The 57,671-nt window shown below is 73.5% G+C and carries 44 protein-coding genes and 1 pseudogene (1 of these 45 running past the window's edge); 22 read left to right on the top strand and 23 right to left on the bottom strand.

Features of this window, described 5'->3' with window-relative positions; translation table 11 throughout:
- Nucleotides 1-3,163: the 5' portion of a pyruvate carboxylase gene (locus ACZ4YY_RS20230; protein ID WP_468291706.1), read on the bottom strand. The gene continues 212 nt to the left of window position 1, outside the view; 3,163 of the gene's 3,375 nt are visible here — the first part of the coding sequence; the start codon lies at nt 3,161-3,163; its stop codon lies off the left edge, out of view.
- A gap of 195 nt (nt 3,164-3,358) precedes the next feature.
- Between ACZ4YY_RS20230 and ACZ4YY_RS20225 the strand changes: the two genes are divergently transcribed.
- Nucleotides 3,359-5,128 (top strand): serine/threonine-protein kinase, encoded by a 1,770-nt coding sequence (locus tag ACZ4YY_RS20225; protein WP_468291703.1) that lies wholly within the window; start codon nt 3,359-3,361, stop codon nt 5,126-5,128.
- Between the two features lie 58 nt (nt 5,129-5,186).
- Here ACZ4YY_RS20225 and ACZ4YY_RS20220 read toward each other — a convergent pair whose 3' ends face one another.
- The 3 genes from ACZ4YY_RS20220 to ACZ4YY_RS20210 form a co-directional block, all read right to left on the bottom strand.
- Nucleotides 5,187-6,017, bottom strand: coding sequence for a lysozyme (locus ACZ4YY_RS20220; RefSeq protein ID WP_468291700.1), 831 nt, complete (start codon nt 6,015-6,017; stop codon nt 5,187-5,189).
- A 120-nt stretch (nt 6,018-6,137) separates the two neighbouring features.
- Nucleotides 6,138-6,329 carry a hypothetical protein gene (locus ACZ4YY_RS20215; RefSeq protein WP_468291697.1) on the bottom strand — a complete coding sequence of 64 codons (192 nt, stop codon included), beginning with the start codon at nt 6,327-6,329 and terminating at the stop codon, nt 6,138-6,140.
- A 141-nt stretch (nt 6,330-6,470) separates the two neighbouring features.
- Nucleotides 6,471-7,130: a LamG domain-containing protein gene (locus tag ACZ4YY_RS20210; RefSeq protein ID WP_468291694.1), complete on the bottom strand. Its 660-nt coding sequence runs from the start codon at nt 7,128-7,130 to the stop codon at nt 6,471-6,473.
- Between the two features lie 257 nt (nt 7,131-7,387).
- Here ACZ4YY_RS20210 and ACZ4YY_RS20205 point away from each other — a divergent pair, with 257 nt between their 5' ends.
- From ACZ4YY_RS20205 to ACZ4YY_RS20190, 4 genes are all read left to right on the top strand, one after another.
- A complete protein-coding gene (locus tag ACZ4YY_RS20205; RefSeq protein ID WP_468291691.1) occupies nt 7,388-12,589 on the top strand; it encodes a family 43 glycosylhydrolase in 5,202 nt (1,733 codons plus the stop codon).
- 200 nt (nt 12,590-12,789) lie between these two features.
- A complete protein-coding gene (locus ACZ4YY_RS20200) occupies nt 12,790-13,419 on the top strand; it encodes a GNAT family N-acetyltransferase (RefSeq protein ID WP_468291688.1) in 630 nt (209 codons plus the stop codon).
- 305 nt (nt 13,420-13,724) lie between these two features.
- Nucleotides 13,725-15,980 (top strand): ATP-binding protein, encoded by a 2,256-nt coding sequence (locus tag ACZ4YY_RS20195; protein ID WP_468291685.1) that lies wholly within the window; start codon nt 13,725-13,727, stop codon nt 15,978-15,980.
- Between the two features lie 374 nt (nt 15,981-16,354).
- Nucleotides 16,355-17,320, top strand: a complete 966-nt coding sequence (locus ACZ4YY_RS20190) for an AraC-like ligand-binding domain-containing protein (protein WP_468291682.1) — start codon at nt 16,355-16,357, stop codon at nt 17,318-17,320.
- Nucleotides 17,321-17,369: 49 nt separating this feature from the next.
- Here ACZ4YY_RS20190 and ACZ4YY_RS20185 read toward each other — a convergent pair whose 3' ends face one another.
- Together ACZ4YY_RS20185 and ACZ4YY_RS20180 are read right to left on the bottom strand one after the other, a co-directional pair.
- Entirely contained in the window at nt 17,370-17,978 is a 609-nt protein-coding gene (locus tag ACZ4YY_RS20185; RefSeq protein WP_468291679.1) for a flavin reductase family protein, read from the bottom strand.
- A 220-nt stretch (nt 17,979-18,198) separates the two neighbouring features.
- Nucleotides 18,199-18,927 carry an ANTAR domain-containing protein gene (locus tag ACZ4YY_RS20180; protein WP_468291676.1) on the bottom strand — a complete coding sequence of 243 codons (729 nt, stop codon included), beginning with the start codon at nt 18,925-18,927 and terminating at the stop codon, nt 18,199-18,201.
- 126 nt (nt 18,928-19,053) lie between these two features.
- Between ACZ4YY_RS20180 and ACZ4YY_RS20175 the strand changes: the two genes are divergently transcribed.
- Both ACZ4YY_RS20175 and ACZ4YY_RS20170 read left to right on the top strand, forming a co-directional pair.
- Nucleotides 19,054-19,446 carry a helix-turn-helix transcriptional regulator gene (locus ACZ4YY_RS20175; protein WP_468291674.1) on the top strand — a complete coding sequence of 131 codons (393 nt, stop codon included), beginning with the start codon at nt 19,054-19,056 and terminating at the stop codon, nt 19,444-19,446.
- 251 nt (nt 19,447-19,697) lie between these two features.
- The gene (locus ACZ4YY_RS20170; protein ID WP_468291671.1) at nt 19,698-21,200 is read left to right on the top strand and encodes a C40 family peptidase; all 1,503 of its coding nucleotides are present in this window, start codon (nt 19,698-19,700) and stop codon (nt 21,198-21,200) included.
- Nucleotides 21,201-21,399: 199 nt separating this feature from the next.
- Here the strand turns inward: ACZ4YY_RS20170 and ACZ4YY_RS20165 are convergent, their stop codons facing one another.
- Entirely contained in the window at nt 21,400-21,573 is a 174-nt protein-coding gene (locus ACZ4YY_RS20165; RefSeq protein ID WP_468291669.1) for a hypothetical protein, read from the bottom strand.
- A gap of 189 nt (nt 21,574-21,762) precedes the next feature.
- Here ACZ4YY_RS20165 and ACZ4YY_RS20160 point away from each other — a divergent pair, with 189 nt between their 5' ends.
- A complete protein-coding gene (locus ACZ4YY_RS20160) occupies nt 21,763-24,519 on the top strand; it encodes a serine/threonine-protein kinase (RefSeq protein WP_468291666.1) in 2,757 nt (918 codons plus the stop codon).
- An 85-nt stretch (nt 24,520-24,604) separates the two neighbouring features.
- Entirely contained in the window at nt 24,605-25,249 is a 645-nt protein-coding gene (locus ACZ4YY_RS20155; protein ID WP_468291663.1) for a class I SAM-dependent methyltransferase, read from the top strand.
- A 41-nt stretch (nt 25,250-25,290) separates the two neighbouring features.
- Here ACZ4YY_RS20155 and ACZ4YY_RS20150 read toward each other — a convergent pair whose 3' ends face one another.
- The 4 genes from ACZ4YY_RS20150 to ACZ4YY_RS20135 all read right to left on the bottom strand — a co-directional run bounded on the left by ACZ4YY_RS20150 (nt 25,291) and on the right by ACZ4YY_RS20135 (nt 31,067).
- Nucleotides 25,291-25,869 carry a phosphatase PAP2 family protein gene (locus tag ACZ4YY_RS20150; RefSeq protein ID WP_468291660.1) on the bottom strand — a complete coding sequence of 193 codons (579 nt, stop codon included), beginning with the start codon at nt 25,867-25,869 and terminating at the stop codon, nt 25,291-25,293.
- A 208-nt stretch (nt 25,870-26,077) separates the two neighbouring features.
- Nucleotides 26,078-27,820: a tetratricopeptide repeat protein gene (locus tag ACZ4YY_RS20145; protein ID WP_468291657.1), complete on the bottom strand. Its 1,743-nt coding sequence runs from the start codon at nt 27,818-27,820 to the stop codon at nt 26,078-26,080.
- A 162-nt stretch (nt 27,821-27,982) separates the two neighbouring features.
- Nucleotides 27,983-30,079, bottom strand: coding sequence for a DUF1996 domain-containing protein (locus tag ACZ4YY_RS20140; RefSeq protein ID WP_468292132.1), 2,097 nt, complete (start codon nt 30,077-30,079; stop codon nt 27,983-27,985).
- Between the two features lie 196 nt (nt 30,080-30,275).
- Nucleotides 30,276-31,067 carry a hypothetical protein gene (locus ACZ4YY_RS20135; RefSeq protein WP_468292129.1) on the bottom strand — a complete coding sequence of 264 codons (792 nt, stop codon included), beginning with the start codon at nt 31,065-31,067 and terminating at the stop codon, nt 30,276-30,278.
- A 708-nt stretch (nt 31,068-31,775) separates the two neighbouring features.
- Here ACZ4YY_RS20135 and ACZ4YY_RS20130 point away from each other — a divergent pair.
- Entirely contained in the window at nt 31,776-32,183 is a 408-nt protein-coding gene (locus tag ACZ4YY_RS20130; protein WP_468291654.1) for a cupin domain-containing protein, read from the top strand.
- 35 nt (nt 32,184-32,218) lie between these two features.
- Here the strand turns inward: ACZ4YY_RS20130 and ACZ4YY_RS20125 are convergent, their stop codons facing one another.
- Together ACZ4YY_RS20125 and rpmG are read right to left on the bottom strand one after the other, a co-directional pair.
- Nucleotides 32,219-32,755 (bottom strand): cysteine hydrolase family protein, encoded by a 537-nt coding sequence (locus tag ACZ4YY_RS20125; RefSeq protein WP_468291651.1) that lies wholly within the window; start codon nt 32,753-32,755, stop codon nt 32,219-32,221.
- Between the two features lie 293 nt (nt 32,756-33,048).
- Entirely contained in the window at nt 33,049-33,213 is a 165-nt protein-coding gene (rpmG, locus tag ACZ4YY_RS20120) for a 50S ribosomal protein L33 (protein WP_468291648.1), read from the bottom strand.
- 204 nt (nt 33,214-33,417) lie between these two features.
- Here rpmG and ACZ4YY_RS20115 point away from each other — a divergent pair, with 204 nt between their 5' ends.
- Complete coding sequence (locus ACZ4YY_RS20115) at nt 33,418-34,098, top strand: lipoprotein (protein WP_468291645.1); 681 nt, start codon at nt 33,418-33,420, stop codon at nt 34,096-34,098.
- Nucleotides 34,099-34,145: 47 nt separating this feature from the next.
- Here the strand turns inward: ACZ4YY_RS20115 and ACZ4YY_RS20110 are convergent, their stop codons facing one another.
- Nucleotides 34,146-34,991, bottom strand: a complete 846-nt coding sequence (locus tag ACZ4YY_RS20110; RefSeq protein ID WP_468291644.1) for a DUF72 domain-containing protein — start codon at nt 34,989-34,991, stop codon at nt 34,146-34,148.
- Nucleotides 34,992-35,883: 892 nt separating this feature from the next.
- Here ACZ4YY_RS20110 and ACZ4YY_RS20105 point away from each other — a divergent pair.
- The 4 genes from ACZ4YY_RS20105 to ACZ4YY_RS20090 all read left to right on the top strand — a co-directional run bounded on the left by ACZ4YY_RS20105 (nt 35,884) and on the right by ACZ4YY_RS20090 (nt 43,995).
- Nucleotides 35,884-38,427 (top strand): SpoIIE family protein phosphatase, encoded by a 2,544-nt coding sequence (locus tag ACZ4YY_RS20105; RefSeq protein WP_468291641.1) that lies wholly within the window; start codon nt 35,884-35,886, stop codon nt 38,425-38,427.
- A gap of 41 nt (nt 38,428-38,468) precedes the next feature.
- A complete protein-coding gene (locus ACZ4YY_RS20100; protein WP_468291638.1) occupies nt 38,469-41,162 on the top strand; it encodes a SpoIIE family protein phosphatase in 2,694 nt (897 codons plus the stop codon).
- Nucleotides 41,163-41,650: 488 nt separating this feature from the next.
- The gene (locus ACZ4YY_RS20095; protein WP_468291635.1) at nt 41,651-43,015 is read left to right on the top strand and encodes an FAD-dependent oxidoreductase; all 1,365 of its coding nucleotides are present in this window, start codon (nt 41,651-41,653) and stop codon (nt 43,013-43,015) included.
- 338 nt (nt 43,016-43,353) lie between these two features.
- The gene (locus ACZ4YY_RS20090; RefSeq protein ID WP_468291634.1) at nt 43,354-43,995 is read left to right on the top strand and encodes a hypothetical protein; all 642 of its coding nucleotides are present in this window, start codon (nt 43,354-43,356) and stop codon (nt 43,993-43,995) included.
- A 120-nt stretch (nt 43,996-44,115) separates the two neighbouring features.
- Here ACZ4YY_RS20090 and ACZ4YY_RS20085 read toward each other — a convergent pair whose 3' ends face one another.
- Nucleotides 44,116-44,325, bottom strand: coding sequence for a hypothetical protein (locus ACZ4YY_RS20085; RefSeq protein ID WP_468291631.1), 210 nt, complete (start codon nt 44,323-44,325; stop codon nt 44,116-44,118).
- Here ACZ4YY_RS20085 and ACZ4YY_RS20080 point away from each other — a divergent pair.
- Nucleotides 44,224-44,622 (top strand): annotated as a pseudogene (locus tag ACZ4YY_RS20080) (DUF4158 domain-containing protein); the annotation flags it as partial. The gene ACZ4YY_RS20085 and the pseudogene ACZ4YY_RS20080 sit on opposite strands and share 102 nt — an antisense overlap.
- A gap of 222 nt (nt 44,623-44,844) precedes the next feature.
- Here the strand turns inward: ACZ4YY_RS20080 and ACZ4YY_RS20075 are convergent.
- Nucleotides 44,845-45,402 (bottom strand): TetR/AcrR family transcriptional regulator, encoded by a 558-nt coding sequence (locus ACZ4YY_RS20075; RefSeq protein WP_468291628.1) that lies wholly within the window; start codon nt 45,400-45,402, stop codon nt 44,845-44,847.
- A 293-nt stretch (nt 45,403-45,695) separates the two neighbouring features.
- Here ACZ4YY_RS20075 and ACZ4YY_RS20070 point away from each other — a divergent pair, with 293 nt between their 5' ends.
- Nucleotides 45,696-46,637 (top strand): oxidoreductase, encoded by a 942-nt coding sequence (locus tag ACZ4YY_RS20070; protein WP_468291626.1) that lies wholly within the window; start codon nt 45,696-45,698, stop codon nt 46,635-46,637.
- Between the two features lie 278 nt (nt 46,638-46,915).
- On the opposite strand, the gene ACZ4YY_RS20065 is transcribed toward ACZ4YY_RS20070, so the two are convergent.
- The 3 genes from ACZ4YY_RS20065 to ACZ4YY_RS20055 all read right to left on the bottom strand — a co-directional run bounded on the left by ACZ4YY_RS20065 (nt 46,916) and on the right by ACZ4YY_RS20055 (nt 49,450).
- Complete coding sequence (locus ACZ4YY_RS20065) at nt 46,916-47,401, bottom strand: roadblock/LC7 domain-containing protein (protein WP_468291623.1); 486 nt, start codon at nt 47,399-47,401, stop codon at nt 46,916-46,918.
- A gap of 618 nt (nt 47,402-48,019) precedes the next feature.
- Entirely contained in the window at nt 48,020-48,904 is an 885-nt protein-coding gene (locus tag ACZ4YY_RS20060) for a potassium channel family protein (protein ID WP_468291620.1), read from the bottom strand.
- Nucleotides 48,905-49,162: 258 nt separating this feature from the next.
- Nucleotides 49,163-49,450, bottom strand: coding sequence for a DUF1876 domain-containing protein (locus ACZ4YY_RS20055; protein WP_468291617.1), 288 nt, complete (start codon nt 49,448-49,450; stop codon nt 49,163-49,165).
- 351 nt (nt 49,451-49,801) lie between these two features.
- Between ACZ4YY_RS20055 and ACZ4YY_RS20050 the strand changes: the two genes are divergently transcribed.
- On the top strand, nt 49,802-50,575 hold the full coding sequence (locus tag ACZ4YY_RS20050; protein ID WP_468291614.1) for a MerR family transcriptional regulator: 774 nt from the start codon (nt 49,802-49,804) through the stop codon (nt 50,573-50,575).
- 49 nt (nt 50,576-50,624) lie between these two features.
- Complete coding sequence (locus ACZ4YY_RS20045; protein WP_468291611.1) at nt 50,625-50,960, top strand: YnfA family protein; 336 nt, start codon at nt 50,625-50,627, stop codon at nt 50,958-50,960.
- A 272-nt stretch (nt 50,961-51,232) separates the two neighbouring features.
- Here ACZ4YY_RS20045 and ACZ4YY_RS20040 read toward each other — a convergent pair whose 3' ends face one another.
- The 4 genes from ACZ4YY_RS20040 to ACZ4YY_RS20025 all read right to left on the bottom strand — a co-directional run bounded on the left by ACZ4YY_RS20040 (nt 51,233) and on the right by ACZ4YY_RS20025 (nt 54,185).
- Nucleotides 51,233-52,354, bottom strand: coding sequence for a DNA alkylation repair protein (locus ACZ4YY_RS20040; protein WP_468291608.1), 1,122 nt, complete (start codon nt 52,352-52,354; stop codon nt 51,233-51,235).
- Nucleotides 52,355-52,540: 186 nt separating this feature from the next.
- Nucleotides 52,541-53,308, bottom strand: coding sequence for a bleomycin resistance protein (locus ACZ4YY_RS20035; protein WP_468291605.1), 768 nt, complete (start codon nt 53,306-53,308; stop codon nt 52,541-52,543).
- 188 nt (nt 53,309-53,496) lie between these two features.
- Complete coding sequence (locus tag ACZ4YY_RS20030) at nt 53,497-53,895, bottom strand: VOC family protein (RefSeq protein ID WP_468292126.1); 399 nt, start codon at nt 53,893-53,895, stop codon at nt 53,497-53,499.
- Nucleotides 53,892-54,185 carry an ArsR/SmtB family transcription factor gene (locus ACZ4YY_RS20025; protein WP_468291602.1) on the bottom strand — a complete coding sequence of 98 codons (294 nt, stop codon included), beginning with the start codon at nt 54,183-54,185 and terminating at the stop codon, nt 53,892-53,894. Before ACZ4YY_RS20025 ends, ACZ4YY_RS20030 begins: the two co-directional genes overlap by 4 nt.
- Before the next feature lie 586 nt (nt 54,186-54,771).
- Here ACZ4YY_RS20025 and modA point away from each other — a divergent pair.
- From modA to ACZ4YY_RS20010, 3 genes are read left to right on the top strand one after another with little or no spacing between them, the layout of a single operon-like run.
- Entirely contained in the window at nt 54,772-55,593 is an 822-nt protein-coding gene (gene modA, locus ACZ4YY_RS20020; protein WP_468291599.1) for a molybdate ABC transporter substrate-binding protein, read from the top strand.
- The gene (locus ACZ4YY_RS20015; protein WP_468291596.1) at nt 55,590-56,486 is read left to right on the top strand and encodes an ABC transporter permease; all 897 of its coding nucleotides are present in this window, start codon (nt 55,590-55,592) and stop codon (nt 56,484-56,486) included. Before modA ends, ACZ4YY_RS20015 begins: the two co-directional genes overlap by 4 nt.
- Nucleotides 56,483-57,580, top strand: coding sequence for an ABC transporter ATP-binding protein (locus tag ACZ4YY_RS20010; RefSeq protein WP_468291593.1), 1,098 nt, complete (start codon nt 56,483-56,485; stop codon nt 57,578-57,580). Before ACZ4YY_RS20015 ends, ACZ4YY_RS20010 begins: the two co-directional genes overlap by 4 nt.
- Nucleotides 57,581-57,671 lie beyond the last annotated feature (91 nt).

The following is a 57,671-nucleotide window of genomic DNA, read 5'->3' as shown; positions in this document are numbered from 1 at the left end:
CGGACCGGTCGGCCTTCTCGGTGACGGGGACGTCCGAGGCGGCCGCCCTGTCGCGGACCTGGATGGGCCGCATCTGGCCGTTGAGGGTGGACATCACCGTGCGCATACCGCGCTCGTCGGCCTCGCCGATCGCCTGGAGCTCGATGAGCAGCCGCACACCCGGCTCCAGGTCGACGGCGTACTCCTTGCCCGGACGCAGCCCGTAGAAGAAGTCCTTGCTGTCCAGGACGCTGGTGTCGCCGTACGCCTGGCGGTGGGCGTCGAACTCGCGGGTCGGGCCGGGGAACAGCAGCCGGTTGAGGGTGGCGCGGCGGGTCTTCTCCAGCCCTTCGCGGTCCTCCTCGGTGAGCTCGGCGACGGGCTTGGCCTCGGAGCGGCCCTCGAGCGCCCTGCTGCGGAACGGCTCGGGCCAGCCGCCGGGCGGGGTGCCGAGCTCGCCGCGCAGGAAGCCGATGACGGAGTCGGGGATGTCGTACCGGTTCGGTGCGGCCTCGAAATCCTCGGGGCTCACGCCGGCGCCGACCAGGTGCAGGGCGAGGTCGCCGACCACCTTGGAGGACGGGGTGACCTTCACCAGGCGGCCCAGCATGCGGTCGGCGGCGGCGTACATCGCCTCGATGTCCTCGAAGCGGTCGCCGAGACCGAGCGCGACGGCCTGGGTGCGCAGGTTGGACAGCTGTCCGCCGGGGATCTCGTGGTGGTAGACGCGCCCGGTGGGTGAGGCGAGACCCGCCTCGAACGGGGCGTAGATCCTGCGCACACCCTCCCAGTACGGCTCCAGGTCGCCGACGGCCTGGAGGTCCAGGCCGGTGGGGCGCGCGGAGTGGTCGGTGGCGGCGACGAGCGCCGACAGCGACGGCTGCGAGGTCGTCCCGGCCATGGAGGCCACCGCGCCGTCGACGGCGTCCGCGCCGGCCTGGATCGCGGCGAGGTAGGTGGCGAGCTGGCCGCCCGCGGTGTCGTGGGTGTGCAGGTGCACCGGCAGGTCGAACTCGCGGCGCAGCGCGGAGACGAGTGTGGCGGCGGCGGGGGCGCGCAGCAGGCCCGCCATGTCCTTGACGGCGAGGACGTGGGCGCCGGCCTCCACGATCTGCTCGGCGAGGCGCAGGTAGTAGTCGAGGGTGTAGAGCCGCTCGTTCGGGTCGGACAGGTCGGAGGTGTAGCAGAGGGCGACCTCGGCGATCGCCGTGCCGGTCTCCCGTACGGCGTCGATGGCGGGGCGCATCTGGCCGACGTCGTTGAGCGCGTCGAAGATGCGGAAGATGTCGATGCCGGTGGCGGCGGCCTCCTGCACGAAGGCGTCGGTCACCTCGGTCGGGTACGGGGTGTAGCCGACGGTGTTGCGGCCGCGCAGCAGCATCTGGAGGCAGATGTTGGGGACGGCCTCGCGCAGGGCCGCGAGGCGCTCCCACGGGTCCTCGGCGAGGAAGCGCAGGGCGACGTCGTAGGTGGCACCGCCCCAGCACTCCAGGGAGAGCAGCCCGGGCAGGGTGCGGGCCACCACCGGGGCGGTGGCCAGGAGGTCCTTGGTGCGCACACGGGTGGCGAGCAGCGACTGGTGGGCGTCGCGGAAGGTGGTGTCGGTGACGCCGATGGTCGGGGACTCGCGAAGCCACCGGGCGAAGCCCTCGGGCCCGAGGTCGACGAGCCGCTGCCGGGAGCCGGCGGGCGGCTCGCCCTCGGGCAGGGGCGGCAGCTTGGTGGTCGGGTCGATGAGCTCCGGCCGCTCGCCGTGCGGCCGGTTCACGGTGACGTCGGCGAGGTAGGTGAGCAGCTTGGTGCCGCGGTCGGCGGAGTGACGGGCGGTGAGCAGGTGCGGGCGCTGCTCGATGAACGAGGTGGTGACCCGCCCGGCCTGGAAGTCGGGGTCGTCCAGGACCGCCTGGAGGAACGGGATGTTCGTGGCCACGCCGCGGATGCGGAACTCGGCCACCGCACGACGGGCCCGTCCGATCGCGGCCCGGAAATCGCGGCCCCGGCAGGTGAGCTTGACCAGCATGGAGTCGAAGTGCGCGCTGATCTCCGTACCGGCGTGGGTGGTGCCGCCGTCGAGGCGGATGCCCGAGCCGCCCGGGGAGCGGTAGGCGCTGATGCGGCCGGTGTCGGGGCGGAAGCCGTTGGCGGGGTCCTCGGTGGTGATGCGGCACTGCAGGGCCGCGCCGCGCAGGGTCACGGTGTCCTGCGACAGGCCGAGGTCGGCGAGGGTCTCGCCGGAGGCGATGCGCAGTTGGGCCTGGACGAGGTCGACGTCGGTGACCTCCTCGGTGACCGTGTGCTCGACCTGGATGCGCGGGTTCATCTCGATGAAGACGTGGTTGCCGTCGCGGTCGAGGAGGAACTCCACGGTGCCGGCGTTGCGGTAGCCGATCTGGCGGGCGAAGCGGACGGCGTCGGCGCAGATCCTGTCGCGCAGCTCCGGGTCCAGGTTGGGGGCGGGCGCCAGCTCGATGACCTTCTGGTGGCGGCGCTGGAGCGAACAGTCACGTTCGAACAGGTGGATGACGTCGCCCCGGCCGTCGGCGAGGATCTGCACCTCGATGTGGCGGGGCTCGACGACGGCCTTCTCCAGGAACACGGTGGGATCGCCGAACGCCGACGCCGCCTCCCGGGACGCCGCCTCGATCGACTCCCGCAGCTGCGCCGGGTTCTCCACCCGCCGCATCCCGCGTCCGCCGCCGCCCGCGACCGCCTTCACGAACACCGGGAACCCGATCTCCCCGGCGGCCCGGACGAGTTCGTCGACGTCCGTGGAGGGCGCCGAGGAGCCGAGGACCGGTACGCCCGCCGCTCGGGCCGCGGCGACCGCGCTGGCCTTGTTGCCGGTCAGTTCCAGCGTGCGGGCGTCGGGCCCGACGAAGGTGATGCCGGCCTCCTCGCAGGCGCGGGCCAGGTCGGGGTTCTCGGAGAGGAACCCGTAGCCCGGGTAGACCGCGTCGGCGCCCGCCCGGCGTGCCGCGCCCACGATCTCCTCGACGGACAGGTACGCCCGCACGGGGTGTCCCGGCTCGCCGATCTCGTAGGCCTCGTCGGCCTTCAGCCGGTGCAGCGAGTTGCGGTCCTCGTGGGGGAAGACGGCGACCGTGCGCGCCCCCAGCTCGTAGCCGGCGCGGAACGCCCGGATCGCGATCTCACCACGGTTGGCGACCAGCACCTTGCGGAACATCCTGGATCCCTTCAGCCTGCCCGGTGACTCGGACCATCGTGTCGGTGCCGTCCCGGGAGTGCCATGTGAGTCGGGCCACTCGGCCCTCCGGTACCCGGCGCGGGGCGCCGCTCACGTCGGGGCGGCGGCGGACCGCGGTGGACGGCGCCCGGACCCGGTCGGTCCTCGTCGGTCCGGACAACTAAGCTCCCGCGCATGAGTGAGGCGGACAGCGACAGACGGGTCGTCGACGGGCGCTTCGAGCTGGTGGCACGGCTCGGGGGCGGCGGGATGGGCATGGTGTGGCGTGCCACGGACCTGGTGCTGCACCGCAGCGTGGCCGTCAAGGAGGTCCGCCCGCCCGACCCGGGCCTCGCCGAGTACGACCCGCCCGCGGCGCGGATGCTGCGCGAACGGGTGCTGCGGGAGGCCAGGGCGCTGGCCCGGATCGACCACCCCAACGTGGTGACGATCCACCATGTGGTCGACGGGGGCGAGGGCAGCTACCCCTGGATCGTCATGGAACTCGTCACCGGCGGTTCGCTGGCCGACCGTCTCGCCCGCGGTCCGATGGACCCGCTCGAGGCGGCGCGGCTCGGCCTGGAGGTCCTGTCCGCGCTGCGCGCGGCGCACGACGCCGGCATCCAGCACCGGGACGTCAAGCCGGCCAACGTGCTGCTGCGCCCCGACGGCCGTCCCGTGCTCACCGACTTCGGGATCGCCGCGGTCCGCGAGGCGACCGCCCTGACCGCCACCGGATCCGTCATCGGCACCCCCGACTACATGGCGCCGGAGCGGGTGTCCGGCCAGGAGGGCGGGCCCGCCTCGGACCTGTGGTCGCTGGCGATGATGCTGTACGCGGCCGTCGAGGGACGGCACCCGCTGCGCCGCGGGACGACGTTGGCGACGCTCGCCGCCGTCCTGTCCGAGGAGGTGCCGCCGCCGGAGCGGTCCGGCGCCCTGGGGGACGTGCTGATGCGGGTCCTGGTCCGGGACCCCGCGGCCCGGCCGGACGCGCCGGCGCTGGAGCGGATGCTCGCCGACGTGGCGCGGGGGCGGACCGTGGACGGGCGGGGGACGCAGACCTCCTACCGGCTGTCCCCGCCGCAGGGCCCGTCCGGCGGGGAAGCCGCCGCCGCTGCGGGCGTGTTCGGTCCGCCACCCGCGGCACCGACACCGACACCGACAGCGTGGGATCGCCCTGGTGCCGCACCCGGGTCCTCGACCCCGTGGACGGGGCCCACCGTCCCGCCGCCCGCCTCCGCCCCGCCGTGGCACGGTGGCGCCACGCCGTCGACGACCGCGCTCCGGCCGCCGGCCCGGCGCCCGCGCCGGGCGCGGTTCGCCCTGCCCGGTGCGGGTCTCGCGGTGGCCGGCTTCCTCGTGTGGGCGCTGCTGCCGGACGGGGGCGGGGACCCCGACTCGGGCGACTCGGGCGAGCGGCCATCGGTCACGGCCACGGCCCCGGCCACCGGCGCTTCCGGCTCGGCGAGCGCCGCCCCCGCCGAGGGCACCCGGCAGAGCGGGACGACCGACCTGCTCACCCCGCAGGGCATCCGCACCGCCGTCGCGGCGTTCGAGAAGGAGACGGGACGGGACCGCTTCGGCAGCCTCTCGGTGTACCCGGAGTACGTCTCCGCCTACCTGATGGTGGAGGGCAGCGACACCCAGTACGACCTGTACACCTACCGCCCCGGCGAGGGCGTGCGCAAGGGCATCGTCAAGGGCTCGCTGACCGGCGGGCGGCAGCCGGTGAGCCTCGACGGCTTCGCCTGGGACCGGGTGCCCGCGCTGCTCGCCGAGGCGGAGAAGAAGCTGAACGTGTCCGACGCGGACACCCGCTACCTGCTGCTGAGGGAGCCGAACACCGTGTTCGACACCCCGGCCGGAATGGCGGTCTACCTCAGCAACGACCACAGCGAGAGCGGCTACCTGGAGGCCGACACCAAGGGCCGGGTGACCCGCGTGATGCCGTTCGGGGGGTAGCCGCTCCCGGCCTCAGAGGTCCTTGCACCGTGCCCCGGCGGGCACGGTGCACAGCCCCTCAGCCCTCGGCCAGCGCCCGCAGCGCCTCCTCCGTGCCGTTGAACCGGTCGTGATCGCCGACCGTGGGTCCGGTGGAGGTGTACTGCCAGATGGTGTGGCGTGTCCAACCGGCCGGGAGGGTGCCCGGGGTGGTGGCGTAGCGCGCGATCCACAGGGGGTTGGTCGCGGCGAAGCCGTCGTGGTTGCCGGTGCACTGGGTCCACCAGCTGGTCGCCGTGTAGATCACGGCGTCCCGGCCGGTCCTGGCCTTGTAGCGGGCCAGGAAGTCGCCGATCCAGGCGACCATCGCGCCGGGCGACTTGCCGTAGCAGTCGTCGCCGTAGGGGTTCCACTCGATGTCGAGGACGCCGGGCAGGGTGATGCCGTCACCGGACCAGCCGCCGCCGTGGTCGACGAAGTAGTCGGCCTGTGTGGCGCCGCTCGCGGTGTCGGGGGTCGCGAAGTGGTAGGCGCCGCGGATCATGCCGACGGTGCGGGAGCCGCCGTACTGTCCGCTGAAATAGGGGTTGGTGTAGTAGGTGCCCTCGGTCGCCTTCACATACGCGAACCGGGTGCCGGAGGTCCACAGGGCCGTCCAGTCGACGGTGCGCTGGTGACTGGAGACGTCCACGCCCTCCGGCTGGAGCGCGCGGGTGGTGGGGGGAGAGCCGGAGCGGCCGTCGTGGGGGACGACGCCCATTCCCATGTAGGCCGAGCCGCGGACGGGCACGGTGACGGACTCGTCGGGGGACGGCGGTACCGCCGCGGCCACCAACAACGACACGGCGACCGGGAGACCGGTCGCGTAGAGACGGAGGCGGACGACCGCCGTTGCTATTCGCTTGAGCACGCTCCCATCTGACGTGCTGTCGCCGGGGTCCGCACGTCGTGGGCGGCCGACGGCGGTGCGAACGGGTGAGGACGCGGCATCCGCGCCCTCGCTCCCGTGCCCACCGCCGGCCGGTCCGGGTCAGTGTCTCTGGGCGTCGAGCAACTCCTGCAACCGGACCATGCACGGCGCACAGTGGCGGTCGGTGTCGTGCGAGGCCGCTCGGGCGGCCGACAGGTCGGTGCCGCACAGACTGTTGTCGCCGTGCGGGAACACCACGTGCCACACGTGTCCACCGCCACCCGACGCGAGGCCCACCTTCATCTCGTACACGGTTCTTCCCTTCTGTCGGGCTTGCCTCCAGAAGACCGCGCACGCCGCCGCTCGTCCCGCCGGGACGAGCCATTCGGAGTAGTCCGTCCCCGAACGGCCGCCGTCGCGTGGCCGGGACGCGACGGCCGTGTCAGGGTTCGCTCATGCGCACGACGTCCGGTGCACGGTGAGGCCGGACACCTCGAAGGACATCTCGGTCGTCTCCGAACCGGGCGCCGGGTGGTAGCGGCCGGCGCACACGGACAGGTTCACGATGAGATAGGCGTACCAGTCCTCGCCCACGCCCCGGCCGTCGGAGAAGACGGGGCGGCCGTTCAGGGACCAGACGACGTCGTCGGCGCCGAACTCGACGCTCAGCGCGATCCGTCCGCCGGGGCGGACGGCCTCGTCCCGGTGGTAGCGGTGGGCGCGGCGCACGTGGTTGGAGAGCTCCAGCAGGTCCGGGTTGTCGGGGTGGTACTCGAAGACGTCGATCTCCTGGTCCCCGTCGCGCCACGTCCAGATGGCGGGCCACGCCCCCACCTCGACGGGCAGCCGGACCTGGGCCTCGAGGCGGTCGCCGGCCCGGACGGTGAATCCCTCCTCGCTCCCCTCCGTGGTGAGCAGTCCGGTGTCCCACAGGCCGTCGGCGCGACGGGTGGCGCGGAAGGTGCCGCCACGCGCGTAGGCGGGGTCGGACACGAGGTGGTCGAGTTTGTTGTCGTCGGGGTTGACGGGCCCGCCGTCGGGATAGGCCCAGGAACGGCCCGCGACCCACTGTCGGGATGAGGTGAAGTCGGCTCGGAAAACGACGTCGCTCACTGGCGTCCTCCTCGTCCTCGCGCAGATGCGCTCAGCGCGAGGTCTCCCCTGCTCACCCCCGCTCATGCGGCGCCCCGGGCGCGCCGGGCCGACGTCCACCCGGCCGGGGGACCGACGCGCACGCGCGTGCCCATCGCCACGACCCCTCACCGACCCCTCGTTCGGCCTGCCGGACATGGTTCGAAACCCTTGACGGCGCCCCACAGCTCGTCTGACACTCACGCAACATCACGTCACACAGTTGAAACGGCGGGCCCATGACGCACATGCCACGACTTCGCATACGCGCGAGACGCCGGGCGGGCCGGCTCGCCGGACTCACCGCCGCGTCCCTGCTCCTGGGCCTCGTCGGCGTCACCGCCCCGGCCCAGGCGGCGGAGGTCGGCGACGTCACGGACGGGCTGGCCCTGTGGTACCCGTTCGACGGCGCGTCCGGCACCACGGTCGCCGACGCCTCCGGGCACGGCCGCAACGGCACGGTCCAGGGCACCGCCGACTGGTCCGCCGCCGGTCAGGGCCTCGCCTTCAACGGCACCGACACCTACGTCAGGATGCCGAACGACGTCATGAAGGGCATGGCCGCGATCACCGTCTCCACGGACGTGCTGATCGACGCCGCCCAGAGCACCCCGTACTTCCTCTACGGCTTCGGCAACTCCAGCGGGGGCAGCGGCAACGGCTACCTGTTCACCACCGGCAACTCCTTCCGCACCTCGATCGCCACCGGCAACTGGTCGACCGAGCAGAACACCAGGCCGGCCGACGGGCACAACCTGACCCGGTCGGTGTGGAAGCACATCACCTACACCCAGACCGGCACCACCGGCGTGCTCTACGAGGACGGCGTCGAGGTCGCCCGCAACACCTCGGTCACCATCACCCCGGGCGCCATCGGCTCCGGCACCACCACGGCCAACTACGTCGGCAAGTCGGTCTACACGGGCGACAAGCTGTTCAAGGGCCGGATGCGCGACTTCCGCGTCTACGACCGGGCCCTGGCCGCCTCCGAGGTCGAGCAGCTCGCCCTGCCCGTCGCCACCCGGGGCGTCGCCGACGACAAGGCCGCGCTCACCCTCGGCGACACGAGCGCCGTCACCGCCGACCTGAACCTGCCGAGAACCGGCACCGCCGGCGGCTCCGCGATCACCTGGGCCAGCGACAACCCGTCCGTGGTGTCGGACACCGGCAAGGTGACCCGCCCGGCCGCCGGCGCACCCGACGGCCACGCCACGCTCACGGCGACCCTGCGCAAGGGCACGGTGACCGCCACCGCGGCCTTCGACGTCACGGTCCCCGCGGCGTTCGACGACGCCGCCTCCGCCCGGCAGGCGGCCGCCGCCCTGAGCGTGCACAACCTGGACGACGTGCGCGGCAACCTCACCCTCCCGGCCGCCGGCACCTTCGGCACCGCCGTCACCTGGTCCTCCGCACGGCCGGACGTGATCGCCGCCGACGGCGTGGTCCACCGGCCCGCGCACGGCACCGGCGCCACCACGGTCGAGCTGACCGCGACCGTGAGCAAGGGCGACGCGAAGGCGACCCGCGTGTTCACGGCCACGGTGCCCGAGCTCCCCGCGCCCGCCGCCCTGAAGGGCTACCTGTTCAGCTACTTCACCGGCGAGGGCACCGCGGACGGCGAGCAGCTCTACTTCGCGCTCAGCAAGGGCGACGACCCGCTGAAGTGGCGGGAACTGAACAACGGCAAGCCCGTCCTGACCTCGTCCCTCGGTGAGCAGGGCCTGCGCGACCCGTTCATCATCCGCTCCCCGGAGGGCGACAAGTTCTACCAGATCGCGACCGACCTGAGGATCTACGGCAACGGCGACTGGGACGCCTCCCAGCGCACCGGCAGCAAGTCCATCATGGTCTGGGAGTCCACCGACCTGGTCCACTGGACCAACCAGCGCCTGGTGAGGGTCTCCCCCGACAGCGCCGGCAACACCTGGGCCCCGGAGGCCTACTACGACGCGCGGCTCGGTGAGTACGTGGTGTTCTGGGCGTCGAAGCTCTACGACAACGCCGGGCACACCGGCGACACCTACAACCGGATGATGTACGCGACGACCCGGGACTTCTACACCTTCAGCGAGCCCAAGGTCTGGATCGACCGCGGCTACTCGGTCATCGACTCCACGGTGATCCGGCACGACGGCACCTACTACCGCCTCTCCAAGGACGAGCGGAACAACACGTCCTCCACCCCGAACAGCAAGTTCGTCTTCGAGGAGAAGAGCGACTCGCTGCTGAACACCTCCTGGACCGCGGTCGCGGAGGGCATCGGCAAGGGCGCGATGAACGCGGCCGAGGGGCCGCTGGTGTTCAAGTCGAACACCGAGGAGAAGTGGTACGCGTTCCTCGACGAGTTCGGCGGCCGCGGCTACATCCCGTTCGAGACGACCGACCTCGACTCCGGCGTCTGGACCCCGTCCACCGGCTACGACCTCCCGGCACGGCCCCGCCACGGCACCGTCCTGCCGGTCACCCAGGCCGAGTACGACCGGCTGCTGAGCACCTACCAGCCCGACCAGCTCGTGCGCAGCGTCGAGGACGTGACGGTGAAGACCCGCGTCGGCGAGGCACCGGTCCTGCCCGCGACCGTGATCGCCGAGTACGCCGACGGCGGGCGCCGGCCCGTCTCGGTCACCTGGGACGACGTCCCCGCCTCCGCGTACGCCCGAGCCGGCGTCTTCACGGTGCGGGGCGTCCTGGCGGACGGCTCGGCCACCGAGGTCCGCGCCGAGGTCACCGTCTCGGCGGAGGGCCCGGACGTGCCCGCCGACCTGCTCCTGCACTACGACTTCGACGAGACTGGCGGCAGCATCGCCCGTGACTCCAGCGGCCACGGCTACCACGGCACGTACGTCCGCACGCCCGCCTTCGGCACCGGTGTGCACGACGGCTCCTTCAGGATGTCGGGCGACACCGCCACCTCCCCGTACGTGAAGATCCCGAACGGCGTGCTGAAGAACGCCGGCAGCGTGACCGTGTCGACGTACGCCAAGTGGAAGGGCGGCGCCGGCTTCCAGTGGTTGTTCGGGCTCGGCCCCGACAGCAACAAGTACCTCTTCACCACCCCCTCCAACGGCGGCTCCAGCCTCTACTCGGCCATCACCAAGGCGAGTTGGTCGGCGGAGTCGAAGCTGACGGCCGGTTCACAGCTCACGCCCGGCGAGTGGCGGCACGTCACGCTCACGCTCGACGGCACGACCGGCACGATGGTCCTCTACGCCGACGGCGTCGAGGCGGCCCGCACGACGACCACCATCAAGCCGTCCGAGCTGTACGACGCGGCCAAGGACTACAGCGGTTACATCGGCAGGTCCCTGTACGCGGCCGATCCCTACTTCGGCGGCGAGGTCGACGACTTCCGCGTCTACGGCCGGGCCCTGTCGGCCGCGGAGGTCATGGAGCTCAGCGGCAACACCGCGGGCATCGCGAAGGCGACGCACCCCTCGCTGAAGGTCGACGCGATCGTCGACAACGCGCACGGCACCGTCACGCTGCCGCTGAGGGAGGGCACCGACCTCACCGCCCTGGCACCGGAGTTCGCCCTCGCCCACGGGGCCGCGATCAGCCCGGCCTCCGGCAGCGTCCACGACTTCAGCGAGCCGGTGACGTACGAGGTGACCGGATCCGACGGGAGGAAGCGCACCTGGACGGTGTCGGCGCTGATCATGAAGAGCCCGGTGCTGCCGGGCCTGAACGCCGACCCGAACATCGTCCGCTTCGGCGACACCTTCTACCTCTACCCCACCACCGACGGCTTCGCGGGCTGGAGCGGCACGCAGTTCAAGGCGTACTCCTCCACCGACCTGGTCCACTGGAAGGACCACGGCGTGATCCTCGACCTGGGGCCGGACGTGTCGTGGGCGGACAGCAGGGCCTGGGCGCCGACGATGGCCGAGAAGGACGGGAAGTACTACTTCTACTTCTCCGCCGACGCCAACATCGGGGTCGCGGTCTCCGACTCGCCCACGGGCCCGTTCCGGGACCCGCTCGGCAGGCCGCTGCTGAAGGCGGGCCAGTTCAGCGGGCAGATGATCGACCCGGCCGTCTTCACCGACGACGACGGCCAGTCGTACCTGTACTTCGGCAACGGCCGTGGCTACGTCGTCCCGCTCAACGCGGACATGGTCTCCTTCGACGCCGCGCAGGTGAAGGACATCACCCCGAGCGGCTACAACGAGGGTTCCTTCGTCATCAAGCGCAACGGCACCTACTACTTCATGTGGTCGGAGAACGACACCCGCGACGAGAACTACCGCGTCGCCTACGCCACCGGCCCCTCCCCCACCGGCCCGTGGACCAAGCGCGGCGTGATCCTGGAGAAGGACCTCTCCCTCGGCATCAAGGGCCCCGGCCACCACTCGGTCGTCCAGGTACCGGGCACCGACGACTGGTACATCGCCTACCACCGCTTCGCCATCCCCGGCGGCGACGGCACCCACCGCGAAACCACCGTCGACAAGCTCGAGTTCGACACCGACGGCCTGATCAGGAAGGTCGTGCCGACCCTGACGAGCGTCGACCCCGTCACCGTCGTCCACGCGGGCCCGGACGGTTCCGGGACGGAGGGTGACGCCGTCGTGCTGGCCGGCACGCTCTCCGGGGCGGGCACCGCGCACTGGACGGTCGAGGACGGCGCGCCCTGCACCGTGACCGACCCCTCCGCCGCCCGCACCACGCTGACCTGCACCGACAACGGCAGCTACACGGTCACCCTGGCCGGGGGCCGCAGCCGCGACACCGCCGTCGTCACGGTCGCCAACGCGGCTCCGGCGATCACCTCCGCCACCGGGCCGAAGGTCCCGGTGCCGGTCCGGCAGAAGGCCGTCGTCACCGCCCTGTTCACCGACGCGGGCAGCACCGACACCCACACCTGCGCGGTCGACTGGCAGGACGGCACCGCGCCCGCTCCCGGCACGGTGACCGCCTCCGGCTGCCGGGCCGAGCACACCTACACCCGGGCGGGCATCCACCGCCCGGTGGTGACCGTCACGGACGACGACGGCGCCCCGGCCGCCAGGACCCTCCCCGAGCTGGTCGTGTACGACCGGGCGGCCGGCCCGGCGTCCGGAGCGGGGCTCGTCGCCTCCCCGGCGGGCGCGCACCGAACCGACCCCGCGCGCACGGGCCCGGCGTCCTTCGCCTTCGCCGCGCTCTACCGGACGGGAGCCACTGTCCCGACCGGGCAGGTCACCTTCGACTTCCTCCCGGCGCGGCTGAAGCTCCGCTCCACCGGCGTCGACTGGCTGGTCGTCACCGGCGAGCGGGCCGTCCTGCAGGGCTCCGGCACGGTCGACGGCAGGGCCGGCTACACCTACCGCGTCACCGCCGCGGACGGCCCGGACACCTTCGGCATCCGCATCTGGAACACGTCCACCGGTGAGGTCCTCTACGACCTCCCCGCGGGGGCGACGGTCACCGGCCTCGTCAGCGTCGGCCTCCCCCGGCTGTGACCTCCACGGGCCCGCCGCAACCGGCGGCGGGCCCGTGCCGGGTACCGGGCAGCCGGCCGGTGTCCGTCGCCTGACGGCGGACAGGTGTCCGGTACCCGGGGCGAGCCTCAGGCGGGGACGCCTCCGGTATCCGGGGGCGAGCCCAGAGAGGGACGCGAAGGCATTGTGGGAGCGCTCCCAAGCATGCTTGGATCCAGGGCATGACACCCGTGCCACCCGTGCCCTTCGTGCGCCCCTACCGGGCCTCGGACCGACCGGCCGTCGCGGACATCTGCGTCCGGACCGCCCTCGACGGCAAGGACTCCTCGGCGGTGTATCCGGACCGCGAGTTGATGCCGACGATCTTCGCCTATCCGTACGTCGACCTGGAGCCGGAACTGGCCCATGTGCTGGACGACGGGAACGGACGGGCCGTCGGCTACATCCTGGGCACCGCCGACACCCCGGACTTCGCCCGCCGCTTCCGCACGGGGTGGCTGCCCTCGGTGGCCGGCCGCTACCCCCCGCCGGTCGGCACCCCGGACACCCCCAGCGAGCGGATGACCGCCCTGCTGCACGACCCGGAACGCATGGTGCTGCCCGAACTGGAGCCGTACCCCGCCCACCTGCACATCGACCTGCTGCCGCCCTGGCAGGGGCGCGGCTTCGGCCGGGCCCTGATGCACGCCCTTCTCGACGCCCTGCGGGCCCGGGGCGTCGGGGCGGTGCATCTGTGTATGGTGCGGGCCAACACCCCGGCCAGGGCGTTCTACGACCGGCTCGGGTTCAGCGAGATCGCCGTCCCCGACCCCGGGCCGGTCTGGTACCTGGGCCGACCCACCGCACGATGACGGCGGGGCGGCCGGTCCCGCCGGGCGCCCGACGGCAGGCTCTCCGGGACGGCCGCCGTCCGCTGGTGCCGGGCGAGAGCGCCGCCCCGCACGGGGTCGGGCCGGCCGACGCTCCCCCGGATGCCGTCCCGGCCGGGGCGCTCCGCTGTGAAACGGTCCGGAACCCCGCCCGAGCGGCCCGCCCGGATGCGGCCGGCGGGTCCCCGCCCCGTGCGGCGCGGGGACCCGCCGGTCCGCTCTCCTAGAATCGGATGATCATGCTCGCGGGTGCGGGCGGGGGGGCACGCCGATCGGAAGGGACGGGCTTGAGCGGGGAGCGGGCGGTGTTCGGGGCGCTGCTGCGGGAGTTACGGCTGTCCGGGTCGCTGACCATCGAGGGTCTGGCGGAGGCGTCGGGCGTGAGCGTGCGCGGCATCGGGGACCTGGAGCGGGGGCGCCGGGCGGCTCCGCAGCGGCGGACCGTCGCCGCGCTCGCGGACGGTCTCGGCCTGGACGAGGCCGGCCGGGAGCGCCTGCTGGCGGCGGCCCGCGCCGGGCGGGCCCCCGGCTACAGCCCGGTGGGCGTACGGGCGTTCCCCCGCGGCATCGACGATTTCGTCGGCCGGGAGCAGGAGGTGGCGCGGCTGGGTGAGCTGGCCGCGCGTCGGGACGCCGCCCAACCGGTGGTGGTGGCGGTGTCCGGACCGCCGGGGGCCGGCAAGACCACCCTGGCGCTGCACGCCGCCCGCAGCCTCGCCGCCCGCTTCCCCGACGGGCAGTTGGTGGTGGATCTGCGCGGAACGGACGACGAACCGCCCGGCCCCGCCGAACTGGTCCTCGGTGTCCTCAAGGCGCTCCAGGTGGCCGACCGCGACCTGGTCAGGGCCGGACCGCAGGGCCACACGGCGCTGTACCGGCAGTTGCTGGCCGAACGGCGCTGTCTGCTGGTGCTCGACAACGCCCGGGACGAGGGCCAGGTGCGTCCGCTGCTGCCGGCCGCCGGCACGGGCATGGTGGTGGTGACGAGCCGGCGCATGCTCACCGGGCTGGACAGCGTACACCGTCTGCCGCTGGGCGAACTGAGCCCGGCCGAGGCGGCCGTGTTCCTGACCGGCCTCGTGGGAACCGAGCGGGCCGCGGCCGAGCCGGCCGCCGTCGCCGAGGTGGCCGAGCGGTGCGGGCACCTTCCGCTGGCCCTGCGGGTGGCGGGCAACTGGCTCGCCACCCGGAACGGGTGGACCGTGCGGCGGCTCGCCGACCGCCTCGCCGTCGAGGACCGCCGGCTGGAGGCGCTCGCCGCCGGAGACGTCCGCGTCGACGCCGCCTTCGACCTGTCGTACCGGCAGCTGACGCCGTCGGCCGCGCGGCTGTTCCGGCGGCTGGCGCTGGTGCCCGGCCCGGACGTCGGGGCCGCGGGGGCGGCCGAACTGACCGGGCAGAAGGTGTACGACGCGGAGGACGCGCTGGAGGAGCTGGTCGAGACGGGGCTGCTCGGCGCGGACGCGGACCGCTACCGGATGCACGACCTGCTGCGGTTGTTCGCCCGTACGCGGCTGGAGGCGGAGGAGAGCGGCCCGGACGCCGAGCGCTCCCGTGCGGCCCTGTACCGCTGGCTGCTGGAGACGGCGGTGGTGGCGGGCCGCTGGTTCGAGCCCGACCACGGCGCGCCGCCGCCCACCTGGCGGGGGACCGTCGACCTGTCGTCCGCCGACCTGGCACGCCGGTGGCTCGAGGCCGAGGGCGCCAACTGGCTGGCGGCCCTGCGCGCGGCGGCCACCGCCGGTGAGCACGCCACCGTCGTGGAGGTGGCCGAGGCGCTGCACTGGTTCTCCGACCAGTGGATGTTCTGGGGGCACTGGTCGGAGGTGTTCGGCACGGCCGCCGACTCCGCGCAGGCGCTGGGCGACCCCCTCGTCGAGGCGACCCAGCTCAACTACCACGCCTGGGCGGTGCTCCTGTGCGAGGGCCGCCCCTTCGACAGTCTCTCCCGCTCCGCCCTGGCGCTGGAGGCGGCGCGGCGCGCCGGCGACCTCGCCCAACAGGCGTGGGCCCACAACTACCAGGCCTGGGCGCACCGGTTGCTCGGCGACTTCGAGGCGGCCCTCGGCGCCGTCCGCGAGGCCGCCCGTCTGTTCGAGGCGGCCGACGATCTCCACGGCACCCTGCAGGCCATGAGCGGCCAGGGCGTCATCCTGCTGGAGGCGGGCCGGCCCGAGGAGGCCCTCGACTGCGACCTGCGCTCCCTGGCCTTCCTGGACGAGGCCGGCGACCGGATCGAACCGCACATCGCCGCGATCGGCCGGCTCAACCTGTACGTGGGCATCGGCCGCTCCTACGCCCTGTCGGAACGGTGGGAGGAGGCCGTCGCCCACGTGCGCACCGCCGTCGGCCTCAGCCTCGACAGCCGCAACACGGGCATGCTGAGCCGGTGCCTGGTCCACCTGGGCACCATGCTGGTGTCCGCCGGACGGCCCGAGGAGGCGCGGGAGGCCTTCACCCGCTGTGTCTCCCTGGGCCTCGACGCCGACCCGAGGAGCGTCGCCGAGGCCCGCGACCGTCTCGCCCGCCTCGACGCCGACTGACGTCCCGGTCCCGGCCCGCGCCGCCGCGACGCGAGAACACGACCGGGGTCCGGGCGGCGTCGAGGCGGGCGACTTCCCCTCGTCGTACCGCCATCCTGCCCCGGGCCTGCCCGCCCGGTCTTGTCCCCCGACGCACAGGGCTGTTCCGTCAGCGCACCGCACGCCGCCGTCCCGGTGCGGCGGCGCTTTCTGCCTGCTTCCTGCCTGGAGGCGGCGCCGGGCCACTGGTTGGCTGGTCACGGCGGGGAAGAACGGGCCGCAGCGTGGCCGCCCTCCCCGGCGGCGGCGGTGGTGGGACCCGTGTGGCCCTCCTCCCCCACAGCGCCATGGATCCGAAGTCTCCGCCGGTACGCACAGGTGGAGAGGAGAACCGGGTGAACCTGGTGCTGACGACGGCTTCCGTCCCCGACGAGGACAGACTCGGCCGCTGGGGCCACGCATGGAGCGGAGCGCAGGTGCCGATGACGGTCACCGCGCACGGCGACGCCCCGCTGACGGGCCGCATCTCGACCGCGCGGCTGGGCTGTCTGCGCCTCTCCACGATCGAGGCCGGCCCGCTGCGCGCCAGCCGCACGTCCCGCCACATCGCCCACACCGCCGCGGACTACGTGGCCCTCGGCGTCCAGACGGCCGGCCGGGGGACGCTGCTCCAGGACGGCCGCCGCGCCGACGTGGCCGAGGGCGGGCTCGTGGTCTACGACACGACACGCCCGTACGCGCTGGACTACCCCGAGCCGTTCGCGGCGCGGGTCGTGCACATGCCGCGCCGGGTGGTGGGGCTGCCCGAGGAGGTCCTGCGGCAGGTCACCGGCACGGCGGTCGCGGGCACGGAGGGGCTCGGTGCCCTGCTGGTGTCGTTCCTGACCGCCCTGACCGCATCGGTGCCGGCCTCTTCACCGGCCGTCGCGGCACGGCTCGCCGGCAGTGTCGTGGACCTCTTCGCCACGCTCGTGGACGAGCGGACACGCCCGCAGGCGACGGCGGAGGCGAGCCCGCACGGGCACCTCGTCCGGCGCATCCGGGACCACATCGACCGCCACCTGGGCGACCCGGAGCTGTCCCCGCACACGGTGGCCGTCGCGCACCACATCTCGGTGCGCTACCTGCACCGGCTGTTCGAGGGCGAGGGTGTCACGGTGGGCCGTCTCATCCAGCAGCGCCGTCTGGAGCAGTGCGCCCGCGAACTGGGCGCCCGCGGCACGGCGGGCCCCTCGGTCTCCGCGGTGGCCCGGCGCTGGGGCTTCGCCAACCCCGCCCACTTCAGCCGCGTCTTCCGCGGCGCGTACGGCATGCCGCCCCGCGAGTGGCGCGACTGCGGCGGTGCCGCCCCGGCCGGCTGACACGGCTCGCCCGCCGGCCGTTCCGCCGGGCCCTGCGGGGCGGGGGCCGTCAGTTGTCCGGCCAGTCGCGGTAGGAGATGCGGGCCAGGTCGCGGACCTCGCCGATCGTGCTCCACTCGTCCGCCCCGAGCCGGGCCAGCGGGCGCAGCCTGCGAATGTCGGGGTGTCCGTCGACGACGGCGGCCTCGTCGACGGCGGCGTGCACGACCTGGCCGAGGACGAGGGTGGAGTTGCCGATGCCCAGGGTGGAGTGCAGCCGGCACTCCAGGGCCACCGGAGAGGCCGCCACTCGCGGCGGCCGGACCCGCAGCGAGGGCTCCCGCTCGATGCCGACGGCGTCGAACTCGCCCTGTTCGGACGGAAAGTCGACGGCGCTCGCGTTGATCTGCTCGAAGAGCGGCTCGGGCGCGAGGTTGACGACGAACTCGCCGGTGGCCTCGATGTTGCGCAGCGTGTCCTTGCGGCCGACGGAGGTGAACTGCACCACCGGCGGGTCGGTGCAGGCGACGGTGAAGAAGGAGTGCGGGGCGAGGTTGGCGGTGGTGCCGTCGGCCGCCAGGGTCGACACCCAGGCGATCGGCCGGGGGACGACGACGGCGGTGAGCAGCCGGTAGAAGGCTCCCGCGCCCACGGTCTGGGGGGCGAAGTCGATGCGCATGGCAACCAGTTCTACCGGACGGCGGTGCGGGCGGTGCGGGCGACCCTGACCTCAGCCGACGTCCCGCAGCAAGCGGTGGGTGTGGATGGCGAAGCAGGGGAAGGACCGCACGGCGGCGACGCCCTCGATCTGGCGGACGGTGTCGGAGTGGGTGGACGCGGGATCTCCGCACGGTCCGTTCCGACTTCGACGCGGTCGCCCGGCGCGCCGCACGGGCGGCTCAGACCTCCCCGCGATCGGCTCGCGCGTCCGCCGACGCCTTGGGCGTCACCGACAGTCTCGGGGACTCCACCGGCCCCGACCGGACCTTCGCCACCGCCGCCGCCACCTGCTCCCGCACCGCCTCGTCCGGCGCGGGTCCCCGCACGGCGGACACCAGGTCGTCGGCGAGGTGGTGCAGCTTGGTGTTGGTGCGCTGGGAGGCCTCGACCAGCACCCGCCACGCCTCGTCGGCGCTCAGGGCGAAGGAGGCCATGAGAATGCCGCGGGCGAGGTCGATCACCGGGCGGGTCTGCATGGCCCGGCGCAGTTGCACCACCTCGATGCGCAGGTCCTGCTCGACGCGGTCGCCCCGGGCGGCGCCGTCCGCGTCCGCCCGCTGCTCGGGCGCGGAGGCGGCGAACAGGGTGTCGGCACCGGTCAGGGCGAGCAGGCGCTCGACGACCGGGCCCGCCGTGCGGACCACGAGCGTCTTCCCCTGTCTCAGACCCTGCTCGCGCGCGACGATCAGCGCGTTGAGGGCGGAGCAGTCGATGAACGCGACCTCGCCCAGGTCCATTTCCACACCGCTGACGGCGGACGCGAGGGCGGCACGCAGGGCGCACTCGAGGTGTGCGACGGAGTCGAGGGCGAGTTCACCCCTGACGGCCACGACGGCACGGTCACCGTCGGGACGCACGACGATCTCCGGTACGGACGACGGCGGGGCGTCGTACGCAGGTTCTGGCATGACCGCCTCCCCCGGTCACTGGGCTTCGACAACCAGCGTCACCCGTGAACCTGTCACCCGTCAACCAATACACGAAATGGAGTTCAGGCGTTTGTTTGCACGAATATTCGCCCGTACAATCGCCGCATGGAGGGAGTGCCTGAGCCGCATACCGGATGGACGTTCCTGACCAACCACGCCCGCGTGCTGGCCGTCATCGCTGACAACCGCAGTGCCCGCATCCGCGACATCGCCGCGCATTGCCGGCTCACCGAACGCGCCGTCCAGAAGATCATCGCCGACCTCGAGCAGGACGGCTACCTGTCCCACACCCGCGCGGGCCGCGGCAACACCTACCGGATCGAACCGGGCAAGGTGCTGCGCCATCCGGCGGAGGCGGGGCTCACGGTGGCCTCCCTGCTGACCCTGCTGATACGGGACGAGGCGGACCGCGGCGAGGCGTATCGGTCAAGTCGGGCCGACTCAAACGTCATCGCGTCCGAGAGAGACGAAGGTCACGAATACGTATCGGACATTTGACGCGTGAATCTTCACACCAGCCACACAAGTTGGCTAGGTTGACGCGCAGGCCGCACGACCGACTCCGGCGAACCCCGCCGGCCGCGCGGCTTCCGCCGAGTCCGTGACACCAGTGGTACGGCCCGAGCCGGGGGCGCACAGTCCCAGGGGGCTGGACCGCCCGCAGAGCGGCGAGCCCGGGACGCCGGTCCGGAAGACACCCCGGCCCCTCGCCCACTCGGCCGGCGGAGCACGGAAGGAGTACGTCTTCCATGGCGACGGACCGCACCCCGCGCTCCACGGGCACCGCCCGCTTCGAGGAGGCCGGCGAGGTGAGCCGGGCGGAGATCCAGGAGCGGGTCAGCTCGCTCTACGACCGTGCGGAGACGGACACCGGCACCTTCAACGCCACCCGCGCCATGTCGAGCCGTACCCGCAGGACTGTGAGGACCGTCGCCAACAGCGGGCGGGCCACCGATCCGTCGCTCGACGCCGTGGCCCGGCAGTGGTTCGACGTGGCACGCAGCCGGGTCGGGCCGACCGTGCCCGCGACGCTGCCCGGCGACCGGCTGCCCGAGCGCGCCGCCCCGGCCGCGCGCCCGCCGAGGATCCCGGAGCAGCCGGCCGACCGGGGCGCGGTGCGGGAGCCGGAGGCGGGGGGCCGACGGGAGCTCGAGGCCGCAGGCGGCGGCCGACGGGAGCTCGAGGCGCCCGAGCGGCCGGTACCGGAGCTGACCGGGCGGGCCGTGGCGGCGTTGCCGGCGGTGCCCGAACCGCGCCAGGAGGCCTCCACCGCCCTGCTGCCGGCGCCGGGGGCCGCCCCGTCGGCCGCCGCCTCGCCCGGGGCGCCGCAGGCGGCGCTGCGTTCGAGCAAGGAACAGATCCGGGAGAAGCTCACCGCGGCCCGCGAGATGCTCGCCCGCACCGCCCCCCAGCCGGCCCCGGCGCTTCCCGCGGTCGAGTCGCGGCCCGTCGAGCAGCTGTGGGACACCGGAGAGCTGCCGGCCTACCGGCCGTCCACGGACTCGTGGACGGGGCGGCAGCCGGCCGTCGACAACGAACCGTCCGGCGGGACGGACGGGCGCGGTTTCCTCCTGTCGACCGGCGCGGACCTCCCCGCCCCCCTGACCGGCTTCGCGGCCCCGGCGCCGGTCGTCCCGGCGCCCACGTCCGCCTTCCCGCCGCCCGAGACGGGCCTGCTCGCGGCGAGTTACGGCGACCTCCTGGCGCCGACCCCGGCCGCCCCCGTCCTGCCCGCCCCTGAACTCTCCGTGCCGGTGCCCGAGTTCACCCTTCCGACCACGGGTTTCACGCCTCCCGTACCGGCTGCCGCTCCGGCCCCGGTCCCGGCCCCCGCCCTCTCCCCCGCTCCCGCCCCCGCTGAGGCCACCACCCACGCGACCGGACCCGCGTATCTCGGCAAGGCGGAGAAGGCCATCGCCTTCGCGCGGGCCCAGATCGGCCGGCCCTGCGTGTGGGGTGCGACCGGTCCGGAGTCCTACGACTGCTCCAGCCTCACCCAGGCCGCCTGGAAGGCCGCCGGGGTGACGCTGCCGCGGAGCGCGGTCGACCAGGCACGGGCCTTCACCCGGGTGGGCCTCGACGAACTCCAGCCCGGTGACCTGGTCTTCTTCCATGACGACCTGAGCCACACCGGGCTGTGCACGGGCGGCGGTCTGATGATCCACGCGCCGGGCCCGGGAGCCTACATCCGCGAGGATTCGGTGCACGCCCTCGGCGAGGGCGCCCTGCGCGGCGCGGTGCGCCCCGCCTGAGGGGTCCTTGCACTGTGAGCGCCTCATCAGGCCGCGTGGAACGGTGCCGTGCATCACAAGGCGCCGGAGAGCCCTTGTAGCGGAGCGAGCTACCAGGGTTCTCCGGCAACGCGGCGAGGTGCGGTACCAGGCCGCGCGGCCCAGGCGGCCATACTGCAAGGACCCTCGGGCCGACTGCCCGGACCCGGGCGGCGTCGGCTCAGCGCGCCGCCGAGTTCGCCCGCATCTGTCCCCGGCGGGCGTTGTTGTAGGCGCGCAGCAGGTGCTTGGAGACGGCGCACGGAACCGTGTCGACGTGACACTGGCGGCAGGTGCGCGCATGCTCCTCATAGGTGGCGCGGGCCTGGTGCAGGGCTTCCTCGGGAGAGGTCATGGGGGGTCCTCCAGACGGGTACGAAGGCTGCCGGGACACGCTGCCTACTCACGAGTAGCCCCAGCTTCGTGAAAGTTGACCATGTTACTCACGGTAGTGGAAACTCGGATTCCGGCCTCTTTCGGGAACCGTCCCCGCGCACGTGGCGTGAACTGACCAATGCAGGCCACGACAGAGCAGGGGGGCTCCATGCGGTGGGGATCCGGGCGCGCCAAGGACACGGCGGGCGGGAAGAGCGATCGGGCGGGCAGCGTGGAGGAGTTGCGCTCCGTAGCCGAGGCCGAGCAGCACGGCAGGGCGGGACGCCACGCCAGGGCCGTCGACGAATACACCGCGCTGGTCGTCCGGGCGACCCGGGAGCTGGGGCCGCACGACCCGCACACCCTGCGGTTACGGCACCAGCTCGCGCACTGGACCGGCGAGTCGGGTGACCCGGCGGGCGCCGTCGAGCTGTTCACGCGGCTCTTCGCCGACCAGGAGGCCCACCAGGGCCCCGGCCACCCGCACACCCGTCTCGCCGGCCACCAGCTCGCGCACTGGTACGGCCGCTGCGGGCGCCACGACGAGGCCGTCCGCCGCTACCAGGACCTGCAGCGCGCGGCAGAGGCCGACGGCCGCACCGAGGCCGCGCTCGACCTCCTGTGCAACGTCGGGTACTGGCAGATGGAGGCCGGCGACACCGCGGCGGCGCTGCGCACCTTCACCGCCATGCTGGGCACCGCGGAGCGGGAGCTGGGCCCGACCCACCGTGTCACCACCATCGCCCGCGGCCACTACGCACGGCTCGCCGGCGGCCTGCCGCTCGGTCAGGAAGGCGGCCACGACGGGCTGCGCGACCTCCTGGCGGCGGTCGGCGCCATCGAGGCGGCGGGCGACGCCCGACGGGCGACGCGGATGTACGCCCGGATCGCCGACACCAGCGAGCAGTTGTACGGCACGGGCAGCGACCAGGCCCTCGAGGCGCGCGTCGCGCAGGCGAGGACGGCGGTCGCCGCCGAGGAGTTCGAGGCGGCGAGCGAGGCGTACGGCAGGGTCCTGGAGTGTCTGGAGCGGCGCGGCCAGGGCCCCGGGGCCCCCGATCACGATCTCGTCCGCTCAGGACGGGAGGCGCTCGCCGCCCGGGCGCGGACCACCGCCCTGCGGGTCACCGGCTCCGCGAGCACACGGATGGCCGACGACGTGGCGGCGGCACCGACGACGGCGTTCGGCGTGCTGACCAGAGCGCGCCGCGCGGGCCCCGCGACGGAGGCGACGGGGCTCGCGGCGAGTCTCGCGGCCGGTGTCGGCGTACCCGGCCCGCACGCGGTGTCCGTGGAGGGGTGGACGGCCCTGGTCGAGGATCTGGCCCGGCAGGGCCACGAGGTGCTCGCGCTCTACTTCGCCCGCCCGGGACTGCGCCCCACGCCCGAGGACACGGCGCTGTGCTCCGGACTCGGCCTGCTCGGTGCGTGCGTCGAGGCCCTGGGCGAGGACCGGGTCGCCGCGCAGGCGTACACGTTCGGGCCGGACGGCCCGGTCGCGGTGCCGGTCGAGGTGGTCGCCGAGGAGGAACCCAGGGACCGGCCGCCCGCGCCCCGGCCGCCGCGCGAGGTCACCGTCTTCGACGACGGGGCCGAGGCCCTCGGTGACTGGCGCGCACCGCACCGGGCAAGGGCCGCGCGGGCGGCGGGCGATCCGCCGGCGTTCGGCCCGTACGAGGTGCTGCAACGCGTCGGCACGGGCGGCTTCGGACGGGTGTACCTGTGCCGGGACGCCGACGGGATCCTCGTCGCCGTGAAGACCCTGCACGCCGAGTACGCGACCGACCCCGGCATCCGGGAGGGCTTCGCCCACGAGGTGGCGGCCGCCCGGCGGGTGCGCGAGGAACGGTTCACGGTGCCGGTGATCGCCGCCGACACCGACGCGGACGTCCCGTGGATGGCGGTGCCGTACGTTTCGGCGCCCTCCCTGCAGGAGTTCACGCAGCGGTTCGGCGCCCTGGACGAGCAGACCGTGCGCCGCGTCGGCGCGGGCGTCGCGACCGCCCTCGCGGCGATCCACGAGGCGGGGATCGTCCACCTCGACCTGAAGCCGGCCAACGTGCTGATGACCGAGGACGGGCCGCGCGTCATCGACTTCGGCATCGCCCAGATCGAACGGCTGACACAGCCCCGCGAGGGCTTCGCCGGCACGTACCCGTACGCCTCCCCGGAGCAGTTGCGCGGCGACGCCCACTACACCCCGGCCAGCGACGTGTTCTCCCTGGGCACCCTGCTGGCGCGGCTGGCGCTCGGCCGGCTGCCGTGGGGCGTCGACCTCCCGGCCGTGAAGCGGAACATCCCCGCCGGCCGGGCGGACCTGACGGGACTGCCCGTCGGTCTCGAGGAGGTCGTACGGGGCTGTCTGCGGCTCGACCCTGCCGAACGGCTCACCCCCGCCGAGGTGGCCGCGGCGCTGGTACCGGAGGCGGCCGCGGGCCGGATCGCCGCGCCCCGCCTCTCCGACGCGGCCCGCGACCTGATCCGGGACCACGCGACGCTCCCCGGGGCCCGGCGGTACGAGACCTCGGCGGACCCGAGGAACGCCGGGGAGGGCGCCGTCCCGTCCGCGGCCGACGGCGTCGACGCGCCGGACGCGGGGCACGCCGACGCCGTGCGCGAGGCAGCGCGGGAGATCGAGGCGCGGGTGCTGGCCTGGGAACGGGAGAGCACGGCGAAGCCGACGGAGCGGATGCGCCTCGAGTGCGCCGCGTTCCTGACGGAGGCGCGGCGACGGCTGGGCGAGCGGCATCCGTTCACGCTGCGGATGACGGTGTCGCTCGCCATGCTCGGCTGCACCGAACCGGGCGGGGCGGCCCGCGCCGAGCGGGCGGTCGCCCAGGCCGCCGTCCACCTGGGCGAAGGACACCCGACCGTGCGCGACGCCCGCGCCCTGCTGCGCCTGCTCACCTTGCGCGGTGCGCCCTGAACGGCCTCGGCACGGCGGCGTTGTGAGCCCCCGTCAGGGGTGCGAGGATGCGCGGGACCTGCTCATCACGACGGGAGGAGCCGGAGTGACCGGCGAGAACGACGGACGGCGGGCGGCGGCGGTGTTCGACGCTCTGGGGACCGCGTACGAGAAGGCGTTCGCCCACTCCGAGGCGCACCACCGGTCCCTTGAGTGGCTGCTCGGACGGCTCGCGCCGGGCAGCCGGGTGCTGGACGTCGGCAGCGGGACGGGCCGGCCGACGGCCGAGACGCTCGCGCGGGCCGGCCATGACGTGCTGGGCGTCGACGTCTCCCCCGTCATGATCGACCTCGCCGCACGGCAGGTGCCCGAGGCCGCGTTCCGCTGCGTCGACGTGCGGGAACTGCCGCTCGAGGACGACTCGTTCGACGCGGTCTGCGTGTACTTCTCGCTGTTGCAGATGGACCGCGCGCAGCAGTCGGAGGTCGTGGGCCGGCTGGCGCGGGCGGTGCGGCCGGGAGGCAGTCTGGTGCTCGCCACCGTGCCCTTGGACGTGGAGGGCGTGGACGCGGTCTTCATGGGACAGCCCGTGCGGGTCTCCAGCTTCGCCGGTGAGGATCTCGCCGCGGTGGTGAGCGGGGCGGGCCTGACGGTGCTGGCCGAGGAGAACGTGCTGTTCACCCCCGACCACCCGGAGGCCGGGCCGGAGCCCCAGCTCTTCCTGTACTGCGGGCGACCTCGAGGCTTGTGACTCCCGTGGGCGGGAGCGGTGATCGGCTCCCGCCCCCGGGTTCAGCGGGTGCGGCGGGACGCGACGGCCGTCACCAGGGCCGCCGATCCCGTGCCGAGCAGTGCTCCCGCCACGACGTCACCCGGGTAGTGCACACCGGTGTGCACCCGCGAGTAGCCCACCGCGCAGGCGAGCAGGCCCAGCGGGACCGCGGCGACCGGGAGGGCCGGGCCGACGGCGGCCGCGAAGGCGACCGCCGATGCGGTGTGGCCGGACGGGAAGGACGCCGAGTCCGGCATCGGCACGTGCCGCCCCGGGAACGGCGAGTCCTCCGCACGGTGCGGCCGTGGCCGCCGGACCAGCTGCTTGCCCAGCAGGTTGGCGGTGGTCGAGGCCACACCGATGGCGGCGACACCGAGGGCGGCGGCCCGGCGGGCCCGGCCGCCGCGCAGCGCGAGCAGCCCGGCCACCGCGAAGGACAGCTTGGAGTGGTCCGCCGCCGCGGACAGCCGGCGCAGCGCGGTGTCCAGGGTCGGTGTCCTCGTCACGGTGACCGCCTCGTACAGGGCCTGGTCGAGGGTGGCGAGGTCGCGCACCAGGTGCGGGATGTGGACGCGTTGCGTCGGGCGGCGGTCGGACATCGTCGGTCTCCTGGGTCGTGCGGGTCTACGGGCGGCCGAGGGGCCGTTGCGGCGACACGCCGCCGGGTCACGGCCGGTACGCGGACGCGGCGGCCGGGCGGTGCCCCGGCGGGGCGGTCCCGCGCGCTCCGCCGGCGTCGAAACCACCGGGTGCGGCCCGCTCCGCCTGCACAGCGCCATCGGTCTCCCCGCCTGGGCGGCTGGTCGGTCAATTCTCCACGGCACAGCATCCGGGCGGACCGGCGGGCCCGGTGACGTCCGAGGACGTCACCGTGGGAGCGGTGTCGAGGCGGCAGAAGCAGGAGGCCCGCACCGGTACGTCGGTCAGCGCGGTCGCGAACTTCAGCTGCTGCGCGACGATCCGCGCCTCCGCGTCCTTGCCCTGCCGCAGGAGGCACTCGTGGAGCCCGTGCAGGGACCAGACGTTGCCGGGGTGCTGCGAGGGGCGCGGCAGTGTGTCGTCGAGCCCCAGGTCGGCCCGGTAGACGGCCTCGGCCTCCGCGACCCGGCCGCGCTCCAGCAGCAGGGCGCCGTAGGCGTGCCGGGTGGGCTGCATCCAGCCCCACGGTTCGTCGTAGGGGAGGTTGTCGTCCAGCTCGATCGACCGCTCCAGGGCGGCGAAGGCGGCGTCGTGACGGCCCTTGCGGTACTCCAGTTCGCCGTCGAGCATCGCGGAGGCGATCGCGAGGATGTCCGCGCAGGTGTTGTTGAACAGCATGCGGGACTCGGGGACCCGGGCGACGGCCTCCCGGAACAGCGTGCGCTCGGTCTCCGCCCCGTCGATGCGGCCGGTCGCGGAGAGCGCCACCCCCCGCGCGTAGTGCCGCAGCGCGGTCGTCATGCTGTACAGCTCGGTGTCCGCGGGCTCCGGCAGGGCCAGGATGTCGTCCCAGCGGCCGAAGCGGATGAGGACGTGCACCCGCATCGGCAGGAAGGCCTCCAGCCAGTCCGCCATGGGCGGGCTCTCCACCCGCAGCAGTTCCTCCGGCAGCGCCTCCTCCAGCCGGTCGGCGGCCTCCAGCGCGACCCGCGCCTGCCCGAGGAACATCGCGCCGTAGATCTTGAAGTGGTGGTTGTGGGCCCGGTAGAGGGTGTAGAAGTTCATCGCCCCGGCCCGCACCCGGTACTTGTCGTCGGCGGCGATCGCCCGGCTGTTGTCCGACACCACGGCGCGGTAGTCGCCGCACAGCACCTCCAGGTGGGAGGGCATGTGCTGGAGGTGCCCGGCGTCGGGCACCAGGTCGCGCAGCCGGTCGGCGACGGGCAGGGCCGTCTCCGGGGTGGGGGACATCTCCAGCAGGTGGACGTACAGGTGCAGCAGGCCCGGGTGCCGGGCCCCGGCGTCGGTGGCGAGCGCCGCTTCGAGGACGTCTCCGGCCTCCACGGTGCGGGCGCCCTCGGCGGGCCGGCCCGTGCGGACGTCCCACAACTGCCACGGCGTCAGGTTCATCAGGGCGTCCGCGTACAGGGCGGCGACGTCGAGGTCGTCGGGGGCCAGCCGGTGCACGGCGCGCATGGCGTCCGCGTAGGGGGTGTTCCACACCGAGCAGTCCTTCGCGGGCCGCTCCTGCGGATAGCGGGCGCGCAGCGCGCCGATCAGGGCCCGCTCGACGGGCGTGGCGTGCGTGGACTTCTCATGGGCGCGTTCGACGGCGGCGTGGGTGCGGGCGACGGTCCGCGTCAGGTCCTGGTCGTCGAAGAACTCCCAGGGTTTGTTGTAGTTGGGACCGAGCGCGTAGGCGATGCCCCAGTGGGCCATCGCGCAGTCGGGGTCGGCACGGGCGGCGGCCTCGAAGCAGGCGACGGCCTCCTCGTGGTTGAAGGCGTACGACCAGACGAGTCCGCGGTCGAACCACAGCTGTGCCTCGGGCGACGAGGTGGTGACCGGCCGGCTGTGGGTGCCGAGGTCGTAGTCGTAGTCCGGGTGATCCGTTCGGTCCGTGTGCTCCATGGCGCTCCCCTGGTCGCGTGGCGGCCGCCCCGCTTCCGGGGCCGTGCCGCTGGGAGCGGCCTGTGCCGGCCGCTCCGAGCGACATATACCGCGCGGCCCGGTGCCGGGACGGCCCCTCGCGTCCGGGAGCACCCGAACGTGCCCGGGTGCCCCCCGGGGGCCTCAGTACCGGCGCGTGGCGGTACGGCGCAGCAGGACGAACCCGCCGATCACCAGGATCCCACCGGCGGCCGCGGGCCACAGGTCGGCGCCCGTCTCGGCCAGACCGCCCTGGGCCTGCGGCTGGGGCGCGGGGACGACGGGGGTGTCGCCCGCGTCGGCGGGGGGCAGCGTCTGCCGCGGGGCGGTCACGGCGGTGCCGAGCTCGCCCTGCGGCGCGGTGCCGTTCTGGGAGTCGGTGCCGTTCTGGGCGTCCGCGCTGTTCTGGGCGTCCGCGCTGTTCCGGGTGTCGGGGCCGTTCTGGCCGGCGGTGGCGTTCTGCTGAGCCGCGGCGTCCTGCTGGGCGGGGGCCGCCGCCCGGGTCGACTTCGTCGTCGGCTCGGCGTAGGCGCGCGGTTCCGCGCTGCGGGGGGTGTCGGCGGAGCCGGCGTCGCCCGTGGCGGGGTTCCGGACGGGTGGCTGCTGACCCTGGTCCTGGTCCTGACCGTCCTGAATCTGGCCCTGGCCACCCTGGTTCTGGCCCTGGCCGCCCTGGTCCTGGCCACCCTGGTTCTGGTCCTGGCCACCCTGGTCCTGGCCACCCTGGTCCTGGCCGCCCTGGTCCTGGCCGGCGCCGGAACCGTTGTCGCCGCCGTTGTCACCGGCGCCGTTGTCACCCCCGCCGTTGCCCGCGCCGGCGCCGCAGGTGCGGCCCTCGTTGATGCAGTCGACCATCTCGCCCATCAGGTCCTCGTCGAAGACGTTGATGAAGTCGCCGTGGTCGGTGACGGGCTTGTGCAGCTGCTCGGGGAAGGAGTCCACGGCGAACAGGGGCGTCGTCCGGCCGCCGTCCTGCAGGCTCGGGGCGTCGACGTCGTACACGATGCGCTGCACCAGCTGCGGGATGGCCTGGAAGCCGGCCGGGCAGCTGCCGTCGGCGCCGGCGAACGCCACGTGCGTGCGGTGGTTGGCGCTGTCGATGTTGTCGCCGTCCCAGCAGCTCTGGAAGCGGAAGCTGCGCACGACGTCGCTGCCGTCCGGGCACAGGGGGTACTTGTCCTTGAGCTGCCGGTCCTCGAAGCCGGTGCAGCTCCACGACGCGTTGGCGTTGGCGGTGCCGTTGACGAACGCCTTGGCGTCGCCGGTGATGATGCGCAGCAGGCGCGGCATGGCGGTGACCTTGGCGCCCGGGTTGCCGACGAAGGTCATCGTGACCTCCTTGGGCGTGACGATCTCACCGGCGTTGCCCTCGGTGCCGCCGCCCGGAGCGTTGGCGTCCTGCTCCTGGGTGCCGTTCTGCAGGCGCAGGACGGGCCAGAAGTACGAGGACCTGTCGCCCTGGTCGACACAGCTGGTGTCGGCGCCCGCGAGATCGTCGTCGGAGGCGAAGGCGTCGTTGGCCTGGTTGCCGACGTAGTCGTGGAAGTGGTGGGCGCCGTTGCTGACGCCCGGTGCGACGATCACGTTGTCGGAGTTGAACAGGCCGTTCTCGTTGACACCGCAGCTGGTGGCGAAGGTGCCGCGGGAGGCGTCCTGCCGGAGCGGCGGGTTCTGTCCCTCGGGCTGGACGGCGGTGATGTCCACGAAGTCGCCGGCGACGGGTCCGTTCCCGGCCTGTCCGCCGTTGCCGTTGCCCTGCTGTCCGCCGTCCTGGTTCCCGCCCTGGCCCTGGTCGCCGTTCTGCCCCTGGTCCTGGTCCTGGTTCTGCTCCTGGTCCTGACCGTTCTCGCCCGCCCCGTCGCCGTCGGCCCGGTTCCCGTCGCTGCGCAGGGCGCAGGCCGCGAGGTCCGCCAGACCCTCGGGGCGGTCGCCGACCCGGCCGATGGCGACGGCGATGCGCTCGATGGTCGCGCCGCGCTTCTCCTTCAGCGGGTTCATGACCGCGTTGTCGGCGAAGCCGGCGTCCTGCCGCACGGCCTGGGCCGAGCCCTGGAGCTGGCGGTAGGCGGCGGCGATCTGCTCGTCCAGGAGGGCGAGTTCGCGGTCGACCTCGGGGGCGGCCTCCTCCGGGACGCTGGTCAGGCGGCTGCCGACGTCGGGACAGTCGATGGTGACGGAACCCGAGGTCCAGGGCTCCGCGGTGTCGTCCACGCTGGCGGAGGCGTAGACGTTGGCGGCCATCAGCCCTCCGCCGCCCAGCATCAACGCGACCGCGGCAAAGGTCGCGCGCCGTCCGCCCGTCGGGCGCCTGCGCCTGTTGTGTCCCACGGAGTAGCTCCTACGCGTAGTCGTCGGCGGCCAGGACATGAGTTCCCCCGGCCATGTACGCGGCAGACCACACCGGTGTTCAAGCGTCCCGTGAATTCACAGGGATTTCTCAGAGAGACGTTCTGTCCTGGAGATGTCCCCCGGTACGCCCCGGGGTGCTTCCTGGGGCTTCTCCGGGGTCCTCACCGCGGACCCCGGTCCCGCGCCGGGCGCCGCCGCGGCGTGACAGGGCCCTCCGCCACCGTGCACCGTGTCCGTGGAGCAGCCCCAGGACGATGGCGGCGGCCACCGCCACCAGGTGTTCGCGGCCGGCCAGGTTGGGCTTGATCACGGACTCCAGGATCATGGAGCCGCCGGTCAGGGTGAACACGACGGGGGCGCGCCGGATGACCGACAGGTAGGTGAAAAGGCCGACGACGGCGGCGGACGGACCCGTGTCGAGCACCTGTCCCGCCTCGGGCGGGAGACCGAAGCCCCACCAGCCCGGACCCACGGAGATCATCAGGCGGGCGCTGAGGGTACCGGCCAGCGTGGTGGCGTAGGCGATCGCCAGTGTCCTGGTCCGCCCGAGGGTGGCCTCGGCCAGGGCGAACGCGAGGAAGAGCTGCGTAATGCCGGCCCACACGGGCAGGTCGAGCGCGGGGACGTACAGGGAGACGGGGGTGCGCAGCAGCGCCAGCCACAGCGGCAGGTCGCCCTGGACGCCGCCGAGGATCCGCACCGCTTCGGCACCGGCGGGCCGCTGCGCGAGGGCGTGGAAGAAGATCACGCCCGCACAGGCGACGACCGCCAGCAGCAGCCCGGCGGGTCCGCGCCGGCGCAGTCGCCGGACGGGGTCGACGACGATGCCGTGCCACTCGGCGCGCAGCGTGCGCCCCGCGAACGCGACACCCCGGGCCAAGGCACCGGCCCGACCCCGGTCACCGCGATCGTGACCCCGACCGTCACGGCCGTCGCGGTCCTCGCGGTCGCCGGGGCCGTCACGGTCCTCGCGCCCCTGGCCGTCTCCGTGCCCGGCACGGTCCTCGCGGGCGCCGCCGTCACCGCCCCCGCCCCGGTTCACGTGCCGCTCCCGCCGCCGTCCCCCGCCGCCGGCGTCCCCCTGTCCGCCGCCTCTGCCACGGACGTCACCGTCTCCCTGGCACCGTTCCTCTGCCGGATGCATGATCCTCAAGATTTCCCCAACCGCTCACCGCACGCACGGGCGTACGGCCCTTTCCCGTCCCGTGCGGGCGATGTCCTCCCAGGTCGGGGGGCGCGCGCCGGGTTCGTCCGTCCTTGTAGACGTCGAGAGGGGCCGCCGGGGTTACCTCGAACCGGTGGGATAATCTCACTCTGTGGAACGCATTGACCAGCGGAACATGACACCGGCCGACTTAGAGCTCCTGACAAAAGCGGAGGCCGATCAGCTCGCGGGGTCCGGTGCGGGCGATCGCAAGGCGCCGGAAGCTCCTCGTGGCGGAGCCGCCAGGGGCTTCGGGCAACGCGGTGAGCGTGCGTACCGGGCGTCGCGAGCCGGGCGCCCCTGTGGTTCGCAGCTCTTGGACCGCCCCGGCGACCGGACCGGTTCCCGCGTCCTCGGCCCCCACCCGTCGCGGAGGCACGCCGCGTGAGCGGACTGTCGCCCGTGGCGGCCCGGCCCGGCGCCGAGCCCGTCCCGGCACTGATCGCCGACGGCCTCATGGCCGAGCACCTCGCCCTGTCCGTACCGGAGGGGACACGCGTCGTCGTGGCGCGGTACGAGATCCCGCCGGGTGGTGAGCTGCCCTGGCATTACCACGAGGGCAGGGTCGTCGCCGTGGTGACCGCCGGCGTCCTCACCCGGACGCTGGCCGACGGCTCCGAGTGCGTCACCCCGGCCGGGCAGGTCATCGTCGAGCCGGTGGGGCCCCGGGGGGTGCACAAGGCGGAGAACCGGGAGGCGGGCACCCTGGAGCTGTGCGCCCTGTTCCTCCTGCCCGTCGACGCGCCCCTGTCGACCCGTGCTGCGCCACCGGATCCGGTCCGGCACCGCTGAGCGGCGCCGGGCGACGCCGTCGGCCCGGTCGCCGCTCACTTCCACAGTTCCTCGCTGTCGCACACCCGCGCCCCCATGTTCCGTTCCATCATCCGCAGCGCGGCGTCGGCGAGGTCGGCGTGGATGTGGGCGACGGCGTCGCGGGGCACGGTCACCCCCAGATGGCGGATGTGGGCGTCGAGGGCCGAGTACAGGACGCACTGCTCGGTGACCTGGCCGCACAGGACGAGCCGGTCGACGCCCTCCTGGTCGAGGAGGTAGCCGAGCGGGGTCTCGAAGAAGACGGAGTGCCGGGCCTTCATGACGAAGAGGGAGGCGTCGTCGGGACGCAGTGGCTCGACGAGGTCGGCGTGCGGCCCGGAGAGAGCCGTGTCGAGGAGTTCGCCGTGGTGGGAGCGCCACTGGCCGAAGTTGTCGTTGACGTAGACGACGGGGACGCCGGCCCGTCGTGCCCGGTCGAGCAGTGCGGCCGCCACCGGGACCACCGTGCGCGCCGACGGCAGCAGCAGCTCGGCGTCCGGGTGGTCGTAGGTGTTGATCATGTCGATGACGATCAGTGCGGTCTTCCCCATGGGTCCATGGGTTCCCACGAAGCGGCAGGTGTTTCGGCACGTCACTCGAGTGCGGGCGTGGTCGCCGTCACGGGCGCAGGGACAGAGCTCCGAACAGAAGGGAGCCGATCAGCTCGGAGCTGTGGGCCTGATCCCGGCCGGTGGGGACGATGGGGGAAGTCGGCTCCGGCCGGGAGCGGCCGGTGGTCCCTCGGGACGCGGCCGCTCCCCCACCGTAGGTCCGTCGCGCCGGGGCCGCCCGGTGGGCGTGCACCAGGGTGAAGGGCGCCCCCGACCCGCGGGTCAGGGCCGGGTCACCGCTCCTCGCGGAAGGCGACGTGCCGTCCGGCCACGGGGTCGTACTTGCGCAGGACCATCCGCTCGGGGTCGTGCAGTCGGTTCTTGCGGGTCACGTAGGTGACACCGGTTTCGGCCGTGGACCTCAGGGTGACGACGGGGCGCGCCGTGCTGCGTGCCATGGGGACCTCCTCTCACCGGCACCGCTCCGATTCCTTCGTTGATCGGCGCATACCGGATGCGGTACAACAGCGCACCCGGCGCCGGCATTCCTCCGTCCCCGCCCCCGTGGCGACCTGCCCGTCCAGGGTGGCCGGCCCCTCGGTTACAGTGCTCCGCCGGTATCGACACCGGCGACGACGCCGGTTCCAAAGGGAGAGACAGCGGTGCGCACTGGGGTGGGGAACGTGTGGCGGGGCCTGGCGGCGGCCGCCTTGCTGACGAGTGTGGCGACGGGATGCGGCGAGGAGCAGGGCCGCACGGGGGCGTCCGGCAAGCAGTCGACGGCGGGGGCCGAGGCCACGGCCGCCGGCACCGCGAAGGTGGCGGCACGCGGCGGGAGCGTCGGCGCCGCCGGCTCCGCCTGCGAGCTTCCCGTCACCTTCGACTTCGCGGAGTTCTGGACGCCCGAGGCCGTCGAGTCGGAGGCGGGGGGCGGCGGTGACGAACTGAGCCAGGCGCTCGACGAACTCCTGCACCAGGGTCCGGTCACCATGGTCTGCGAGATCGACGCCAAGCCCGCGGGCAAGATCGGCTTCCTGCGGGTCTGGACGGGCGGGCCGGGCGACGCCGCCGCCCGCACGGTACTGGAGCAGTTCGTCGCCGCCGACGACTCGGCGAGCAAGCCGCGGTACAGCGCGTTCACGTCGGGCGGGCTCACCGGGGCCGAGGTGGAGTACGTCACGACCAGCAAGATCATGGAAGAGACCAAGAAGGAGCGCGCCCTCGCCGTGACCACGGCCGCCGGCTCGGTCGTCGTCCATCTCGGCGGCATGGACGACGAGGAGCACCTGGCGATGGTCCCGGCGTTCGAGCTGGCCAAGAGCACGCTGAAGGCACGCACCTGACGGTCCGCCACCCCCGGTCGCCCCGGTCGCCCGGGTCACCCCCGCCGTCAGCGTGTGAGCAGTTCGCGCATCCTGGCGGCGGCGCGTACCGCCGCGTCGGCGCAGCAGTTGTTGAACAGCACGTGCACCCGCTCGGCCCGGTCGGCGAGCGCACGCACCCGGGGCAGCCACTCCCGCAGTTCGTCGTCCGTGTAGGCGTGCCGGAAGCGGTCCTCCTTGCTGCCCGTCCCCCAGGCCTGGCTGCGGCCGTGGAACCGCACGACCGCGAGCCGCCGACACGTGACGGGTGTCACGGGCGGGATCGCCGTCGGCAGCGACTGCTCCATGTCGACGGCGACCGCGGCGAATCCGTGCGACCGCAACAGGGCCTCGGTCGCGTGCTCCTGTTCGCCGCGCCACCAGTCGGGGTGCCGGAACTCGACGCAGACCGGCCACCCGGCGGTGCGCTCGGCGCAGTCGGCGAGGAACGCGTGCGCCCGGGCGCCGGGCCGCAGCCACGGCGGGAACTGGAACAGCACGGCACCCAGCTTTCCGGCCTCCCGCAACGGCCCGACTCCGTCCGCGAACCGGCGCCACACCTCGTCCAGCGCCTTCGGGGAGCGGATGTCGTCGGGCAGGCCCGGCGGCAGCGCGGCGGGCCGGGTGGGGTGACCCGTCAGCAGCGAGAACGCCTTCACGTCGAACACGAAGCCGTCGGGTGTGCGCTCGGCCCACAGCCCGCTGGTGCGCTCGCTCGGCAGGCCGTAGTACGTCGAGTCCGCCTCCACGACCGGGAACTGCTCGGCGTAGTGCCGTAACCGGCCCTCCGCGTCCCGCCGTCCCGGTGGGTACCAGCCGCTGCCGACCAGCGCCCGGTCCGTCCACGAACAGGTGCCGACCACTATCTCGCCCATGGCGGGCGGTTACCCCGTCGCGGCGAAGATCCTCCTCCCGCGGCGGTCCCCGCGATGGACGACCTGACCGCCCGTCACCGTCAGGCGCACCGGCGCGTCCGCGAGGCGGTCGACGGGCGCCTCGACCGGGTCCACGGCGAAGGCGGTGAGGTCGACGGAGAGTTCGGGGGCGATCCGGCCGGCGGTCCGCTGTTCCCCGGCCGCGCGGGCCGCGTGCGGCGGTGCGGCATTCCGGCGCCACCAGACCGGTCCGTCCGGCCACCGCCGGGAGGCCGCGCCTCCGGGCGGCGGGTGGCGGACGGCGGGTGGTGGGTGGTGGCCAGGACCGCGCGGGCGTCGTGGGCGGTGACGGGCCGGTCGGAGCCGAGGGCGGGCGTGGCGCCCGCGTACCGCGAATCGCGCGTGCGCCGGCCCGTGCGCGGACCCGCTGGGCACCGACCCTGCGGGACCCCTCGTCGATGCCCTCGGAGCGGGTGGAGGCGGTGTGCCGGGGCTGCGTCGACGCGGCCACCCGGTCACGGCGGACCGCGTCGGCAGGCCGTCCCGTGCCGTCCCGATGCGCTCGACGCGGGGGCCCCGGCTCCGCGCTCGAACCATGCGCCGCGGGGCCAGGGTGGCGGACCGGGCAACCCGGTCGTGCATGCGCCGCGGGGCCCCGGGCGACCCGTACTCCCCCGCCGGTCCGGGCGGCCGGGTCGTGCCTGCGTTACCGGCCTCGGGGGCGGACCGGGCGACACGGTCGTGCATGCGCCGCAGGGCCCCGTGGCGACCCGTGCTCCCCGGCGGGTTCGGGCGCCGGGGATGTCGACGGCCGCGCGGATGCGCACCCGCCCCGATGTGGCGCATTCTTGCTGTGTCGCCCAGGAAGCGGCGTACGGACGAGGTAGGGGCGATGACTGGGAGCGCCGGGGACGTGCCGGGGCCGCCCGGGCCGCCGGCCGCACTGCTGACCGGGGCCGCGGTGGCCGCGCTGCGTGCCGCGGGTGGCCGCGCCGGGGGCGTGTACCTGTGTTCCCGTACGGCGGGGATGCTGCGGCTGGCCGTCCTCTCCGGGCTGCCCGGACCGCTGTTCACGCCCTGGTGGCGGGTGAGCGTGGACCGGCCCTTCCCGGTGACCGACGCACACCGGCTCGGCGTCCCGGTGGTGCTGGCCAACGCCACGGAGGCGATGCGCCGCTACCCGCAGTTCGCCGCAGGACTGCCCTTCCAGTTCGGGACCGTCAGCGTGCCCGTCACGGCGCGCGGACGGTCCCTCGGGGTGATGACCGTGCTGCGGGCGGCGTCGTCCGACGCGGGCGAGTTCCTCGGGGACCGCGAACGGCTCACCCGCGTGGCGAACGACCTGGGCGTCGCCCTGCTGCGGCTGGAGGCCGAGGGCGGCTCCGTGACCTGGGACGCCGAGCCGCTGTGCGTGCGGCCGCCGGCCGCGGGACCGGCTCCGGCCAGGGTCGGCTGGCTCGCGTGGGACCCGGTGACCGGCGTCGTCACCGCCGACCAGCCCGCCCGCGTCCTCCTCGGCCTGCCGCCGGACGAGCCGCCCGGCACCCTCACCTCGCTCGCCCGGGCCGTCGACCCGACGGACGCCCACGGCCTGCCCACCCTGCTGCGCGAAGCCGCCCAGGGCAGACCCCCTCCCCTGCCGGTCCAGATGCGCACCGCCGACGGGAGCCTGCGGCTGCTGGAACTGAGCGCGCCCGGCACGTCGGCGCCGGGACCCCGGCCCGTCACCGGTGTGCTGCTCGATCCGGGACCGGGCGCCCTGGCCGACGGAGCGGCCGACCTGCTGCCCGAGGGCGTGTTCTGCCTGGACCGGCTCGGGCTGATCGTCTACGCCAACCCGCGGGCCGCCCACCTGCTCGGTGTGGAACGCTCGCGGATGCTCGGCCGGCCCCTGTGGGACGCCGTGCCGTGGCTGAGCCGGCCCGCCTACGAGGAACACCTGCGCGGCGCCCTGCTGGCACCGGAGCCGGTGCACTTCCACGTGCGCCGGCCCCCGCCGGCGGACGACCGCGCCGACGGGCCGCAGCCGTTCGAGGGCGACTGGCTGAGCATGGCCGTGTATCCCGGCCCCGACCTGCTGACCTGCACCGCCGTCCCGGCGAACCGCGTGGCGCACGACCCGGCCCGGCCGGCGGCCGCGGACGCGGCCGACACCGAGGCCGGGACACCCGCGCCGGACGCCGCCGCCTCGACGGCTCCGCTGTACCGGCCCATCGTCCTGGCGATCGCGCTGACCGAGGCGGTGACCGCCCGCCAGGTGTCGGCGGTGGTCATGCAGGAGCTGCTGCCCGCCTTCGGCGGCCGCCGGCTGGCCATCTACCTGCTCCAGGAGCGGCATCTGCACCTGGCCTGGGAGAGCGGCTTCCCGGAAGGGTTCCTGGCCCCGTTCGAGGGGGTGGGGCTGGACGCCCGGCTGCCCGGGGTGGAGACCCTCACCACCGGACGGCCCCTCTTCTTCGACTCGATGGCGCAGATCGAGGAGGCCTACCCCGGCATCGCGCTCGACGCGGCGCAGGGGGCGCGCGCCTTCCTGCCGCTGATCGCGTCCGGCCGCCCGGTCGGCTCGTGCATCCTCGGCTTCGACCGCCCGCGCAGCTTCAGCTCCGAGGAGCGCACCGTCCTGACCGCGCTGGCCGGGCTGATCGCCCACGCGATGGAGAAGGCCCAGCGCTACGACACCGAGGCCGCCCTCGCCCGAGGTCTCCAGCAGGCCCTGCTGCCGCGGCGGCTGTCGCAGCACGCGGACGTGGAGACGGCCGGACGCTATCTGCCCGGCACCGAGGGCATGGAGGTGGGCGGCGACTGGTACGACGTCGTGGAGGCCGGGGACGGACTCGCCCTCGTCATCGGGGACGTGCAGGGACACGGGGTGCAGGCGGCGGCCACGATGGGGCAGCTGCGCAGCGCGGTGCGGGCGTTCGCGCTCGGCGACCGGCCGCCCGAGGAGGTGCTGAGCGGCACGAACCACCTCCTCATCGGCCTCGACCCCGGCCAGTTCGCCAGTTGCTGCTACGTCCGGCTGGACCCGGCCACGGGCCTGGCGCGGGTGGTCAACGCCGGCCACCTGCCACCGCTGCTGCACCACCCCGACGGCCGCACCGAGACCGTGGACCTGCCGGGCGGGATGGTGCTCGGGGTCGACGCGCGCGCCCGCTACCCGGTCGCCCACCTGCGTCTGGACCCGGGGGCGATCCTGGTGTTGTACACGGACGGGCTGGTCGAGCGGCCCGGCCACGACATCGACGAGGGCATCACCGACCTGCGCGCGGCTCTGGCCGACGCGGCGGCCGTCCCGGGGCGTCCCCTGCCGGACGTCGCCGACCGGCTCACCGCGACGGCACGGCAGTCCGCCGACCGGCCCGACGACATCGCGCTGTTGCTGGCGACCCGGCACGGCCCGGGGGCCACGGCGGACCCGTTCCGTCACCCTGCGTAGTGCCTCTCGCCTCACGCGGCCGGGCAGTGTAGACATGGCTCATGGTCCGACTCCTGGGACGATCGGGTGCCCGGCCGGTCCGTCGTCCCCGGGGCCCACGGGTGCGGCGTACGCCCGAGACCACGATGGGCGGGCGCAGTCTGGCCGCGCAGGTGTTCGTCCTGCAGGTGGTCATCGTGCTGCTGCTGGTCGTCGGAGCCGTCGTGGCGCTGGTGCTCCAGGTACGGCACGACACCACCCAGGAGGCCCGCAACCGTTCCCTCGCCGTCGCCGAGACGTTCGCGAACTCCCCCGGCATCGTCGCGGCCCTGCGCTCGCCCGACCCCACCGCGGTGCTCCAGCCGCGCGCCGAGGCCGCCCGCGAGGCCACGGAGGTCGACTTCGTCGTCGTCATGAACCCCGAGGGCGTCCGCTACACGCATCCCAAGCCGGACCGCATCGGCAAGAAGTTCGTCGGGACGCTGGCACCGGCCCAGGCCGGGGGCCAGGTCGTGGAGGAGGTCGACGGGACGATCGGGCGGCTGGTGCAGGCGGTGGTGCCGGTGAGGGCCCCCGACGGAGAGATCGTGGGCCTGGTGTCGTCGGGCATCACCACCGCGCGCGTCGGCGGCAACGCGGACCGTCAGCTGCCGCTCGTGTTGGCCACCGCCGCCGCGGCCCTCGCCCTGGCCACCGGCGGCACGGCCCTGGTCAGCCGCCGGCTGCTGCGCCAGACCCACGGCCTCGGCCCGCGCGAGATGACCCGGATGTACGAGCACCACGACGCGGTCCTGCACGCCGTGCGCGAGGGCGTGATCATCGTCGGCGGGGACGGCGACCTGCTGCTCGCCAACGACGAGGCGCACCGCCTGCTGGCCCTGCCCGCGGACGCCGAGCGGCGCCACGTCCTCGACCTCGGTCTGGACTCCGACACCGCCGCCCTGCTCGCCTCCGGGCGGGTGGCCACGGACGAGGTGCACCTGGTCGGGGAGCGGCTGCTGGCCATCAACCAGCGGCCGACGGAGCTCGCGGGCGGGCCCGCCGGCAGCGTCGCCACGCTGCGCGACTCCACCGAGCTGCGCGCCCTGTCCGGCCGGGCGGAGGCGGCACGCGAGCGCCTCGACATGCTGTACGCGGCCGGTGTCGGCATCGGCACGAGCCTGGACGTGACCCGCACGGCGGAGGAACTGGCCGAGCTGGCCGTGCCCCGGTTCGCGGACTTCGCCACCGTGGACCTCTTCGACGCCGTCCTGGCCGGCGAGGAGCCGGAGGCCCGGGCCGCCCTGCGGCGCACGGCCGTCAGCTGTGTCCGCAAGGGTGCGCCGATGTACGCGGTGGGCGAGCAGATCCGGTACGTCGACTCCGCTCCGCAGGCCCGCTCCCTGGCCACCGAGCGGCCGGTCCTGGAGGCGCGGCTGGCGGAGTCCCCGGGGTGGCGGGCGCAGGACATGGAGCGCACCGAGCAGGTCGTGGAGTTCGGCATCCACTCGCTGATCACGGTGCCGGTGCGGGCGGGGTCGCTGATGCTGGGCGTGGTCAGCTTCTGGCGCTCGGAGCGGCCCGAGCCCTTCGACCCGGAGGAGGTGGTGCTCGCGGAGGAACTGGTGGCGCGGGCCGCGATCTCCATCGACAACGCGCGCCGCTTCACCCGCGAGCACGGCATGGCCGTCACCCTGCAGCGCAGCCTCCTGCCGCGCACCCTGCCCGAGCAGGGCGCCCTGGACATCGCCTACCGCTATCTGCCCGCGCAGGCGGGGGTCGGCGGCGACTGGTTCGACGTGCTGCCGCTGTCCGGTGCCCGCGTCGCCCTCGTCGTCGGGGACGTCGTGGGGCACGGGCTGCACGCGGCCGCCACCATGGGCCGGTTGCGCACCGCCGTCCACAACTTCTCGGCGCTGGACCTGGCGCCGGAGGAACTCCTCGGGCTCCTCGACGAACTGGTGGCCCGGATCGACCAGGACGAGGCGGCCGACGGCGCCACCGCGCCCGTCGCGGGGGCGACCTGTCTGTACGCCATCTACGACCCGGTGTCCCGGCTGTGCACCGTGGCCCGGGCCGGACATCCGCCGCCCGCGCTGGTCCACCCCGACGGGCGGGTGGAGTTCCTGGACGTCCCGGCGGGGCTGCCCCTGGGTCTGGGCGGACTGCCGTTCGAGACGGCCGAGCTGGAGCTGGCGGAGGACAGCCGGCTGGTGTTGTACACGGACGGGCTGGTGGAGGACCGGCGGCAGGACATCGACACCGGCCTGGAGCGGCTGCGCGGCGCCCTGGAGCGGACCGGGAGCTCGCCGGAGGAGACCTGCCGGACGGTTCTGGAATCTCTGCTTCCGGCCCGTCCGAACGACGACATCGCGCTGATCGTCGCCCGCACCCGGGCGCTGGGCGCGGACCGGGTCGCCGAGTGGGACGTACCGGTGGACCCGGCCGCGGTGGGCGAGGTGCGCGCCGCGGTGGTCCGGCAGCTGGCCCGGTGGGAGCTGGAGGACCTGTCGTTCACGACGGAGCTGATCCTGAGCGAGCTGGTCACCAACGCGATCCGCTACGGCAGCGCCCCGGTGCGGGTCCGTCTGCTGCGCGACCGCACGCTGATCTGCGAGGTCTCCGACGGCAGCAGCACCTCGCCGCACCTGCGGTACGCGGCGATGACGGACGAGGGCGGCCGCGGTCTGTTCCTGGTCGCGCAGCTCACCGACCGGTGGGGGACCCGCTACACGCCGACCGGCAAGGTGATCTGGGCGGAACAGCCGCTGCCGTAACCCGCCGGCAGGCTGCCGCCGCGCGGTGCCGGGCCGTCCGCGGGCGCGATGAGCGGCTCGGGGGCGCGATGAGCTGCGGTGGCGCGATGAGCCGCGGTGGCGACGGGCGCGTCGTCACCGACCGCCGACCGCCGCCTGCTCGCGCCGCGCCCGCCACATCCAGGGGCGTGACGAGCGGCTCGGTGGCGCGATGAGCCGCGGTGGCGACGGGCGCGTCGTCACCGACCGCCGACCGGCGACCGCCGCCTGCTCGCGCCGCGCCCGCCACATCCAGGGGCGTGACGAGCGGCTCGGGGGCGGCCCGGCCGACGGCGCGGCGCGGCCCGGGGGCGGCCTCGGTGCGGCCCGTCGGCGGCCCGTCGGCGGCTTCCCGTCGCTCATAAAAGCCGCTTATGAGTCCATAGACCGGACCCGCGTACCGGGTTAGGCATGCCTCAGTTTAGGCTTCCCGTCGAGATCGACTGTCGCCGCTCGAAGGGAACCTGATCATGCCCCGCCCCCTGCGGGTAGCCATCGTCGGAGCCGGCCCCGCCGGGATCTACGCCGCCGACGCGCTGCTCAAGTCCGATGTGGCCGCCGACCCCGGTGTGTCCGTCGACCTCTTCGAGCGCATGCCGGCCCCCTTCGGACTGATCCGGTACGGCGTGGCTCCGGACCACCCCCGGATCAAGGGCATCATCACCGCCCTCCACCAGGTCCTCGACAAGCCGCAGATCCGCCTCTTCGGCAACGTCGACTACCCGTCCGACATCAACCTCGACGACCTGCGCGCCTTCTACGACGCCGTGATCTTCTCCACCGGCGCCATGGCCGACCGCGACCTGTCGGTCCCCGGCATCGAACTGGACGGCTCCTACGGCGCCGCGGACTTCGTCTCCTGGTACGACGGTCACCCGGACGTGCCGCGCACCTGGCCGCTGGAAGCGGAGAAGGTCGCCGTCCTCGGCGTCGGCAACGTGGCCCTGGACGTGGCCCGCATCCTCGCCAAGACGGCGGACGAGCTGCTGCCGACGGAGATCCCGCCGAACGTCTACGACGGCCTGAAGGCCAACAAGGCGCTGGAGATCCACGTCTTCGGCCGCCGCGGCCCGGCGCAGGCGAAGTTCTCCCCGATGGAGCTGCGCGAGCTGGACCACTCCCCCAACATCGAGGTCATCGTCGACCCCGAGGACATCGACTACGACGACGGCTCGATCGCCACGCGGCGCGGCAACAAGCAGGCCGACATGGTCGCCAAGACCTTGGAGAACTGGGCGATCCGCGACATCGGCGACCGCCCGCACAAGCTGTTCCTGCACTTCTTCGAGTCCCCGTCGGAGATCCTCGGGGAGGACGGCAGGGTCGTCGGTCTGCGCACCGAGCGCACCGCCCTCGACGGCACCGGCAACGTCAAGGGCACCGGCGAGTTCAAGGACTGGGACGTCACCGCGGTCTACCGAGCGGTCGGCTACCTCTCCGAGAAGCTGCCCAAGCTGCCCTGGGACCTCGAGTCGGGCACGGTTCCCGACGAGGGCGGCCGGGTCATTGAGGAGACCGGCGCCCACCTGCAGTCGACGTACGTCACCGGCTGGATCCGGCGCGGCCCGGTCGGCCTGATCGGCCACACCAAGGGCGACGCCAACGAGACGGTGTCGAACCTGCTGGACGACTTCGCCAACGGCCGTCTGCACACGCCGGCCTCGCCCGCGCCGGAGGCCGTGGACGCGTTCCTCGCCGAGCGCCGGGTCCGCTTCACCACCTGGGAGGGCTGGTACAAGCTGGACGCGGCGGAGAAGGCGCTGGGCGAGCCGCAGGGCCGCGACCGCGTGAAGATCGTCGAGCGTGAGGACATGCTCCGCGAGAGCGGCGCCTGAGCCCGCGCGAGGGGCCCGGAGACGATCCGTCTCCGGGCCCCTCGGCGTTTCCCGGGCGGATCGGTGGGCCGGGGAGGGATTCCGGGCGGTCGGCCGGGGCGGTCGGCGGGGGCACGGCAGCCGGTCGGCGGCCGGCGGTCGGCGGCGCACTCGCGGCCGACGGGGGAGGCGTTCAGGTGTACCGCGCGCAACCGTGCGTCGGCCCGGGGGAGGCATCACGCGAATGGGTCCGCGGGGGCACGGGCATGCTGTGAACGACGTCACTTCCGAAGGGCCGCGCCGGATCAGCCCGCGGGCCCGAAGTGCCGTCCCGCCCGCCCGCCTCCCACGAAGGACATGTGGTCTTGGCTCTCACCTACCCTGACGCTCCATCAGCCCGCCGTCCCGGCCGCTCCTGGACGATCCGCGTGGTCGGGCACCGGGACCGAACCGCGTCGGTCACCTGCTCCTCGGCGTGCGCGATGCCGTCGCGCTCCCGGGATCTCGCGGCCCTGCGCCGGTTCGCCGAGGCGCATGCCGCCGCCCACGCGCGAGCGGCGGCGGTCCGCCCCGACGCCGCCTGCTCCTGCCGTCGGCAGCGGTGTGCGCTGCACGAGGCCACCCGGGTGGCCTGCGCGGGTACGGTGGTGCTCGTCCTGCGGCACGACCCGGCCGTCGGCCAGGTGTGGACGCTCAGCGAGGTGTGCTCCGCCTGCGCCCCGCTGATGCCGCACACGCGTGTGGTGGGCCGTGCGGCCCGTCCCACGCCCCCGACCGGTCCCCCGCCCCCCGACCTCGCGCCGGCCGATCCCCCGCGCCCGGACCTCGCCCCGGACGGCCGCCCGTCGCCGTCCACGGCCGTGGCGCCGCCGCGCCTGGTCCCGGGCGGCTTCAGCGCCCCCGCGGCCTCCGACGGCACCGCGCCCGGACCGACGGCGGCCCGCCGTCGCGGCATCGGCAGACGGGGCGGCCGCGCGGGAGCGGGAAGCGGCGGGGCCTGAACCCGACGGCCTCCGACGGTGACGCACCCGGGCCGAGGGCCCGCCGCGGCACGGGGTATCGCCGAGATACGGGTCAAAGGCGCAATGAGTTGATCTTGAAGCCTTGAGCACCTCGGCCCGTCACCCGTTCGGCTCAGTGTCGTTGGTCGTGATGCTGTTGTCGTCTGGGGCCTGGGCGGGATTGCGACCTCGATCGAGCGGACCGCGTACCCTCGGTTCAAGCGGCTGATCACCGCGCATGAGCTGCACGCGCATGAGCTGCATCTGTTCTTCTCGCCGACTCACGATGAGCTTCAGTGGGCGGCCGACGCCACGGATGGTGACGAGCATCTGCTGGCCCTGCTGCTGATGCTGAAGTCGTACCAGCGCACGGGCTGCTTCCCCTTGCTGGAGGACGTGCCGGAGCAGGTGGTGGAGTTCGTACGGCGGCAGGTGGAGCTGCCGGAGGGCACGCTGCCGCTGTACCGGGCGGAGCGGACCGCCAAGCACCACCGGGGCCTGGTCCGAAAGAAGGTCGGCGTGAAGTACGACCAGGGCGAAGCCCGGCGGATCGCCGAGCGGTCGATCCGCAAGGAGGCCGAAGCGAAGAACCGGCCCGCGGATCTGATCAACATCGCGTTGGAGAAGGTCGTGGAGGCCGGGCTGGAACTGCCCGGGTTCTCCACCTTCGACAAGATGGCCTCGAAGATCCGCACCGAGGAGAACGCCTCGATCCGCGAGGGCATCCACGACCGCATGAGCCCTGTTCAGCGGGCCGGGTTGTTGCGGCTGCTGGAGGAGCGTGACAGCGACGGCACGACGCTGTTCAACCGGTTGAAGAAGCCCCCAAGGGGCCGACCTGGGCCGTGGTCAAATTGCTGGCAACACGCCTGCGTGCGCAGCGGCCAGTGCGACGTGCACTGCCCGGTCTGCGGTCGCCTCGTCGACCGGCTCGCCGGTGAACACGAGCCGGAAGTAGATTGGTGCGGCGAGGGCCTTGAGGAGTTCGGCAGGGTCGGTGTCCGCAGGTAGTTCGCCGCGCTCAATGGCTCGGGTGACAACGGGTTCCGCCCGCCGGAACCGGTCGTCGAAGAGGGCATGCTTGACTTCGGCGAACTGGGTGAGGCGTACGGCGTCCGAGAGGACGGTAGTGAGCAAGGCCCGGCCTGCTTGCGTCGTCATGGTGGCGACGAGGGAGCGGGCCAGCGCGCGCAGGTCACTCTCCACCGCCCCGGTGTCGGGGATCGGGATGTCCGTGGCGAAGTGGTTGGCCAGCGCCTCGGCGACAAGGCCGTCAGAGTCTTTCCAGTTCCGGTAGATCGTCGTTTTGTGTACGCCGGCCCGTTGAGCGACGCCTTCGACGGTCAGGGCTGCATACCCGCTTTCCGTGAGCTCGGTGATGGTCGCCTCCAGCACGGCGGCGCGCATCTTGGTGCCTCGCCCGACAGCGGGTGCACGCCTTGAGGGCGACCCAACAGACTCCATTGCAACTCCTAGTTGCGTTGATGGCGGAACATGCAGCAGGATCAGACTATCGCAACTTTGAGTTGCAATGCGGCTGTGCTCTTTCGAGGCCGCAGGCACTCCTGACCCACGAATAGGAGCTCCCCATGACCCGTGACTCCCGGGCAGCCTCGCGAGCCTCCCTGCGCGACCCTGGCGACACAGCCACGTGCGGTGACCATCACTCCGCGAACTCAATGCTGCAAACCGTTCCGTGCATGAACTGGACACCGGACTCCATCCCCGACCAGTCGGGGCGCCTTGCTGTTGTCACCGGTGCGAACAGCGGCATCGGGTACGTCACAGCTCGTGAACTCGCCCGCCGCGGCGCCCATGTCATCCTGGCCTGCCGCAGCCGCGAGCGCGGGACGGACGCAGTGGAGCGGCTGCGAACCGAAGTCCCCGGCTCCCACGCCGAACTGCGCATGCTCGACCTCGCTGACTTGGAATCCGTCCGCGGTTTTGCTGAGGACTGGAGTCACGACCGGCTTGATCTCCTGGTCAACAACGCCGGCGTCGCCATGGTGCCGTTCTCCCGGACCGCCGACGGCTTCGAGTCCCAATTCGGCATCAACCACCTCGGCACGTTCGCGCTCACCGGCCTCCTCATGCCGCACCTGCTGGCCGCCGGCGATCCGCGCGTGGTCACGGTCAGCAGTGAGGGCCAGCGATTCGCCCGATTCGACATGGCCAACCTCAATGCTGAGCACCGCTACCGAACGGCGTTTGCCTACGTGCAGTCCAAGCGGGCCAATCTCTACTTCGCCATGGAACTGCAGCGGAGGGCCGACACCGCCGGGCTGAGGCTGCGCAGCATGGCTGTCGCCCCCGGACTCACCCGCTCCAACGTGCTCACCGGCGGCGCCAACAGCAACCGGGGTCGCGTACACGGTCTCCTCGCGCGCCTGCTCTTGCGCATCGCTTTCCGCCCCACACCAGACGGCGCCAAGACCTCCCTGTACGCCTCAACCGTCCCCAACCTGCCCGGGGGAAGCTACGTCGTGCCCGATGGGCCGTTCCAGCTCCGTGGCGAGCCCGTCCTTCGCAGCCGGGAACGGGCTGTCCAGGACTCCTCTACGGCCCACAAGCTGTGGGTGCTCTCCGAGCAGCTCACCGGCGTGCACTACTCATTGCCCGCAGAACCTCCTTCTCAGAAATGAGTAGTTCTGAGAGATCGCGAACCACCGACGGGTCATGTCCGGTTTGCCCCTGATCTTCGTTCTCACAACCTCTCGCAGAACAGCTTTCGCACAAAACCCCTCGCGATAGGTTCTGCGACATGCCATAGCCCGCCGAACCGGCCGCCCTCGTCGAACAGTTCGACTGCCCCACCTGTGAGGTGCCCGCCTGAAGCACCTGCCGCCCCCGCGGCGGCAAGGTCGCCCCGAAGTACCACACCCCGCGCTTCATAGTGGCGCCCGCGGCCCGCCGGACCCCCTCAGCCCCCGTGTTCCAGGCCGTGCCGGGGCCGGTACTGCTGCGGGATGCGGACCGGCAGGGCGCCGAGCGCCCGGTCGTGGGGTGGGGGCGGGGCCGGGTGACCGGGGGGTGTCCGGCGGGCCGCCATCAGGTCGGCTATGTGGGCGCCGCTGCGCCGGCCCTCGAGGTGGAGCCGGCCGACGTTGGCACGGTCGTCGGCGAGCAGGGTCAGCACCGCGAAGGGGCCGGCCGCGTACGTGGCGACGTACCCGTCCGCGCCGCGCACGAGCAGTTCGCGGAACTCGCCGCGGGCCGTGAGGTCGACCATGCGGTGGCCGACGCCGAGGGCGGCCGCGGTGAGGGCCGCGAGCCCTTCCGGCTGGACGCCGGGCATGTCCCGGGCGAGGACGAGACCGTCGACGCTGGCCGCCAAAGCCCCCGTCAACTGGGGCAGTCGTGTGCGCAGTCGGTGCAGTTCGTTCAGGACCTCGGCCTCGACGGCCATGACCTGTCTCCTTTCGGCGCGTCGGCGGCAGCCTGGTGGTGCGGCGTCAGGAGGCCGTCGGGAGGCGTCGTTCCGGAGCACACCGAAGGCACCCCCTCCCCGCACGGCCGTACGAGAGCGTGACCCCGAGATTACGGAAGGTGGCGGGGCGGGGTGGGGGGTTTGGCATTTTCCTCTGGAACATCCCGTGGGCGTCCGCCGGGGGCGGCGGCCGTGCCGTGGGCGGGGAGGCCGGGGCGGGGCCGGCGCCCCGACGCCCGGCGCGCGACGCACGCAGCGGCTGTCCTGTGCTCGATCTCCGGCGACACCGCGAGCGCCACACGGCTTGTTCCCCGTCGCACGGCGAGCCGGTGGTGGGCCGCGCCGGTTTCGGGCTGCCACCGGAGCACCCGGCGAGATCGAGTGGCCGCTGGTCAGCCCCTGTGCCCGGGGACTCGGCCCGGCGTCTGCGGGCCGACCTCGAGAAGCTCCCCGCCCGGCACGGCGGTGATCGGGGGTGCGGTTCGGCATCGACAGGGCCCTGGAGGCGGGCGCTCGCCCCTGCCGCACCGGCGGTTCGACCGACGTGGCGTACACCGTCGGCGGCACGAAGGTGCCCGCGGACCTGACAGCGACGGGCTACGACGCCTCGTCGCGCTGTGCGCGGCCGTGGTCGACGGCGTAGGCGGTGAAGACGTCCGTCGGCGCGCCTCCCGTGTGGAGGAATCGCTGGTCGAGAATGGTGGCGAGGTCTCTCAGTGCGCCGGCGAGCAGGTCTCCGGCCAGCCGTGCCTCGGGCCGCCGCGCCGCCTGTCCACGCCGGGCGAGGGCATCGGCGTAGCCCACGACGGCCGCCAACGAGGAATGGTCCTCCCCGTCGTGGAAGTAGTACGCCTCGGCGTACTGCGTGAAATCGATGCGGACGCGGACGACTTCCGTCGCCAGGCCGTCCAGCAGCACCGCACCGGCCGTGCAGTCGATCTGCTCCGGCGCCGGGTCCGCCTCACGCAGCAGCGCCAGCCGGATGGCGAGGACCCTTCTGCGGGTCAGTGCCGGGTAGATCTCCAGCACCCAGGAGACGGTGGCGGTCAGGAGGGCGAAGCCGACGAGGGCTTCCAGCGGCGAGACCAGACGCAGCCAGCCCTCGGCGGGTGAGATGTCCCCCAGCCCCAAGGTGGCCACCGTGACCAGCGACAGGTAGACGGAGTCGAGCAGCGCCGCCTCCCGCGCCGCCTCGGAACCCGACGAGAAGGTGAACGCCCCGGGCATGTGGGGCCAGTAGACGATCGCCCAGCCGAGAACGACGGTGGCGGCCCACAGGCCCACGACCGTGACCATGGAGAGGGGCCCGACGAGCCCGACGACCCGTCCGCGGGCTCGGAAGCGCCGGGTCAGCCGCCACAGCGCCGTCATGACGAGGCGGCTCAGGCCGCCGTGGCGGGTGGGGTGCCAGAGGGTGTGGAACAGGTCCCGCAGGGTGATCACGACGAGCCCTGCACCGATGAGCGAAACCAACCACTTCATGTACGTCTCCCACAGACCTGTCACCCGACACGGAGCCGCGCTCCCGGGGCTCGGGCACCCACCTGACGGGATCGCGCGGCGGGCGCGGGGCCCGCCACGCCCGTCCGTGCGGCTCGGCTCGTCGGCAGTACGAGCGTGGACGTCTCGCCCGGTCCGGCGGTCACCGTTCGGCGGCGACGGGAACAGTGGGAGCCCGGTCCTCGTCACGGGGACCGGCGATCCCGTGTCCGACGGGGCACGCACCGCCCCCGGGGTGGGTCACGTGGGCCATGCGGTCGCCTGACGGGTGATCGGCCGGGGCGCACCCATGGCTTCGATGTCGTGTTCGGCGGCGTTCAGGAGTTGCTGGGCGAGGGCGTTCATGGCCCGGCCCGCCGCGAGTTCGTCGCCGATCTCCGGGACGTTCGTGTCCGCCGGATGGCAGTGTGCGGTCCCGTGGCCGGTGAGTGCCTTGGTACCGGTGTCCAGTACCACACGCGCCTTCGTCGTTCCCTCGTCGTCCTCGACGACGTCGAGACGAATCCTCCATTCCACGGTGTGCGGCATCGCTTTCCTCCTCACGTCGCCACCTGCGCCCTGCGTCCTGCACTCCTCGACACGGCGCCGAACCGGGCCGGCCGCCGGTTCGCGGCCCCCCGCCCCCGCGTCACGGGGTCCCAGCGGCGGTCCCGTGCCGTCGGCCGGCTGTTCACCGGCGGGTCGGGTCACCCGCCGGACGGCGGGTGCCGCCGTCCTCGCCGACCCGATCACCGACGTCCGTCGTACTGCACCATTCTGGACGCCAGGCCGATCCAGGGCGCGTCGGCACCGACGGCCGGGGCGGGCGGCGCGGCGCCCCGCTGTGCCCCGGGGGCGGCCTTGACCTTCGAGCCGGGTCGAAGGTCTACCGTCGGCGGTATGGGCACGATGCGGATCTCCCAGCTCGCCGAGCGCTCCGGCGTCCCGGCGACCACGTTGCGCTTCTACGAGGGCGCCGGGCTGCTGCCCGCCGACCGAACCCCGTCCGGTTACCGGATCTACGGCGAGGAGGCGCTCGAGCGCCTGGCGTTCATCGGTGCGGCGAAGCACCTCGGGCTGCCGTTGGGGGAGATCGCCGAACTGCTCGGGGTGTGGGAGACGGGCGCCTGCGCGGACGTGCGGGCAACGCTGCGGCCCCGCATCGCCACCCGACTGGCCGCGGCCGAACGGCGCGTGGCCGGGCTCCGGGCCTTCGCCTCCTCACTGCACGGCGCGCTCGAGCACCTGGACGCGCTCCCCGACCGCTCCGGCCGCTGCGATCCCGCGTGCGGCTTCCCCGGTCCGGCGACGTCGGGAGCCGGCCCCGAGGACGGCGCCCTCGCTCCCGACCGCCCGGTCGCCGCACGGACCGGTGCGCGACGGCGCCGGTCGCCCGTGGCATGCTCGCTCGACGAGGACGACCTCGGTGAGCGGACGGAGCAGTGGCGGAGGGCGATCGAGGGGGCCGAGCGCGTCCCCGTCCCCGACGGGCTACGGCTGACCGTGCCCGCCGAACGAGCCGGGATCGTGGCCGCCCTCGCCGTGGCCGAGCAGCGGTGCTGCCCCTTCCTCGACTTCCGTCTCCACCTGGACGGCCCGTGTCTGCACCTGGAGGTGAGGACCCCGGCCGAGGCCGCGGTCCTGCTCGACGACCTGTTCTCCCCCGCCCGCTGACCCCCGCCCCTGCCTGCTGTGTCCCGCCCGCCCGAAGGATTCCCGCCGCATGCTCGTCGCCCGCTCCGTCGCCCTGTTCACCGTCGCCGCACTCTTCGAGATCGGGGGTGCCTGGCTGGTCTGGCAGGGCGTGCGCGAGCACCGCGGCTGGGCCTGGATCGGCGCCGGTGTCATCGCGCTCGGCCTGTACGGTCTGGTCGCCACCTTCCAGAGTGACGACCACTTCGGCCGCGTCCTCGCCGCCTACGGCGGGATCTTCGTCGCCGGGTCCCTGGCGTGGGGCATGGTCATGGACGGCTTCCGCCCCGACCGCTACGACGTCATCGGGGCCCTGGTCTGCCTCGCGGGCATGGCCGTCATCATGTACGCGCCCCGCGGCCACTGATTCGTGGCAGTGGCCGCCGCTGACCCGTGGCAGTGGCCGCGCGGTGACCACGGCGTCGAAACCGCCGAAGGGCGCCGTGCCGCCGCTCGTGCCCGTGGAGGGTGACGGCTGGCGTGCTCGCCGCGTCCGGCGCCGCCCCGGCCCGTCGTGAAGGCGCCCGCCGGTCCCGCGCGGTGGTGTCGATCCGGACGGCGGCCGGGACGACGGGGTGTCGCCGATGCGGTGGTCGCGGACCGGTGGATCGGTGACGGCGAGGTGGGTCCGGTGGCCGCTCATGTGCGCAGGTCGAACCGCTCGGTGGCCTTGACCAGGCCGTTCACCTGAATGTCGACCGCGTGCTCGCCCGCGTGGTACCGGCGGGTCTGCACCTCCTTGAACGTGTGGGTCTTGCGCACGGCCCGCCGTTCGCCGGCGGCGAGCTCGAGGGTCGTCAGCTTGAAGACCTTGGGGATGCTGCGGCCGTTCCCGCGGACGTGGTGGACCACGTAGTCGACGGTGACGCTGTGGGCCCGAGCGTCCGTGTTCTGGACGGTGAATTCGATGACGAGGGTGTCCCCGACGGCCACCGCCGCGGGCGTGAGGCGCAGCCCGGACACCTCGACGAGTTCGCCGCCCGTCGCCCCGAGGATCGCCAGGGCCCGCTGGTCGCCCTTCTTCACCAGGGTGCGCAGGGCGTGCTTCACGATCCGGTTCGTCTCGGGGGTGGGGCTCTCCTCCAGCCAGCGCAGCGCGGTGTCGAGTGCGGTGCCGGGGTTGTCCTTGGAGATGTCGTTGAGGTTGTTGGCGACGGACTTGCGCACGTACTCGGAGGGGTCGCTGCGCAGGGGTTCGAGGATCTCCAGGACGGGCCGCGGGTCCCGCACGAAGACGCCGAGGGTGCGGGCCCAGGGCAGGCGGGGGCGGATTCCCTCGCTGGCCAGGCGCCGGACGTTGTGGCTCGGGCTGTGGGCCCACTCCGCGACGCGCTTCATCGTCGTCGTGTAGTGGTCCTCGACGAAGGGCCTGATGGCGTACTCACCGGTGTGACGCCGCGTGATCTCCTCGATGGCGTCCAGCGACACCTCGGGGTGGTCAAGGCCGTACTCCTCCACGTACCTGGCGACCGGCATGAGGAACCAGCTGGTGTTGAACATGCCCTCGCCCTCGGCGAGTTCGTCTCCGAGGATCGACGTCAGCACGGCCACGGCGGTGGGGTAGTCCTCGGGGAGCCGGGTGCGCAGTCCCCGGGCCAGGAGGAGGACGCGGTCCTTCAGCTCCTTGCCGGGGATGCCCTGTTCGACTTCTGCGGCGTACCCCTCGACGTCGAACTCGGGGTGGACGGCGCGGACCTTGCCGCCGACGAGGCGCGCGGCCTCCCCGTTGAAATGGCGCTTCAGTCCGTATTCGCTGGTCATGGTGCTCGGGCCTCTTCGTCTCGTGCGGGTGGGTGCTGTCGGTGGTCGTGGTCTCGGAGCCCGGGGCGGGCGCGCCGGTGGTGATCCGGAACCGGCGGCGCCCGAAAGGACAGCTGGGAAGGGTGGTGACGTTCTGGCGTTCGCCGAGGAGTCGGATGAACGAATCGCGCCGAAGACCGGCCGAACTCATTCGCCCCACTCGTTCACGCGACCGTCGGCCGGTCCGTCCGGCGGCGGCGTCCGACCCGCGTTCCGCCCCGTCAGCTCCTGGAGGCGCTCGAGGTCGTCGTGCACCGACTCCCGCTCCCGTGCGGTGAGGTCGATCGAGGCGGCCCCGGTGAACGCGGCCTTCACGGCCTCCTCGTCGCCGAGGCGCTCGGCGACGTCCGCGCGCAGCACGAGGAGGCGCAGCAGCTGCACGGGGGTGGGCCGCTCGTCGTGGAAACGCAGCACCCGGTCGATGGTCTTCGCGGCGCCGGCGGGGTCCTCCTTGGAGTCCGCGAGGAGGGAGGCGTGGTGCAGGGCGCGGGCGAACGTCTCCCGGGGCGCGGCCCGGTGCCGCAGGTCGTCGCTCGCCTGCTGCCCGACGCGGACGCAGTTGCCGCCCGGGGCGGTCATGAGGAAGTGCCGCACGCCGTACGATATGTCCTTCAGGGGCCCGATACGGGGCAGGCCGCGGGTCGGCATCCGCCCGCACGTCGCTCTGAGCCCGCCCCGGAAGGCCTCGTACATCGCGTCGACGTCGTCGGAGCGGATGTAGCAGGTACTGAACGACGGGGCCGGGTCGTAGTGCTTCATGGCGAAGAACTGGAGCTCTGCGCCACCGCGTCGGACGACCGCGCACGAATTGGGGCTGTTCTGCCGGAAGGTCACCTCGAAGCCGAGGGCCGTGGAGAAGTCGAGGACGGGCTGGAGGGTCTGGCACGGCAGTATCGGAATGGTCTTCTCACCCATGCCGCCCACTCTAGTCAAGTTTGACTAGAGTGGGGGCCGGTACGTCACCATCCGCCGCCGAAGAAGACCGGGAGGGCCGGTGCCGGGTCTGCCGCGGTGGACGTGCTCGCCACGGCGACCACCGTGACGGCCGGCGGAGGCTCGCGCACGACCCCCAGCGGCTCCGGGCGCACGACCGCCCGGCCGGCTCAGCTCCCGGCGTCCCCGCTGTGCACGAGCTGGATCAGGTTGCCGCAGGTGTCGTCCAGGACCGCGGTGGTGACCGGCCCCATCGTGAGCGGCTCCTGGGTGAAGCGCACGCCACGGGCGCGGAGCCGGTCGAACTCGGCGTGCACGTCGTCCACGGCGAACGAGGTGGCCGGGATGCCGTCCTCGGCCAGCGCCGTCCGGTACGGCTTCACCGCGGGGTGGCCGGAAGGTTCCAGCAGCAGTTCGGTGCCCTGGGGGTCCTCCGGCGAGACCACGGTCAGCCACCGGTCCTCGCCGAGCGGGACGTCGTGCTTCTTCACGAAGCCCAGGACGTCGGTGTAGAAGCGCAGCGCCTTGGCCTGGTCGTCGACGAAGACACTGGACAGGTGGATCTTCATGGGGTGCTCTCCGGTGCGTCGGGCCTGAGCCATCGGGTCATGATGCGCTCCAGGGGCTCGGTGTGCAGATCGTGGTACTTGTAGCGGCCCTGACGCCGCGTGAGGACCAGGCCCGCGGATTCGAGCACGGCCAGGTGCTGGCTGATCGCCTGGCGGGACAGCCCCAGGCCGTGCTTGACCGCCAGCCGGCCGCACAGCTCGAACAGGGTCTGGCCGTCCCGTTCCACCAGCTCGTCGAGGATGCGCCGGCGGGTGGGGTCGGCCAGTGCCCTGAAGACATCTTCCGCCATGTCCGCCACGATAGGCAAGCAACGACTTGCCTATCAAGGGAGTGTCGACGGCGCCACCGGGGGCACGACCGGGGACGCCGCCGGCAGGGGCACGCGCCGTCACCCGGGGGCCGAGGGTTCACGCGGACGGCGGCGTCGCCGCAAGGGGTCCGCCGACGGATCCGTCGTGGGGCAGCGGCCGGTGGAAGGGGGCCGCTGGGCGTGAGGCGTGCCCGGATCTTCCCCTGACACGCGACCGCGTGTGGCCGGCGCCGCGGGACGCCGGCATCGCGGACCCGGGCCCGTGGGGCCGGCCGTAGGCCCCACGGCGGCGAGGGGCACCCGCGGGCCGCCGCCCACAGGGCGCACGGCACACCCACCCCGTACGAACGCACATGCCAGGATTGATCCGTCAGCGTGCCGCCCATGCGATGCAACAGATGACTTTCACCTCGCACGTGCGGCACAATCATCCGCGTGGGCGCACGCACCGTACCGGTGATCCGGCTGCCTCGTCCGCTGTCGGCGCCGACGCGAACCTCGACGACGTGCCGGAGCGGGTGGAGAGGGATGCGTGTCCGTCAGGACCAGAGGGAGTGGACCCGTGATGACCCGTTCCGCGCGCCGGAGCCGCCGGACGCTGCACGTAAGCGGTGCGGGCGCAGCCGCCCTGCTGGCCCTGAGCGCCTGTTCCGCCCCCGGCGACTCCTCGACGTCGGGCCCCGCCGCGTCCGGCTCCGCCCCGGGCCGGCTGTCGGGCACGGTGACCGTGTTCGCCGCGGCCTCGCTGAAGGAGAGCTTCACGACGCTGGGCGAGGCGTTCGAGAAGGCCCACCCGGGCACCGAGGTGACCTTCAGCTTCGGCGGCAGCGACAGCCTCGCCGCGAGCATCGCCCACGGCGCCCCGGCCGACGTGTTCGCCTCGGCCAGCACCAGGACGATGAAGATCGTCACGGACGCGGGGGCCGCCTCGGGCACGCCGGCCACGTTCGTGCGCAACCAGCTGGAGATCGCCACCCTGCCGGGCAACCCGGACGGGGTCACGTCGCTGAGGGACCTCACCGACGCGGACCTGAAGGTCGTTCTGTGCGACAGGACGGTTCCGTGCGGCGCGGCCGCCCGCAAGGCCCTGGACGCGAGCAGGCTGAAGCTCACGCCGGTCTCCTACGAGGAGGACGTCAAGGCCGCCCTGAACAAGGTCGTGCTGAAGGAGGCCGACGCCGCGGTCGTGTACAGGACCGATGTGAAGGCGGCCGGTGACAAGGTGGAGGGCGTGGACTTCCCCGAGTCGGCCGACGCCGTCAACGACTACCCGATCACCCTGCTCAAGGACGCGCGGAGCACCGCCACCGCCGAGGCGTTCATCGCCCTCGTGCAGTCCGCCGAGGGCCAGAAGGTCCTGACCGAGGCCGGGTTCCTGCGGCCGTGACCTCCCCGTCCCCGCACCCGTCCGGCGCCGCGGACACCCTGCCCGGTGGCCCGCGGCGCCACCGCGTCCGCACGGGCCGGGACACCCGCAGGGGCCGTGGAGGCCGTGGAGGCCGCGGCGGCGCCCCGCTGCCGCTGCTCGTGCCCGCGCTGATCGGACTGGTGTTCCTGGCCCTCCCGCTCGTCGCCCTGCTGATCCGGGCCCCCTGGCGGAGCATGCCCGACCTGCTGACCAGCGCCGAGGTGTGGCAGGCGCTCCAGCTGTCGCTGGTCTGCGCGACGGCGTCGACCGCGGTGAGCCTGGTGCTCGGGGTGCCGCTGGCCTGGCTGCTGGCCCGGGTGGAGTTCCCGGGCCGAGGGCTGTTGCGCGCCCTGGTGACACTGCCGCTCGTCCTGCCCCCGGTGGTGGGCGGTGTGGCCCTGCTCATGGCGCTCGGCCGCAACGGGGTCGTCGGCCAGTGGCTGGACGCGTGGTTCGGGGTCACCCTGCCCTTCACCACCGCGGGAGTCGTCGTCGCGGAGACCTTCGTGGCGATGCCGTTCCTGGTCATCAGCGTGGAGGGCACCCTGCGGGCCGCCGACCCCCGCTACGAGGAGGCCGCCACGACCCTGGGCGCCTCCCGCTTCACCGCGTTCCGCCGGGTCACGCTTCCCCTCGTCGCCCCCGGCATCGCGGCCGGCGCCGTCCTCGCGTGGGCCCGCGCCCTCGGCGAGTTCGGCGCGACGATCACCTTCGCCGGCAACTTCCCCGGCCGTACCCAGACCATGCCCCTGGCCGTCTACCTCGCCCTCCAGAGCGACCCCGAGACGGCCGTCGCCCTCAGCCTGGTCCTGCTGGCCGTGTCGATCGCGGTGCTGGCGGGGCTGCGAGACCGCTGGATGACCGCCTCATGACCCGCACCCGGAAGACCACCGCGCAGGACGCCCCCGGCTCCGCCGGCCCGGCCGGTGAAGGACTCGACGCCCGGCTGGTGGTCGAGCGCGGCGCGTTCCGCCTCGACGTGTCCCTGACCGCGGCAGCCGGTGACGTCGTCGCGCTCCTCGGACCCAACGGCGCCGGCAAGACGACCGCCCTGCGCGCGCTCGCCGGACTCGTCCCCCTCACCGGCGGTCATCTCCGGCTCGACGGAGTGGAGTTGGACCGCACACCCCCGGAGTCCCGCCCGGTCGGCGTGGTCTTCCAGGACTACCTGCTCTTCCCGCACCTGTCCGCCCTGGACAACGTGGCCTTCGGGCCGCGCTGTCACGGCGCCACCAAGTCCGAGGCCCGCGCCCGCGCCGCCGAGTGGCTGGCCCGGATGGACCTCTCCGCCCACGCGGGCGCCAAACCCCGCCGGCTCTCCGGCGGGCAGGCCCAGCGCATCGCCCTCGCCCGCGCCCTCGCCACGCACCCGCGCCTGCTCCTCCTCGACGAGCCGCTCGCCGCCCTCGACGCCCGCACCCGCCTCGACGTCCGCGCCCAACTCCGCCACCACCTCGCCGACTTCGAGGCCGTCGCCGTCCTCGTCACGCACGACCCGCTCGACGCCATGGTCCTGGCCGACCGCCTCGTCGTCGTCGAGGACGGCCGGGTCGTCCAGGAGGGCACACCGGCCGACATCGCCCGCCACCCGCGCACCGACTACATCGCCCACCTGGTCGGCCTCAACCTCTACCGGGGAGAGGCCGCCGGGCACACCGTCCGCGTCGACGGCGGTACCGGGATCACGACGACGGAGGACCTGACGGGCCCGGTGTTCGTCGCCTTCCCGCCCAGCGCGGTCACCCTCCACCGGGACCGCCCCACCGGTTCCAGCGCCCGCAACCTCTGGCGCTGCGAGGTGGCCGGCCTGGAGACCCACGGCGACCAGATCCGCGCCGCGCTGACCGGCGAACTGCCGCTGATCGCCGACCTGACCACCGTCGCCGCCGCCGAACTCGGCCTCCACCCCGGCGCCACGGTGTGGGCGACGGTCAAGGCGGCCCAGACACACGCGTACCCCGACTAGTAGTGCTTCGTTAGGTTGTGGGCTGTCTGCGGCTGCTCCGAGGTCTGGGCAGGGGGCGTCCGCAGGTGGTGCAGGTACCGGTCCAGCACCT

Source organism: Streptomyces sp. NPDC030143 (assembly GCF_055573695.1).
Note: the sequence above shows the minus strand (reverse complement) of the source record. Positions and strands in the feature narration are given on the sequence as shown.

Coding starts and splice junctions, on each gene's coding strand:
- ACZ4YY_RS20225 (WP_468291703.1), top strand. CDS start 3,359: ATGAGTGAGGCGGACAGCGACAGACGGGTCGTCGACGGGCGCTTCGAG.
- ACZ4YY_RS20205 (WP_468291691.1), top strand. CDS start 7,388: ATGACGCACATGCCACGACTTCGCATACGCGCGAGACGCCGGGCGGGC.
- ACZ4YY_RS20200 (WP_468291688.1), top strand. CDS start 12,790: ATGACACCCGTGCCACCCGTGCCCTTCGTGCGCCCCTACCGGGCCTCG.
- ACZ4YY_RS20185 (WP_468291679.1), bottom strand. CDS start 17,978: ATGCGCATCGACTTCGCCCCCCAGACCGTGGGCGCGGGAGCCTTCTAC.
- ACZ4YY_RS20180 (WP_468291676.1), bottom strand. CDS start 18,927: ATGCCAGAACCTGCGTACGACGCCCCGCCGTCGTCCGTACCGGAGATC.
- ACZ4YY_RS20175 (WP_468291674.1), top strand. CDS start 19,054: ATGGAGGGAGTGCCTGAGCCGCATACCGGATGGACGTTCCTGACCAAC.
- ACZ4YY_RS20170 (WP_468291671.1), top strand. CDS start 19,698: ATGGCGACGGACCGCACCCCGCGCTCCACGGGCACCGCCCGCTTCGAG.
- ACZ4YY_RS20165 (WP_468291669.1), bottom strand. CDS start 21,573: ATGACCTCTCCCGAGGAAGCCCTGCACCAGGCCCGCGCCACCTATGAG.
- ACZ4YY_RS20160 (WP_468291666.1), top strand. CDS start 21,763: ATGCGGTGGGGATCCGGGCGCGCCAAGGACACGGCGGGCGGGAAGAGC.
- ACZ4YY_RS20150 (WP_468291660.1), bottom strand. CDS start 25,869: ATGTCCGACCGCCGCCCGACGCAACGCGTCCACATCCCGCACCTGGTG.
- ACZ4YY_RS20145 (WP_468291657.1), bottom strand. CDS start 27,820: ATGGAGCACACGGACCGAACGGATCACCCGGACTACGACTACGACCTC.
- ACZ4YY_RS20140 (WP_468292132.1), bottom strand. CDS start 30,079: ATGGCCGCCAACGTCTACGCCTCCGCCAGCGTGGACGACACCGCGGAG.
- ACZ4YY_RS20125 (WP_468291651.1), bottom strand. CDS start 32,755: ATGGGGAAGACCGCACTGATCGTCATCGACATGATCAACACCTACGAC.
- rpmG (WP_468291648.1), bottom strand. CDS start 33,213: ATGGCACGCAGCACGGCGCGCCCCGTCGTCACCCTGAGGTCCACGGCC.
- ACZ4YY_RS20110 (WP_468291644.1), bottom strand. CDS start 34,991: ATGGGCGAGATAGTGGTCGGCACCTGTTCGTGGACGGACCGGGCGCTG.
- ACZ4YY_RS20105 (WP_468291641.1), top strand. CDS start 35,884: ATGACTGGGAGCGCCGGGGACGTGCCGGGGCCGCCCGGGCCGCCGGCC.
- ACZ4YY_RS20100 (WP_468291638.1), top strand. CDS start 38,469: ATGGTCCGACTCCTGGGACGATCGGGTGCCCGGCCGGTCCGTCGTCCC.
- ACZ4YY_RS20095 (WP_468291635.1), top strand. CDS start 41,651: ATGCCCCGCCCCCTGCGGGTAGCCATCGTCGGAGCCGGCCCCGCCGGG.
- ACZ4YY_RS20085 (WP_468291631.1), bottom strand. CDS start 44,325: ATGCTCGTCACCATCCGTGGCGTCGGCCGCCCACTGAAGCTCATCGTG.
- ACZ4YY_RS20075 (WP_468291628.1), bottom strand. CDS start 45,402: ATGCGCGCCGCCGTGCTGGAGGCGACCATCACCGAGCTCACGGAAAGC.
- ACZ4YY_RS20070 (WP_468291626.1), top strand. CDS start 45,696: ATGAACTGGACACCGGACTCCATCCCCGACCAGTCGGGGCGCCTTGCT.
- ACZ4YY_RS20065 (WP_468291623.1), bottom strand. CDS start 47,401: ATGGCCGTCGAGGCCGAGGTCCTGAACGAACTGCACCGACTGCGCACA.
- ACZ4YY_RS20060 (WP_468291620.1), bottom strand. CDS start 48,904: ATGAAGTGGTTGGTTTCGCTCATCGGTGCAGGGCTCGTCGTGATCACC.
- ACZ4YY_RS20055 (WP_468291617.1), bottom strand. CDS start 49,450: ATGCCGCACACCGTGGAATGGAGGATTCGTCTCGACGTCGTCGAGGAC.
- ACZ4YY_RS20050 (WP_468291614.1), top strand. CDS start 49,802: ATGGGCACGATGCGGATCTCCCAGCTCGCCGAGCGCTCCGGCGTCCCG.
- ACZ4YY_RS20045 (WP_468291611.1), top strand. CDS start 50,625: ATGCTCGTCGCCCGCTCCGTCGCCCTGTTCACCGTCGCCGCACTCTTC.
- ACZ4YY_RS20040 (WP_468291608.1), bottom strand. CDS start 52,354: ATGACCAGCGAATACGGACTGAAGCGCCATTTCAACGGGGAGGCCGCG.
- ACZ4YY_RS20035 (WP_468291605.1), bottom strand. CDS start 53,308: ATGGGTGAGAAGACCATTCCGATACTGCCGTGCCAGACCCTCCAGCCC.
- ACZ4YY_RS20030 (WP_468292126.1), bottom strand. CDS start 53,895: ATGAAGATCCACCTGTCCAGTGTCTTCGTCGACGACCAGGCCAAGGCG.
- ACZ4YY_RS20025 (WP_468291602.1), bottom strand. CDS start 54,185: ATGGCGGAAGATGTCTTCAGGGCACTGGCCGACCCCACCCGCCGGCGC.
- modA (WP_468291599.1), top strand. CDS start 54,772: ATGACCCGTTCCGCGCGCCGGAGCCGCCGGACGCTGCACGTAAGCGGT.
- ACZ4YY_RS20010 (WP_468291593.1), top strand. CDS start 56,483: ATGACCCGCACCCGGAAGACCACCGCGCAGGACGCCCCCGGCTCCGCC.